General features: G+C 67.4%; 32 protein-coding genes and 2 pseudogenes (1 of these 34 running past the window's edge). 9 read left to right on the top strand and 25 right to left on the bottom strand.

The features are described 5' to 3' along the window. Positions 1-175, bottom strand: a pseudogene (locus DS843_RS25115) (IS630 family transposase); the annotation flags it as partial. A 261-nt stretch (positions 176-436) separates the two neighbouring features. On the opposite strand from DS843_RS25115, the gene DS843_RS25125 reads away from it, so the two are divergent. Then, complete coding sequence (locus DS843_RS25125) at positions 437-949, top strand: hypothetical protein (protein ID WP_167525457.1); 513 nt, start codon at positions 437-439, stop codon at positions 947-949. A 413-nt stretch (positions 950-1362) separates the two neighbouring features. Further along, positions 1363-1719 (top strand): DUF4870 family protein, encoded by a 357-nt coding sequence (locus DS843_RS25130; RefSeq protein ID WP_149471571.1) that lies wholly within the window; start codon positions 1363-1365, stop codon positions 1717-1719. Positions 1720-2118: 399 nt separating this feature from the next. Here the strand turns inward: DS843_RS25130 and DS843_RS25135 are convergent, their stop codons facing one another. Then, complete coding sequence (locus DS843_RS25135) at positions 2119-3087, bottom strand: IS5 family transposase (RefSeq protein WP_149471572.1); 969 nt, start codon at positions 3085-3087, stop codon at positions 2119-2121. Positions 3088-3165: 78 nt separating this feature from the next. Between DS843_RS25135 and DS843_RS25140 the strand changes: the two genes are divergently transcribed. Beyond that, positions 3166-4086 carry a hypothetical protein gene (locus DS843_RS25140; RefSeq protein WP_149471573.1) on the top strand — a complete coding sequence of 307 codons (921 nt, stop codon included), beginning with the start codon at positions 3166-3168 and terminating at the stop codon, positions 4084-4086. A 221-nt stretch (positions 4087-4307) separates the two neighbouring features. On the opposite strand, the gene DS843_RS25145 is transcribed toward DS843_RS25140, so the two are convergent. From DS843_RS25145 to DS843_RS25165, 5 genes are all read right to left on the bottom strand, one after another. Next, entirely contained in the window at positions 4308-4841 is a 534-nt protein-coding gene (locus tag DS843_RS25145) for a hypothetical protein (protein WP_149471574.1), read from the bottom strand. Positions 4842-4983: 142 nt separating this feature from the next. Further along, positions 4984-6711 carry an SPOR domain-containing protein gene (locus tag DS843_RS25150; RefSeq protein ID WP_149471575.1) on the bottom strand — a complete coding sequence of 576 codons (1728 nt, stop codon included), beginning with the start codon at positions 6709-6711 and terminating at the stop codon, positions 4984-4986. 79 nt (positions 6712-6790) lie between these two features. Then, positions 6791-8209, bottom strand: coding sequence for an MBOAT family O-acyltransferase (locus tag DS843_RS25155; protein ID WP_149471576.1), 1419 nt, complete (start codon positions 8207-8209; stop codon positions 6791-6793). A 42-nt stretch (positions 8210-8251) separates the two neighbouring features. Then, a complete protein-coding gene (locus DS843_RS25160) occupies positions 8252-9775 on the bottom strand; it encodes a GDSL-type esterase/lipase family protein (protein WP_149471577.1) in 1524 nt (507 codons plus the stop codon). 17 nt (positions 9776-9792) lie between these two features. After that, positions 9793-11250 (bottom strand): SGNH/GDSL hydrolase family protein, encoded by a 1458-nt coding sequence (locus DS843_RS25165; RefSeq protein ID WP_149471578.1) that lies wholly within the window; start codon positions 11248-11250, stop codon positions 9793-9795. A gap of 330 nt (positions 11251-11580) precedes the next feature. Between DS843_RS25165 and DS843_RS25170 the strand changes: the two genes are divergently transcribed. The 4 genes from DS843_RS25170 (at position 11581) to DS843_RS25180 (ending at position 15194) form a co-directional block, all read left to right on the top strand. Continuing rightward, positions 11581-12783, top strand: a complete 1203-nt coding sequence (locus DS843_RS25170; protein WP_167525458.1) for a M48 family metalloprotease — start codon at positions 11581-11583, stop codon at positions 12781-12783. A gap of 96 nt (positions 12784-12879) precedes the next feature. Beyond that, complete coding sequence (locus tag DS843_RS25175) at positions 12880-14295, top strand: DUF3828 domain-containing protein (RefSeq protein WP_149471580.1); 1416 nt, start codon at positions 12880-12882, stop codon at positions 14293-14295. Positions 14296-14376: 81 nt separating this feature from the next. Continuing rightward, positions 14377-14538 carry an IS1/IS1595 family N-terminal zinc-binding domain-containing protein gene (locus tag DS843_RS32165; RefSeq protein WP_475849375.1) on the top strand — a complete coding sequence of 54 codons (162 nt, stop codon included), beginning with the start codon at positions 14377-14379 and terminating at the stop codon, positions 14536-14538. After that, complete coding sequence (locus DS843_RS25180; protein ID WP_286192305.1) at positions 14514-15194, top strand: IS6 family transposase; 681 nt, start codon at positions 14514-14516, stop codon at positions 15192-15194. The genes DS843_RS32165 and DS843_RS25180 overlap by 25 nt, the downstream gene beginning before the upstream one ends. A gap of 50 nt (positions 15195-15244) precedes the next feature. Here DS843_RS25180 and DS843_RS25185 read toward each other — a convergent pair. Further along, a pseudogene (locus DS843_RS25185) lies at positions 15245-16046 on the bottom strand (ISKra4-like element ISAzba1 family transposase); the annotation flags it as partial. 505 nt (positions 16047-16551) lie between these two features. On the opposite strand from DS843_RS25185, the gene DS843_RS25190 reads away from it, so the two are divergent. After that, positions 16552-27867, top strand: coding sequence for a Calx-beta domain-containing protein (locus DS843_RS25190; protein WP_167525459.1), 11316 nt, complete (start codon positions 16552-16554; stop codon positions 27865-27867). A gap of 154 nt (positions 27868-28021) precedes the next feature. On the opposite strand, the gene DS843_RS31375 is transcribed toward DS843_RS25190, so the two are convergent. The 3 genes from DS843_RS31375 to DS843_RS25205 all read right to left on the bottom strand — a co-directional run bounded on the left by DS843_RS31375 (position 28022) and on the right by DS843_RS25205 (position 30731). After that, positions 28022-28615, bottom strand: coding sequence for an IS6 family transposase (locus tag DS843_RS31375; protein ID WP_286192306.1), 594 nt, complete (start codon positions 28613-28615; stop codon positions 28022-28024). Further along, on the bottom strand, positions 28555-29487 hold the full coding sequence (locus DS843_RS25200) for an IS5 family transposase (protein ID WP_149471583.1): 933 nt from the start codon (positions 29485-29487) through the stop codon (positions 28555-28557). Before DS843_RS25200 ends, DS843_RS31375 begins: the two co-directional genes overlap by 61 nt. A gap of 149 nt (positions 29488-29636) precedes the next feature. Then, complete coding sequence (locus DS843_RS25205) at positions 29637-30731, bottom strand: site-specific integrase (protein WP_149471584.1); 1095 nt, start codon at positions 30729-30731, stop codon at positions 29637-29639. A gap of 1087 nt (positions 30732-31818) precedes the next feature. Here DS843_RS25205 and DS843_RS25210 point away from each other — a divergent pair. Further along, the gene (locus DS843_RS25210; protein WP_167525460.1) at positions 31819-33090 is read left to right on the top strand and encodes a coiled-coil domain-containing protein; all 1272 of its coding nucleotides are present in this window, start codon (positions 31819-31821) and stop codon (positions 33088-33090) included. Between the two features lie 100 nt (positions 33091-33190). On the opposite strand, the gene DS843_RS25215 is transcribed toward DS843_RS25210, so the two are convergent. The 14 genes from DS843_RS25215 to DS843_RS25280 all read right to left on the bottom strand — a co-directional run. Beyond that, positions 33191-33886 (bottom strand): LuxR C-terminal-related transcriptional regulator, encoded by a 696-nt coding sequence (locus tag DS843_RS25215; RefSeq protein ID WP_149471586.1) that lies wholly within the window; start codon positions 33884-33886, stop codon positions 33191-33193. 77 nt (positions 33887-33963) lie between these two features. Next, entirely contained in the window at positions 33964-34335 is a 372-nt protein-coding gene (locus DS843_RS25220) for a hypothetical protein (RefSeq protein ID WP_149471587.1), read from the bottom strand. A gap of 566 nt (positions 34336-34901) precedes the next feature. After that, positions 34902-36998, bottom strand: coding sequence for a BREX system Lon protease-like protein BrxL (brxL, locus tag DS843_RS25225; protein ID WP_149471588.1), 2097 nt, complete (start codon positions 36996-36998; stop codon positions 34902-34904). Further along, the gene (locus DS843_RS25230; RefSeq protein WP_149471589.1) at positions 36988-39510 is read right to left on the bottom strand and encodes a PglZ domain-containing protein; all 2523 of its coding nucleotides are present in this window, start codon (positions 39508-39510) and stop codon (positions 36988-36990) included. Before DS843_RS25230 ends, brxL begins: the two co-directional genes overlap by 11 nt. Positions 39511-39514: 4 nt before the next feature. After that, on the bottom strand, positions 39515-41437 hold the full coding sequence (locus DS843_RS25235) for a BREX-1 system adenine-specific DNA-methyltransferase PglX (protein ID WP_208852316.1): 1923 nt from the start codon (positions 41435-41437) through the stop codon (positions 39515-39517). Beyond that, positions 41434-43716 (bottom strand): Eco57I restriction-modification methylase domain-containing protein, encoded by a 2283-nt coding sequence (locus DS843_RS31650; RefSeq protein ID WP_208852317.1) that lies wholly within the window; start codon positions 43714-43716, stop codon positions 41434-41436. The genes DS843_RS25235 and DS843_RS31650 overlap by 4 nt, the downstream gene beginning before the upstream one ends. An 8-nt stretch (positions 43717-43724) precedes the next feature. Continuing rightward, positions 43725-47348: a BREX system P-loop protein BrxC gene (brxC, locus tag DS843_RS25245; RefSeq protein ID WP_149471590.1), complete on the bottom strand. Its 3624-nt coding sequence runs from the start codon at positions 47346-47348 to the stop codon at positions 43725-43727. Between the two features lie 51 nt (positions 47349-47399). Next, a complete protein-coding gene (locus DS843_RS25250; protein WP_149471591.1) occupies positions 47400-47975 on the bottom strand; it encodes a BREX protein BrxB domain-containing protein in 576 nt (191 codons plus the stop codon). Beyond that, the gene (locus DS843_RS25255) at positions 47956-48744 is read right to left on the bottom strand and encodes a BrxA family protein (protein ID WP_149471592.1); all 789 of its coding nucleotides are present in this window, start codon (positions 48742-48744) and stop codon (positions 47956-47958) included. Before DS843_RS25255 ends, DS843_RS25250 begins: the two co-directional genes overlap by 20 nt. A 2-nt stretch (positions 48745-48746) precedes the next feature. Then, the gene (locus DS843_RS25260; protein ID WP_149471593.1) at positions 48747-49232 is read right to left on the bottom strand and encodes a BrxE family protein; all 486 of its coding nucleotides are present in this window, start codon (positions 49230-49232) and stop codon (positions 48747-48749) included. Between the two features lie 306 nt (positions 49233-49538). After that, positions 49539-49745, bottom strand: a complete 207-nt coding sequence (locus DS843_RS25265; protein ID WP_149471594.1) for a hypothetical protein — start codon at positions 49743-49745, stop codon at positions 49539-49541. A 155-nt stretch (positions 49746-49900) separates the two neighbouring features. After that, positions 49901-53764, bottom strand: coding sequence for an AAA family ATPase (locus DS843_RS25270; RefSeq protein WP_149471595.1), 3864 nt, complete (start codon positions 53762-53764; stop codon positions 49901-49903). A 12-nt stretch (positions 53765-53776) separates the two neighbouring features. Next, on the bottom strand, positions 53777-56404 hold the full coding sequence (locus DS843_RS25275) for a DEAD/DEAH box helicase (RefSeq protein WP_149471596.1): 2628 nt from the start codon (positions 56402-56404) through the stop codon (positions 53777-53779). A gap of 124 nt (positions 56405-56528) precedes the next feature. Further along, a protein-coding gene (locus tag DS843_RS25280; protein ID WP_149471597.1) for a sacsin N-terminal ATP-binding-like domain-containing protein crosses the window boundary here: on the bottom strand, positions 56529-57671 show its 3' portion. It continues 6420 nt past the right edge of the window; 1143 of the gene's 7563 nt are visible here — the last part of the coding sequence; its start codon lies off the right edge, out of view; the stop codon is at positions 56529-56531.

Raw genomic sequence — 57671 nt, forward strand, 5'->3', positions numbered from 1 at the left:
CCGGGCGGCTGACACCGGCCCGGCGCGCCACCTCCTGCACCGCCAGACGCTCGGCCGAGAGCATGATGATGTTCACCCGCTGGACATGCTTATGCGGGCGGTTGCGGTCGCCGAGGATCGCGGCCAACCGCGCGCGATCCTCTGCTCCAACGATGACGCTGACGGTCTGGGCCATGCCGACAGAATCGCATACCAGCAGCCCGCTGTGAATCCTATGTCTGCGTCAGTGCACTAGTGGGTCACTTGACCTGCTGATCGCCATTGCTGGAGGACGGTCGGACGCGGCCGGAGCAATGGCCGGCGGGTGCAAGCGCCGGAACCGCCCAGAGCATGCTGGCGTTGGCGACGACGGTGGCGGCGATCGGACCGTCGCCCGCCCCAAACGAAGGGCGTCGGCGCCGCGTTCCAGCCCTGCGCGGCGGCTTCGAGCGCGGCGATGATCGCCTCCGGTGTCGTCGGGTGTTGCCCGGCCAGCCCCCGTCGCTTGAGAATGCGCTGCACGCTCTCGGTCATGTTCAGCCAGGAACCACCCAGCGGCGTGTACAGCGGCATCGCGCTGCGGGCGCTGCTGGTGCCGCCGACGGCGCTGTTCTTCAGCCTGTTCGGCCTGATCTGGCACGGCACCAAGATCGGGTACTTCGTGCTCTGGCTAAAGACCGGCAATGCCCGCTTGCGCCGCCACGTCGGCATCTCCCTGGCTGCGGTGACGGCCCTGTGTCTGTGCGCGTTCCTGGCGGACAACCGCATCACGCGGTTGCCGATCTATCCGACGCTGCTCGCCGGTGTGAAGGAAGGCGCCCCTTGTGTCGGCTGGGCGGAAGCGAAGGCGCTCGATTGGGTGGTGCGGTCCCAGGGCGTCGTCTGGCCTGTGACGGAATGGGTCCGCCGTACCCTGTTCTTCGGCATTACCTTCGGCTACCACCCGGAACGCCGCAATCAAGGGTCGTGATTGTATGATATATTTCACTGTTTGAGGCGTCATTATGCAACGTCTGCAGGGCGAATCCTCAGCGCGAATTGATTTCTGCCAAAGAATGTTAAGGCTATTACTCCGACACCCGGAATCAGGCTGAGAACTTTCCATGAAGACACAGAGATTCAAGATTGAATGGAAATTCAATACCGTGAACCGAAACAATTCGGCAGCCCGTATTGCAGTTTTGTAATATGGTTCGCTTCATTATTTCTTGCCCTGTGTTCGCAATTCTGTAAAGTATTGTTGGCTTTTTCCATTGAGGCGTCGATTACAATGGTGTATGTTGATACCCGCATTGTGGACGTCAAGGACCCTGCAAGCGAAACGCCGGATCTTAACCCGATCCCTTCTCTGTTTGTCAAAAAAGGTTCAAGGAGTAAACGAATATGAGTGTTCAAGATCAAACCTTGCCGACGGGTTTAACTGAGTCAGAGAAGAGCCTCAAAACCATTGCGATGGTCGTTTATGGGCTTTATGCTCTTTCGTGCCTTGTTGGTTTTACGGGCATTATTGGTGTCATCATCGCGCATATCAAAAAGAGTGACGCAGCCGGTACCGTACTCGAGAGTCATTTCTCCAATCAGATCAGGACTTTCTGGATCGGATTCGCTCTTGCTTTTGTGGGTGTGCTGACTGCCATTTTTGTGATAGGTTATTTTATCATCATCGGAGCCGGGATTTGGGTCCTGTACCGTACGGTGAAGGGCTTCCTGCGCCTTAATGACAACAAGGCATATTCCTGACCGCCCGCTCTCTAAACGGGCGCGACGATTAAGAGGGCCTACTCAAACCCTTGTGAGTGTGGGGAGCGCGACTCGCGCTTCCCACCTCTCGGGGCAGGTCCACGTCGTTGGTTTCTGACGTTCTGGCGCCGGTCCCCTTTTCTGCCGCCTCGCTCTCCACGCGTATCTGCTTCCGTAATGGGCCGTCGGGTGTCAAGCCCCCGAATGAATCACGTCGCCGGCTTCATGCTTCCGTCCGTGGTCGGCACGTAGCCGCCACACCATGCGATCAGAAAGGAACCCGAGAGCCGATCTCACAGAGCGTGATCCTTGCCCCAAAGGGTGCGTTCAACAGCAGATACCCGGGACTTTGTTGCAGCGAGGTGAATTCGGCCGCAGCCCCCCTCCCCGGCCTTTTGATTACGCGACGCGGACGGAGTCCGGGCGTCCGAGGTCGAGCATGTGGTTCAGGACCCGGATCGCGATGGCGATCTCGGTGTTCCGCCGATCCTCGGTCCGGAACCGCAGGGCATCGCCGATGACGCGTTTCCAGCGGCTGAAAAACGCCTCGACCCGCGCGCGGACGCTGTACCGGGACGATTTCTGCCAGGCCATGCGCCCGTGCTCGGCAATGTGCTGGAGGTGCCGGTCACGCTGCGTCGGGTTGGTCGCGGCATTCGCGCTCGGCACCGCCATGGAGCGGGGCGGTACGACCACGGCGGCGTCCGGCGTGTGCGCCGCCACGGCTTCGGTCACGCCGGTCTGGTCATAGGCACCATCGGCCACGAACGCGGCGAGGGGCTCCTCGATCTGAGCCAGCAGCGGGCCAACCTGCGAGGCGTCATCGACATCGTGATCGGTCACGATCGCCGCCAGAATCCGCCCGGTGGCGGCGTCGAGCCCGACGTGCAGCTTCTTCCAGGCGCGGCGACGCTGGGTTCCGTGCTTTGCGACCAGCCACTCGCCCGACCTGCACAGCTTCACGCCCGTGCTGCCGACCAACAGCTCCACGGCGCCGACCGAGAAGGCCGGCACGACCGGCAACCGCACGACCTTGGCCCGCCGGCTGAGGGTCGAATGATCCGGGATGGCCAGCTCCATACCGAGCAGCTGGACAATGGAGCCGACCAGCCCTTCGGTTTGGCGCAGCGGCAGCCGGAAGACAGCCCGCAAGGTCAGGGCCGCCGTGATCGCCAGGTCCGAGTAGGTTTGCTGGCCGCCCGGCGTGGTCCGCGTTTCCGCCCGCCAGCGCTCGACGGCCTCCGGCGTGAACCAGACCGTCAGGCTGCCGCGCGCCCGAAGCCCGGCGTCATACTCCGCCCAGTTGCGAATCCGATGCCGCTGCTTCGGGATGCGATGGCTACGCGACGCGTTGGTTTTGAACGGCATGGGGCGGAACAGCGCGCGGAAGGAGGCGGAATGTCCCTTCCTACGCCCTCATCCCCAGTTCGGCAACGGGCAGCCTCGATGCAACAAGGTCTCAACGTGAAGAAGGGGAGCAGCGTGGTGAAAGTGCCTGGACGTGCCGTCGTGGCTCTGTCTGCATCACTTCTCTTGGCCGTGACAAACCAAAGCAAAGCGGCGTCGTCGATCACGGATGCCATGTGGAGCGACGGGCAGGGGAGCAGGCAGGGGAGCACGCTCACGTTCAAAAAAGATCATGTGATCGAGCGTATTGGCGACAAAGATTATCGGAGAGATCGAAAGACCTGCAGGGAAGGCCAAGCGGAGGCGTTCGAGCTGAAATACAGCGTTATGGATGTGAACCAGATCCGGCAGTGGGTACAATACGCTGGCGGAGACCCTCGGTCTTTGTCTCGGTGGCCCGCTGGGCGCTATGAGGTGGCCAAACTCTCCTGTTATGAGACCCTGACCTTGTACGTGCGCAGTGGAACGGATTTGCTTGCCCTTTCGGGAGGAGAAGGAGAGTTGAGCATCAGTCGCTATCGCCCGTCAGTCACTCAGCCGGTGGCGTCTCGCCCAATTCCGCCCGAACGGTTGAAAGGACGCTGGACGGTAGCAGGCATTATGTCCTTCCCAAAGGCGCCAACGTGGGTCAGGTCTGAGACGGTTGCCTTGCAGCTGATTGGAACCGTGATAACCCTTGACATCGACGACGGAGGGAATTGGGTTAACGCATGGATCGACAAAAGTGGGACGCGACTGCAGAAGGAAAAGACCGAATGCGCCGTCGTCATCGGGGCCGAACCACTTGGCGAAGAAACGGCACGGGATGAACGGCTCCCCGCATCGGTCCCGGCAACGGCAACGCGAGCAAGGGTTCGGGTCTGCATTCCGGGCGACATGTATCGCGCTTTCTACGTTCTCGACGACCACACAGCGGCGTTCTGGCATGGCGATGTGCTGTATAAGGCTGTTCGCCAATAACGTGTCCTGTCCGCCACGTCCGGCTTGAGCCGCCAACCCGAGAAACTTCAGCGCCTGAAAACACTGCGCAAGGAGAAGGAAGCGCTCGATCGCGAGGTTGAACTGGCGGCCCGCCGGTGACCCTGGCGTGACCGCGTCGGCCTGAGCGGGGAAAGAGCGCTTCCGGGACAAGGAAGCGCTCTTCGGCGCGCGGCCCAGCTGGCCATTCGGCAGCCGGTCGTTTAGCGGCTGAACAGCGTGCCGGCTTTCACGCCCAGCAGCCTTTCCGCGCACGCCGCATCGCACATCTCCTTGGGGGCGGGAACGAAGGCTTGTCCGGGCTTGGTGTCGAGATTGGGCTTCAGGATCGTTCCCCGGTCGACATCGATGATGGCGTACGAGCCGTCGTCCCCACATGCCGATCCGGCGCAGTTGCTCCACACGACCAGTCGATTGCCGTTTCGGGTCGGCACGCACCGCACCCGGTTGTGATCCGACAGAATCCAGTTGGTGGTGTTCAGGTCGAGTTCCTTCAGCTTTCCCCCGGCGTGCGTGCGGACGATGATGCGTCCGTCGGTGTCAAACTTCGTCCCGTACCCATCAGGGTCGACCCCGATGAGACGAACGACCGCGGAGCCGCAGTATCCCGATACATTGACGCTGCGCGTCTGGTCGAACACCTTCAGGCCATAGTCTTGCGCCCGAGCGGCACCCGCGGCGCCAAGTCCGAGCCCGAGAATGGCCCCAATCACGATGCACAAGCGTGCAGTGCTCATTGTGGATCCTTCATGGTTTTGCATATCGTGAATTGACGTGCCTGGCGTCCGGTGAAGATCGACGGCCACACGGGGGCCGTGTCCCGACCGTATCGAAGCTGTGCCGGGTGCCGGACACCCTTCGCTTGGGTTCCCGTACGGATCATCGCCGCATCGGCAGGCAATAGTGTTTTGCCGCGTGGAAGCGGTCACAGACACCCCGCGCGGCGCCGATGGACTCGTAGCCGTCAATGATGACGCGGAACCACGTCTGGCCGCTCTGCGGCGCGTGGAACTCCGAAATCACGTATGGGAGGCCCTTGAACGGGCCGGCTGCCAAGGTGGCGACGGACCGTTCGGCCTGCGCACGGCTGGTGTGGGATTCCAGGTGAATGAAGATCGGCCGGTTGGCCGCGGCGGCCTGCACAGCTCCGTTGCCTTCATTTCGCGGCGTCTCCGAGACGGCCCGTACGGCTGTTGCGACAGGCGGCGCAGCGCTGGCGACGACGGACCCGGCGGGCTCACGCGCGACGGTGGGGGGCTCGACGGGGGCGTCATGTCGCGCCGGCGACGGGGCGGGGTGGTTCGAAGCCGCATTCTCCACAACGACAGGTTCGGTGTCGGAAATCCGGTAGACGCCGACCCGGTGCCCGCCGGCGCCGTTCTGACCTTGGCTCGTGACGACCAGCAGATCGTCCTTGACGTCGAGCCCGACCGGAAAGGGCGCGGCCTGGGTATATTCAACGTTGGAAAAGTCCAGGTTCATTCGCGCAATCTTGCGCGATCCGTTGAGCGCCACGTAAATCTTGCCAGCGACGATCTTCAGTGTCCGAGCGCCATCTCCCACGCGTTTCGTTCGAATGTCCAGGGCCTCGCCGCGCTCGACATGGGCGATGAGGTTTTCCAAGCGTATCCGGGCGACCGTGCCGGAGACGTTCGCGCTGAAATAGAGATGGTCGCCATAGATGGTCAGATGCCGTGGCGTGGCGGGCGTGCCGGCGATCGTCTTCACGACGCTGAAACTTGTTGTGTCGATGACAGCGAGGCCGCCGCCGTGCATGGCGCCAACGACGAGATACGGGGTGCCCGGTATGAAGACGGTGCCCCTGAGACACAGACCGCACGTCCGGTCGCGATTCGTGCCCGGCCGGGCAACGACGGGAGCGCCCACGCGGACTGTGCCGAGCGGGCGGACCGACAACGGGTTGCGGACGTCGTACAGGGAGACCGCGTTTTCCCCCCACAGCGTGACCGCCAGCCTGTCGCCCGCGCTGTTGGTGGCGATGGCCTTGGGAACGTTGCCAGTGGCGTGGACGCCGATAACAGTATCGGTTGCCGTATCGATCTGCGCGAACATGGACGGCTTCGTGCCCGTCGGATCGCTGGTCAGTCGATAATAGGTGATCCAGAGATAGCGGCCCTTGTGCGTAAAAACCCCCTCGACGGGCTTGCCCAATGTGCCGCCCGAACCTTTGGCGTCGAACCGCCGGCCGGTGGCGTGGGTGATGGTGCCGATCTTCGCCAAGCTGCGGGAATCGTAGACCAAGGTCTTTCCGGACTCCAAGGCGTTCACATAAAATTTTGGCAGAACCGGGTGGAACAGAACCGACTTTGGTGAAACGACGTCAAAATCTCTGGACGTTGTGGAGAAGGGTCCGATCTCTCCAATCCATGTCATGGACGCCGCGGCCGGGCTCGCCGTCGCGGCGATCCAAAAAGCAACGGCGAGGCACCATGTCTGGAGCATTGAAGGAATGCCAATCAGCTTGAAGTTAGCGCAAGCTGGATGGATGGAGGCTTTGCGACAGGTTGATTCGGTTATCTGTCGAGAATACATTTCCGGGCGTTTTGCGTGATCGTCTTGAAGTGGATGTCCGGAACGGTAGTTCATCCTCAGATACTAAACCGTTAAAGGCAATCGCCCCGGCGTGCATGTCGTTGCCGGCTTCTCGGTTCAGGCCGGGCCGCCGTCAAAACTGGAAGTAGATGAACGGTGCCACGCCTTCCGGGCCCAGCAGGTCGACCACACAGAGGCCCAGCGCGAAGGCTGCGCCGACCGCCATGGCCGGCCAGCGTTCAAGCTGGCGCGCGGCGAGAACCCGCCACTGGTTGACCGGCAGTTGCTGGCTCAACAGAACGGCGGCGATCAGCAGGACCGTGTAGGGTGTCGCTTGATGCGGCGCGTCCTCCAGCGGATGCACAAAGGCCTGGACATAGCTCTGCGCCGCGTCGAGCGTCGGGCTGCGGAACAGAATCCAGCCCAGGCACACCACATGGAACACCAAGACCCGGCGGATCAGTCGGCCCGGCAGGCCAGGGGCTGCGTCGGGATCGCGGTTGCGGCCGATCAGACGCTCCCCCGCCAGGCCGAGGCCGTGCAGCAAGCCCCACAGCACGAACGTCCAGTTGGCGCCGTGCCACAATCCACCGACCAGCATGGTCAGGATCAAGTTCAGGGCGGTGCGCGTGCGGCCATGCCGGTTGCCGCCGAGTGGGGCGTACACATAGTCGCGCAGCCAGCGCGACAGGGAGATGTGCCAGCGGTGCCAGAACTCGCGCAGCGACATCGCCCGGTAAGGGTGGTCGAAATTGTTCGGGAAGCGGAAACCCAGCAAAGCGGCGATGCCAATCGCCATGTCGGTGTAGCCGCTGAAGTCACTGTAGATCTGCACGGCGTAGCCGTAGACGGCCAGCACGAGGTCGAAGCGCGCGAAGGCGGCGGGGTCGGCGAAGACCGGATCGACGAACGTGGTCCCGACCACCCCGGCGACAACGATCTTCTTCACGCAGCCCGTGCCGATCAGCGTCAGCGCCCAGGCGGTGCGGATGCGCTCCTTCCGCACCGGCGCCTTGAGCTGGGGCAGGAAATAGGAGGCGCGGATGATCGGGCCGGCGACGAGGTGCGGGAAGAAGGCGATGTAAAGCAGCAGGTCGACGGCGGAGGTCGCCGGCGCCACCCGCCCCCGGTGCACGTCGATGACGTAGGACAGACAATGGAAGGTAAAGAAGGAAATCCCCACCGGAAGCGCGATGCCCAGCAGCGGTGGGGCGGCCGTGATGCCCAGCGCGGCGAACGCGCCGGCCAAGGTCTCTGCGAAAAAATCGTAGTACTTGAACAGGCAGAGGACGGCCAAGTTGGCGCCCACGGCGAGGCTGATCCAGCCGCGCCCGCGGCGTCCGCGTTCGGTGCCCAGCACCGCTCCCAGACCGTAATTGACAACCGCCATCCCGGCCAGCAGCGGGACGAACCGGGCGTCCCAAAAGCCATAAAAGACGAGGCTGGCCACCGCCAGGAACAGTTTGTGCGCCATCCACCGGCCGCGCAGCGTCCAAGCGACCGCGAACACGACCAGGAAGAACAGGGCGAATGGGATCGTCGGGAAGAGCATGGGGGAGAACGCCGGGACAGGACGGGGGAGAGTGGTGGTGGTCTAGCGCAGGCAGTGGATCGTCCCGTTGAGGACGGCGGTGTTGCGGCACTGCGGCGGTCGGAGGGCAGGACGCAGCGCCACGCCCGGTATGGCCTCCGATATGGCTGGAGGGCGGGCCGTCCGGTAAAGCCCCATCAGGTCGTCGAACAGCGCCTGCGCCGCCCGGCGGTAGCCGTCGGGGCGGAAATGGACGTGGTCGGACGCGGCGAGCGGCGGGTCGTTCCGCGTCCAGGCATGGGTGCCGCAGGCGCCGCCCATCACCGCCGACCAGTCCCAGAAGGCGGTGCCGGCGGCCAGCGCCTCCTTGCGCTCGACCTCCCGCACCATGGCCAACTCCGCGGGCGGATGCCACGCGCAGGTGCCGGACGGTGGCGAAGTGGGCGAGCAGGCCGCGGTGGCCTCGGCCGGGCAGCCCTTCGGCAGGCGGTTGGCGTCGGGCGGGCCGACCACCAGGACGGAGGCCCACGGCGCCCAACGCCGCAACGCCGCCAACCGCTCGCGGAAAAGCGTCCGGTAGGCATCCTCGGTCAGGCTGCTGTTGAAGCCCTCGTTCGTGCCGAAGGCCAACACGATCAGCGCCGGGTGAAGGGCCTGGAGTTCCGCGGAGACGGTCGCCTCGTCCCAGCGCTGCAACAGGCCGACGGTGGCGCCAATCACCCCGTGACTTTCGTAGTAGACGCCCTTTTCCGCACCGTGCAGCGCCACGCGCAGCAGCTCGACGCGGCCGTCACCCTTCGGGCTGAGGACGATGCTGTGGGCGGGCTGGGGGAGCTTCAGCCGGGCGACAAACCCGCCTTCCTGCGGGCGCGCGGTGGCCAGGCTGCGCACCGGTTTGCCGTCGGCCGTGATCAGCAGGCCGCCGCCGCCCGGACGGCCGACCAGCGTGAGGACGATCGAGGACACCGGCGCGTTGTCCGCGCTGTCAAAGCGCAGCGCCTCGTCCGGCCGCACCGAGGAGGCCGAAAAGCCGCTGATGCCCAGACGGTCGCCGGGCTTGGCGTTCAGACCGCCGGACAGCGTCCAGGTCTGCGGGCCCAGCGTGACGGTGGGGGAGAACAGCCCCTTGTAGGCCGGTCCCGGCGGGAAGCCCCCCGGGCCGGCGTTGCCGAACCGCTCCTGAAACAGGCCCCGCAGCGTGCCGCTGAAGTGGCTTCCGGCGGTGTGGCTATCACCGATCTGGAGGATGGACAGCGTGCCCGCCGGCCGGCGTTCGAGCTTGCCGAGGGCCGTGAAGAAGGCGCCCAGGCTGCGGGCGTCGCCGGCCAACCGCCCGTCCTGTGGACGCACCGTCCCAGTGGCGGCCTTGCGCGGCGCGGCGCCGTCGGCCGCGTGGGCAGGGGAGGCGCCAGACGTCCCGACAAGCGCCAACAGCGCGATCACCAGCAGGGCCGCCCACCGCACCGGCGGGCTGGCGACACGCCGGCCGCGGCGTTGCGCGTCCGCGGTCGAGGCGTCAACCCGCTTCCGGTCCTTCGGCGCGGGACGTGGCGGCGCATCGGGTGCGTTCGACGGTGTCCGGACCATGGGAAAGGGCGTGTCCTTCACTGTTCGGCCAACCGTAGGCGCAGCACGGGGAGCAGCGCCTGCACGATCCACTCATAGCCGCGCGGGCTGAAATGGATGCCGTCGTCGCTGCGCAGTTTCCACGGCCGCCCTTCCCGTTCGCCCAGGTAGGCGGAATAGTCTCCGTCCGCACCGACGGTCACGGGCCACAAATCGACGAACGGGGTTCCAGTTTCGGCTGCGGCCTGCCGATAGATGTCATTGAGGAAGCGCACGTTCTGCGAGAAGGTCTCGCCGCGCATGACGGGCAGGCCGACCCAGACCAGCGGAATGCCGCGGCTGCGGAAGCGCCCGATGGTTTCCCGCACGCGCCGCCCATAAGCCGCGGTCCAAGCCGGCGTGCGGAAAGCCTCGCGGTGCCGGCGATCGTCGTGGACGAAGCCCTGCGGGTCATTGGCGCCGAGCAGGACGACCGCGGCGGTGATTCGCTCGCTGCGCAGCAGCCGCTCCAGTTCCGCCCCCCAGTCAAAAAAGTCCAGGCGGCTGAGACCGGTCGATACGCGCCCGTCGTTCAGCACGCGCACATGGTCGGCCCGCAGCAGGCGGCTCAGGCTCGGGCCGAGCCCCTGGGCCAGCGAATCGCCGAACACCAGAACGGTTTTTTGGGCTTCCGCCGTTGCGGCCGGCGCAGGGGCGGCCTGCGGAACGCGTTGGAGCGCGGGCGGTGGCACGACCGCGGGCGCGGGGTCCGCATCGGCCCGCTTCGGTGCCGGGAGACGGGCCGGCTTGACCTTTGGAGGCCGTGGCGGGACCGGCGGAGGGGATTCGGCCGGAGCCTCGGCCGTGACCGCGAGAACCCCCGGCGATGCGGCGTCGGGCGCGGGCAGAGGAAAGGGGTCGGCAATGGGCGCGGACGTTTCGATGACCGTGTCCAGCGGATCGGAAGCCGGCGGTTCCGGAAGAAGCGGTTCGGGAGGAGACGGTGGCACGGCAGGCTTGGCCATGGGCGGCGTCGAGCCCGACCGCGTGTCGGCGTGCGCCAACGCGGTGGGGAAGCGCAGGTCCCGCACCGCGGCGGCCGCCGTGCGGGCCGACGTGGTGACGGCGCTGACGCCCAGCCGCTCGACGGCGTCCTGGAAGGTTTGGCTGGCGGTCACCGCCGCATCGGCGGCCCGCCCGGCCTTCAGGCCCACGGCCCATGCGGTTATGGACGGCGCGTTCAGGACGGCGAGGACCACCGCCGCGGCCAGCAAGCCGGTCGCGGTCCGCAGCGGCGTCCAGCCGGTGCGAGTGCGTCCGTCGGCCTCGAACATCTCCACGAGGTAGCGGCCGTAGTCGCTATCCTGGCCGGCGCGCCAACAGAGCAGAATGCGGAGCTCGCACGCGGCGTGGCGGTCGCGCCAGTAGCGCCAGCCGCTCCGCAGCTGGCCGGTGTCGCTGGTGCGCAGCAGTTCCTGCCACTCGTCGCCGTTCAGCCCCTCGATGACGTAGATCATGGGGGCAGCCATCGAGGAGGGGGCCGTCGCGGGGGCTATGACAGCCGCGCGAGCTTCGCTGAGGGTCGTCAAAAGGCGTGTGCTCCGGACCGGCGGATCGACCTCCGGGCGGGCCGGCAGGGCGATCCATGGCGCCTTTCTGGCGCATCCTTTTCGGAATTGCCATTCTGAACAACGATACATGCGCGACAATTCGCTCCACACTGACGCGGTATGCGCAGATGGCATTGAAACCGGATGGCCCGTTGTTCACTCTCAACGCACACACGCTGCCGACTGGACCGGCAGCGCCCTGTCAACCTCTGCCAACCAACAAACGATTTGGTGATCATGCGCCTTGCCGGTCTTGCCTCCACTGTGCTGGCCTCCTCGCTTCTGCTTGCCGGCTGCGTCACCGACGGGCTGAGCTCAGCCTCCGGCCAGTTCTTCCAGGCGGCCACTCTGACCGACGACGACATGGCCCAGATGGCCGCGGACGGCATCGTGGAGTTGGATGCACAGAATCGCGTGGCGCCCCCACAAAGCCCCTACACCACGCGACTGGTGGAGCTGACGCGGACGTACGCTGCGGTGAACGGCCGGTCGCTGCACTTCAAGGTTTACCTGAAGCCGGAGGTCAACGCCTTCGCCATGCCGGACGGCAGCGTCCGCGTCAATTCCGGACTGATGGACCTGATGACCGACGATGAGCTGAAGTTCGTCATCGGCCATGAGATCGGCCATGTCGCGCTGAGCCACGCCAAGAAGAAGATGCAGGTCGCCTACGCCTCAAGTGGCGTGCGCCAAGCGGCGGCGGCGCAGGGCGGCACCGGTGGCCGACTCGCGGCCGGTCCGTTGGGCGACTTGGCGGAAGCGGTGGTCAACGCCCAGTTTTCCCAGGCGGAGGAGACGGAGTCCGACGAGTACGGCCTGTCCATCGCCGTGGAGGCCAAGGCGCGCCCGACAGCCGCCGTGACTGCCCTGCGCAAGCTGGGCGACGGGCATTCGCCCGACGCGTTGCGTCAGTTGCTGGCCAGCCATCCCGCCCCCGAGGCTCGCGCCGATCACCTGAACCAGCTCGTCGCCCAGAAATACGGCGGTGCCGCTGAGACGGAACTGGCGGCGGCGTCCACCCCGGCCCCCGCACCGGTCGAAAGCCACGGCACGAATATGGAAGTTCGCGTCGCCTCGGCACCCGCGCCGACCCGCCTCACCCCGGCGCCCGGCGGGGCGAGCCGCGGCATGGCACCGCCGCTCCGCCACCGAAGCATGGGCAGCCATGCCGATGAGGGTGCGGCGAACGCGGCGCGCGGTGTCTCCGCGCACCTTGCGTCCTACGACGACGATGGCTTCGTCGACCGCGTGATCGAAAAGTACCAGGGCAGCCCGTGGCTTCGGGGGCGCTCGCTGACGACGCACCGGCTTCACACGGGAGTGACGGGACGGCCGGTGATCCGGCTGATCGTCAAGGGCTTCGCCTCAACGGCCGAAGCGCGCCGCTTCTGCCACGGCCTCCGCGGCTCATGGAGCTATTGCCAGCCGATCCACGGCTAACCGCGTCGAGCCCGGGCCGTAGACGTCGCTTTCCAGGACCTGTCCATCGTGACCGACGGTGCATCGAAATACCGGCTGCGCATCTGGCAGGGCGAGTTGGACCTCGTCATCCGGGCGGCAGCGCTGGAAGACGTTGCGGATCTGATCCGCCAGCTGGGGCGCCTCGACGGTGACGCCGAGGTGGTGGTCGAGACCTGGGACCCGGAGGACGCGGCCTGGATCGCCTACGACACGCTCCGCGTGCCGAAGCGCGACGTCGCGGCAGCGGGTACGCGGGTACCACGGTGGCGCCGGTTGGTGGCGCCCGGCATCGCCCTGCTGGCCGGCGCGGCGGCCACGCATCTCAGCCTCGCACCGCCGACACCGGCAGCGGTTTCGGCACTGGAGGCGACCGTGATCGAACCGGCCCCAACCGCCGCGCCCGAGCCCGTCGCCGTTCCGGCTCCCGCGCCCGCCCCGGTGCCCGTTGCACCGACGACGCATCGCAAGGCAGCGTGGCCGCCGGGCAAGGAGGAGTTCCGGAAGCTTGCCGCCACCATCGGTGTCACCAAGGAGGACCACAGCGGCATGGAGGGCCCATGGGCGCTGCCGGGCGGCGTGGCCGTCGCCTATTGGGGGCAATGCGGCGGGTCCGGGTGCGGTCTGAAGGGATGGACCTTCGCCCTGTTCCGGCAGGACGGACCGGTCACGCTGTCGGAAAAGGTCTATGCCTCCGACGTCGAACGCCCGACGCTCAGCGGTTCGGCGGTCCTTCTCAAGGGGCCGAACGAGAAGGGGAACGCGACCCTCTGGACTTTCCATGACGGCGTCTTGAGCCGGTCCGCGCAGCCGATCCCCCTGGCAAAATTGCCGAACGCAAGCTGCCGAGGCTTTTACAGCCTAATCGAAAGCGAATGCGCGCCGGAGCCGGGCAAGGACTGTGCAAACGTTCTCGATTCCATGTCCCGCGCCGGTATGCAGCAGGTTCAGTACATCAACGATATGTGGCCGGCGCGCGGTCCGATCTTCGACCGTGTCTGCGCGGCGTGGTGCCGGCGCAAACCGGTTACGCTCGCCCAGTTCTCGCAGACTTTCTGTCAGGTTCCAGCCGACCCGGCGATCGAACGATTGCTGAAGACGATCTACGGCTCCTATCTCGCCCCCAACCGCCGCCACACCTACCCAAGGATCGACAGCCCGTCGGAGCTGCGCGAGGTCTTCTCCGAGGAGATCGTCCAGGCTCTGGAACTGGACCGGAAGCAAAACCCAGGGGATGTCGGCGTCTTCGACTTCAACGTCTTCGTCGACGGACAGGACTACAGCCTGACCAAAATGCCGTCCTTCACCATCAACATGCTGGACGCGGCGACGGCCCGCGTTCTGGCCGTCGGGGTGAACGAGGTCGATGGAAAGAAGGCGAAAATTTCCATCGACTTGTCCCGAACGCCGGCGGGCTGGCGGATCACCAACATCCACTGGCCGCGTTCGGGGGCGGACATGGCGGCGTTGATCCGCAAGGTCAAGGGCACCTGAGCCGGTTATGTCAGGGCTCGCGCCACGTTGCCGGGAGCTTGGCCATTCCCCAGATCTCCCCTCTCAGCGAGGAGGAGAGGGATGCGTTGCCCGCACTGCCAGTCGGCAAGCACGACCGAGCGTTCGGATCGGACGGCGCACGGGTATCGCCGCTTCCGCTGCCGGGAGTGCCGGCGCGGTTTCAATGAACGCACCGGCTCGGTGCTGAACCGCCGCAGCTGCCCTCCGACGTGGTGTTCCTGATCGTGCCGTGGCGGCTGCGCCTGAAGCTGAGCCTGCGTGATCTCGCCGAGATCCTGCTGTTGCGCGGACTGGTCTTCTCCCATGAGGCGGTGCGGGACTGGGAAGCCAAGCTGGCGCCGTTGCTCACCGAGGCTCTGCGTCAGCGCCGGAAGGGCAAGATCGGCCGGAGCTGGTCCGTGGACGAGACCTACCTCAAGGTCGCCGGCCAGTGGCAGTACCTGTCCCGGGCCATCGACAGTGATGGCAACTTGGTGGACGTCTTCCTCAGCCCGACGCGCGACCAAGTCGCGGCCAAAGCATTCTTCCGCTCAGCGATCGAGGTGACCGGGGTCCTCCCCGAGACCATCACCTCCGACAAGCACTCCGGCTACCCGCCGGCCCTCGAGGAGGTGTTCGGTGAGGATGTCGAGCACCGTACCTCGAAATACAAAAACAACCGTTTGGAGCAAGATCACCGCGGAGTGAAAGGCCGCACCCGGCCGATGCGCGGCTTCACGTCCTCAGGCAGTGCTGCTCAGTTCTGCCGGGCTGACGACGAGGTGCGCAACTTCCTGCGCCCGTCGACCCGGCGCAGGCAGCACGTCCCAGCAGCGCGCCGGCGGGCGATCCATGTCCAGAGGGTCGCTGCCCTGCGCGACATGCTTGCTGTCGCGTAACTCACGCTGTCCGCCTCCGGGACCCCTGCATCGTCAGCTCAGGCGTGGCGCGACACCTGACAGAACCCCAAAACGTTGCGGATCGGGCTGTCGCTGGCCGCGGCCCCCAGCGACCGAGGACCTTCCGCGCCGTCGCTGAGGATGGTGACCGGTGTGGTCGCCGTCGCCCCCAGACGGCGTAGGACATGATAGAGCTGCCGCACTTGCCAGTCGGCCTCGGCCGGCAGGCTGCTGAAAACGACTCCTTGCTCTGGTCGTTGCCCACCCGCGCGAGCATCACCTCGAACGAGTGCATCTGGTAGGTCTTGATCGACTTCACATGCCCCGCGTCGATGGCCAGCGTGATCGCCGTTGCCGGCGAACCCTCGTCCGGCGGGACGAGCGCCGACCGTTCGAGCCGAGCGCCGACCCGAAACGTGCGCCGGCGGATCGTCTCCACTTCCGGGGCCGTGCCCAACGGCAATAGCTCGGCCAGCAACGCTCTCGCCCGCCGGTAGGGCAGAGCGCTGCCCATCCCGGACAGAATCCGTTCGTACTCTGGGGTGCAGCGGTCGGGCATGATCTCGGCGACCGGAGTCAGGCTGCGCCGGCAGGCCACACCATAACGGCAAGGGGCAAAGCGGGGCGCGACGCTCCCCAGTAGCCGCACCGACGCCGAAAGCGACAATGCGCGTTGGCCTGGGCCGTGACCAGGACACGCTGCGGGCCAGCCAGGGTTTTCTTGCCCTCGGCCAAGCTCAACCCGAGTATCGCCGTCTGACCATCAGCCCCGATCCGCTCGCCCTCGGAGATCATGTGCTGCGTCACCGCGCCGGCCTCGCCCGTCATCTCCATTATGACCCGCCACTTCATTGCGCCCCAGGTTCGCTGCCATCCCAGCGCGCTGTACCAGCCTCCCCCAGGTTTGCGATGGTTTCCGCGCAATCAACAGCGCCGGCCACGCCGGCAGATGCTCCGCCGCCTCGGTGCAACAACGTCGTTCAATGCACAAATTCATTTTTCATCTATCTTTAAGTATCAAAAGTGGTAACATTGATTTGAATAAAATCAGCTATCTGTGGGGGCAGATAAATGATCAGAACCTTATCTATCTCGATAATAATACCGGCGGCCATGAAGGGCACTTTGGATGTTCTGTGCCGGCCGAAGGGCGATTTTACGGGGCCTGCCCAGGCTCGTAATGCAATTAAAAGTTTATTGCGGCTCAAAAATAAAAAATGAAATCCTGAGAAAGGATGCACGCAGCGCTATCCATCTGGCTTGGCGCATCGCAAACAAAACAACTTGAACGTGATCTCCTCCCCGCCGTATCCGGCGCGGGAGCATGACGGCTGTTGGCCTGACGAGAGTGAATGGAATGATTACGCGCGAACAGATCGAGACACTCAAGTCGGGCATCGACAGTGCCCTTGGCGCCATCGAGGACGCACTGGAAGCGCAGGTCTACGCCGAAAAGCTTCCCATCGTCGGCGACAAGCTGTCCGCAGCCTTCCAGGAGGGCAAGGACGCGCTGAAGGGCATCCGCGCGGTCGAAGACAAGATCGTCGGCGCCATCAACGATATCCTGTACGTCGTCGACAACGCCCAAGGCATCGCGGAAGCCTATGTCGAAGACACGATCAACGCCGCGTTGAAGACTCTGGGCGTCGGCGAGAACACCGTCCAGGCCCTGGTGAACGGGACGGAGGTCACGCTCACCTTCTCCACCCATCAGCATTACAAGTACGAACAGTCCCTCGCCACCGACCTGGGCCTGCCCGGGCTGAACCTGAAAACCGGCGGCATGGCGGCAGCGTCGCTGGATTACGATTTCAACTTCACGGTCGGCGCCGACATCGCCGGCTTTTTCGTCCAGACCGACGGGTCGCAGCCGGAGCTGTCGCTGGGCTTGACCGCCAGCACGCCCGACTTCGGCGCCTCGACCCAATTGGGGTTCATGAATTTCTCGGCGACGGACCGGGATTCCACGCTGGACGGGTACTTCGCGGTCGATCTGAAGGACGCCGACAACGACGGCAAGCTGCGGCTGTCGGAACTGAACAGCGACTTCATCGACGCAACCTTCAGCGGCGTGGCGGACATCGGCGTCCATCTCGACGCGAACATGGGCGACGCCGCCCTACCGAAGGCCAGCGCCGACCTCACGGTCGATTGGTCATTCAACAACAGCGTGGTCGACGTCGAGGACCAGAACGTCACCTTCGGCGCGCTGCCCGTCGTGAAATTCGAGAACGTCCATTACGACTTCGGCACCGTCGTCGAGGACTTCGTCAAGCCGATCCTGCAGAAGCTCGAACCGGTCCTGGAGCCGATCAACCAGGCGCTGGCGGTCCTGCGCACCGACATCAGCTTCCTGAAGAAGCTCCCGCAATGGCAGACGCTGTTCGACCGCGCCGGCGCCGATGTCGGTGGCAAGGACGCCTCGGACGGCAACATCACGTTGCTCGACTTCGTCAAGATCGCCGTCCCCGACCAGAATCTGGTGCCGCTGACCCAGTTCATCAGCATCGTCGATGATGTCGTCGCCTGGGCCGAATATTTCGGCGACCTGGAGCTCGGCCCCGACGCCTACAGCGTCGACCTGGATGTCGGGTCGTTCCAAATGCTGTCGGACATCCGCGACACGGCGTTCAAACTGGCCGAGGCGGCGCCGACCGTCATCAAGGGCGCCCAGGACCTGACCGCCTTCCTGGCGGGGCTGAACACCGGCAGTTGGACACAGGCCGATCCCGAGACCGGGCAGACCGGCCAGGACGTGCTGGAAGACATGCTGCTGGGCGACAGCTTCTCGCTGCCCATCCTGACCAACCCAGCCAGCGCCTTCTCCCTTCTCGTCGGCGGCGACGCCAAGCTCTTCAGCCTCGACCTGCCGGCGATGAGCTTCGACCTCCCGTCCCAGGATCTGCTGTCGATCCCGATCTTCGCGGGCCTGGACGTGAAGGTGCAAGGCGCCCTCGGGCTCGCCATGGATCTGGCCTTCGGCTACGACACCCGCGGCCTGCGCCAGTTCGTCGCCAGCGATCTCACGGACTATGCCACCGTCCTCAACGGCTTCTACGTCAGCGACGTGGACGGAGACGGCGTGGACGTGCCGGAAGCCGTCATCAAGGCGGCGCTGAACCTTTTCGTCAACGCCACGATCGGTGTGGCCTCGGCCGGCGGCGGCGGTGGGATCGAGGGCACCGTCACCCTGGACCTGAACGACCACGTCAACGGAACGCCCGACGACGGCCGCATCTACCTGGACGAGATGGCCCAGTCGCTCCTCACCAACCCCTTCAGGATCTTCGACGCCTCGGGGCTGGTCACGGCGGGACTCGCCGCCTTCGTCAAGGTCGGCGGCTACGACATCTGGCGCTTCACCGCGCCCCGCATCACGCTGGCGGAGTTCAACTTCTCCGACGACCCGGCGACTGCCACCGCAACGGAGCCGCCCCCCCCGCCGGTGCTGGGAACGCTCTCGAATGGGCTCCTGACGCTCAACATCGGCGCCCGCGCCGGCGAGCGGGGCTTGAGCAACAACACCGACGGCGCCGAAACTCTGGCGATCAGCGGCACCGGCGGAGGCGTGGCGGTGCAGGGCTTTGGGCGCAAGCAGAGCTTCACCGGCGTCACGGGCATCGTCGGCGACGGCGGCGCGCAGAACGACGAGATCATCCTCGACCCCGGCACGACGGTGGCAGCCACGCTGTCGGGCGGCGCCGGGATGGACTACCTGTTCGCCGGCGCCGGGGCCGACAGCCTGGACGGCGGGGCGGACCGCGATTTCCTGGAAGGGCACGACGGCGACGACACGCTGCTGGGCGGCGACGGCGACGACGTGCTGGACGGCGGGGCCGGGGCCGACAGCATCGACGGTGGCGCCGGTATCGACGTGCTGACCTATGAATCCTCCACGACCGCGGTGACCATCGACATCGCGGCGGGGACGGTGTCCGGCGGCGACGCCGACGGCGACGTCTTCACCGGCATCGAGGTGTTCGAGGGGTCGAATCTGGCCGATGCGGGCGACCGGATCACCGGCTCCGCCGGAGACGACGCCGCCTTCGGCCTTGCCGGCGACGACCAGTTGGACGGCAAGGGCGGCGATGACTTCCTGTCCGGCGGCGCGGGCAACGACACGCTCGACGGCGGGACCGGCGCCGACACGCTGGCCGGCGGCACCGGCGAGGATCTCTATTACGTGGACGACCTCGGGGATCTGGCCGATGACGCCTACGCCGGCCCAGCCGGTGGCAAGGATCTGGTGATCGCCAGCGTGGACCATACGCTGACCGCCGAGATCGAGGACCTGACGCTCGTCGGGTCGGCGCTGCGCGGCACCGGCAATGCGCTCGCCAACGTCATCCGGGGAACCGGCGGCGACAATGTCCTGGACGGCGCCGGGGGTGCGGACACGCTGCATGGCGGCGTCGGCAACGACACCTACGGTTTCGACAGCCTGGACGACCGGCTGGTCGATGGCTTCAACGAGGGCATCGACGAGATCCGCCTGCAGACCCAGACCCTCGCCGACAGTACCGTCTTCTCGCTGGGCGCCGACGGGCTGACCAACATCGAGAACCTGACGCTGGTTGATGGCGCCCACGCGATCGTCGTGCGGGGCAACGCGCTGGCGAATGTGCTGGTCGGCAATAGTGCCGACGATGGGATCTACGGGCTAGTCGGGTCGGACACCCTGCGCGGCGGGGCCGGCAACGACACGCTCGACGGCGGGACTGAGATCGACGTCCTGGATGGCGGCGCCGGCGACGACGTCCTCCACGTCGGCAATGTCGGCGGCGGCGACACGCTGACGGGCGGGGCCGGCAGCGACATCTTCTCCTTCTATTCCGACACGCGCGACGTCTATGGGGCGTGGGAGTCCAGCGCATCCTCCCCCACCAACCCGGTCACCATCACCGATTTCCAGGGCGGCGGGACCGCCGGCGGCGATTTCCTGAAGATCCGCGTCCCCAACGCCTTCCTCGTCTTCGCGGGCGAACGCGCCTTCGACATCGCCAACACCGCCGCCTTCCAGTTCCCGAACCAGGGCGATGGCCTCGCCGACGTCATCTACGACCACCAGGGGGGCAACACCCGGGTAGCGGTCGACGTCAACGACGACGGCGTCTTTGGCGAGAAGGACCTGCTCGTCGTTCTCCAGGGCACGCACACGCTGACCGCGGCGGACTTCACGGAGACCTTCAACGCCCAGCGCGGCACGGCCGGCGCCGACCGGCTCGAAGGGGCGGAGGACGCAGACCGCTTGTACGGCATCGCCGGCAACGACACCCTGCTGGGCTACGGCGGCGACGACTACGCCGAGGGCGACGCGGGCGACGACAGCCTCCTCGGCGGCGACGGCAGCGACTGGCTGCGCGGCGGGGCCGGCAACGACACGCTGGACGGCGGCGACGGCGACGACAGCGGCACGCCGGCCAACGGCTACCAGGGCGGCCTCTACGGCGGGGCCGGCGACGACAGCATCCTGGGCGGCGCCGGCAACGACAACATCTACGGCGGCGAGTCCTCCAGCGACGAGGCCGACGGCAACGACACCATCGACGCGGGCGACGGCCACGACCAGGTCAATGCCGGCGCCGGGGCGGACCTCGTGCGCGGCGGCGCCGGAAGCGACGTCCTCTACGGCGAGGCGGGCGACGACCGGCTGGAGGGCGGCGACGGCGCCGACGCGCTCTACGGCGGTCTCGGCAACGACACGCTCGACGGCGGCGACGGCGACGACCTGCGCCTGTCGGGCGATGACGGCGACGACCTCGTCCTGGGCGGCGCCGGCAACGACCGGCTGTACGGCGAGGCGGGCGACGACCGGCTGGAGGGCGGCTCCGGCAACGACACGCTGGAGGGGGCCGGCGGAGGCGACACGCTGCTGGGCGGCGAGGGCGACGACGACCTGTCCGGCGACGGCGTCTACGCCGACGCCAGCGGGGCCGCCAAGGGCAACGTCCTGGACGGCGGGGCCGGCAACGACACGCTGCGCCTGCAAAGCGCCGGCGCGACCGCCGGCGACACGCTGACTGGCGGGACCGGCGACGACCTGTTCGACATCCAGACCCGACCCGACCTGTCCGCGTCCGGCACCGACGCGCCGAGCCTCATCACCGATTTCGAAGGAGCCGGGGTCGCCGGCGGCGACCGCCTGAAGATCGCCGTCTACCAGAACTATTCCAACACACCCGTCGCCCAGCCGCTGGTCTGGGCCGGCCAGGCCTCCTTCGGGACGGACGGACGGACGCTCGGCAACGGCGGCGATGGGCTGATCGACGTCCAGTACGAGCATCGCGACGGGCAGACCCTGCTTGCCGTGGACGTGGACGACGACGGCACGCTCGGCGCCGGCGACCTGCTGGTCCGGTTCGACGGCACGCTCACCCTGACCGACGGCGACTTCGTCGACAGCTTCAGCGCCCGGCGTGGCAGCGCCGGCAACGACAGCCTGGACGGCGGCCCCGGCCCCGACATCCTGTACGGCCTGGGCGGCGACGACACGCTGGTGGGCGGCGGCGGCAACGACGCGCTGAACGGCGGCGCCGGCAACGACAGCCAGGACGGTGGGGACGGGCGCGACACGCTGACCGGCGGCGGCGGCAACGACACGCTGGACGGCGGTGACGGCATCGACGATCTGCGCGGCGGGGATGGCGACGACGTCCTCAACGGCGGCGACGGGGACGATTACGTCACCGATTATTCGTCCCTGTCCATCGGCCTGCACGGGGAGGCCGGCAACGACACGCTGAACGGCGGCGCCGGCAACGACCTGCTGGACGGCGGGACCGGCGACGACCGCCTGAACGGCGAGGACGGCGGCGACCGGCTGGCCGGCGGCGACGGGCGGGACACGCTGGACGGCGGGGCCGGCAACGACTGGCTGGACGGCAACGACGGCGACGACCGTCTCGACGGTGGTGTCGGCAGCGACAACCTGAACGGCGGGGCCGGCAACGACAGCCTGTATGGCGGGGACGGCAACGACGACCTGTCCGGCGGCGAGGGCGACGACGCCCTGTACGGCGAGGCCGGCAACGACATGCTGTGGACCGATGTGGGCCGGGACAGCCTGGATGGCGGGATCGGCAACGACACGCTGATGGCCGCTGGTACCGGCGGTGGCCGCCTGACGGGCGGCGCCGGCAGCGACCTTTTCCAGATCAGCAACTCCGGCGCGCCTTACGACCCGTCCACCAGCGCCGCGGCGCTGGTCATCACCGATTTCGACGAGTCCGCTGGCGGCGACCTCCTCACCTTGACCCTGTCGACGGTGGGCAGGCTGGCCTTCGCCGGCGAGGGGACGATCGACGCGGGCAGCGCCAACGACGGGCTGGTGGACGTCGCCTATCATACCGCGGGCGGCAACACGCGGGTCGAGGTCGACCTCAACGACGACGGCGTGATCGGCGCCGCCGACGCCGTGTTCGAACTGGAGGGGATCCACACCCTCACAGAGACGAATTTCCGCGACACCTTCAGCGTCCGCCGCGGCACGGCCGGGGCCGACAGCCTGCTCGGCACGGCGGCCGGCGACCTCATCTACGGCGTCGGGGGTGACGACACCATCCTGGGGACCGACGGCTCTGACACGCTGGTCGGCGGGGCTGGGAACGACAGTCTGGACGGCGGCAACGACATCGACCTGCTGGAAGGCGGCGACGGCGACGATGTCATCGACGGCGGCGCGGGTGCCGACCATGGCTACTGGTCGAACATGCAGTACCGCTACGGCCTCTACGGCGGGGCCGGTAACGACACTCTGATGGGCGGGTCCGGCAATGACCAGCTCGACGGCGGGACGGGCAACGACCGCCTCGACGGCGGAACTGAGGACGATCTCCTCGACGGCGGGGCGGGCGACGATACCCTGCTGGGCGGCGACGGCCGGGACGGCCTCTACGGCGGCACCGGCAACGACAGCCTGGACGGCGGCGACGGCGCCGACAACCTGTCGGGCAACGACGGCGACGACGCGCTGTCCGCCGGCGCCGGCAACGACACGCTCTACGGCGACGACGGCAACGACACGCTGCTGGGCGGGGACGGCGCGGACCGCCTCGACGCCGGGCTCGGCGACGACCGGCTGGAGGGCGGCGCGGAGAACGACAGCCTGGACGGCGGCGCCGGGGCGGACCTTCTGCTGGGCGGGGCCGGCAACGACACGCTCGACGGCGGTTCTCACCAGAGTTACTACGGGACCGACGGCGCGGACACGCTCGACGGCGGCGACGGCAACGACCTGCTGGTGGTCAACAATTCCGGCGGCGGCGACCGGCTGACCGGCGGGGCCGGGACGGACGTCTTCCTCTTCCGCGAGCCCCGGTCCCCGGCGGAGGTCAAAGCCTCGACCGCGTTCCAGGCGGTGTCGCCGGCCGGCAGCCCGGTGACCATCACCGACTTCACCCCCGGCACGGACACGCTGAAGATCGCCGTCGCCGGCGGCAACCTCGCCTTCGCCGGGCGCATTCCCTTCGACATTCCCTTGAGCGGGCCCAGCACCGGCCTGCCCACCGCGGACGACGGGCTGGTCGACGTCTTCTACGACTGGTTCACCGCGGACAGCGCCGACATGACCCGCATCGGCGTGGACTTGGACGACGACGGCGCGATCGGTGCCGGCGACATGGTGATCCAGCTCCAGGGCCGGCACAGCCTGACCGCCGCGGACTTCACAGAGACCTTCTACGCCCAGCGCGGCACGGCGGGCGACGATTCCCTGCGCGGCACGACGGCGGCGGAAACCGTCTATGGCGTCGGCGGCAACGACACCATCGAGGGGCTGGCCGGGAACGACACGCTGTTCGGCGGCGCCGGCAACGACAGCCTGGACGGCGGCGAGGGCAGCGATGCGCTGGAGGGCGGCATCGGCAACGACAGCCTGGACGGCGGTGAGGGCAACGACGCCCCGAGCAACGCCTATTCCTACGGCGACCGCTCCGCCGGCCTGTTCGGCGGGGCCGGGAACGACCTTCTGCGCGGCGGCGCCGGGGACGACGCGCTGTTCGGCGAGGCCGACAACGACACGCTGAAGGGCGAGGATGGTGACGACGCCCTGGACGGTGGCGACGGGGCCGACAGCCTGGGGGGCGGTTTCGGCCTCGACCGGCTGGACGGCGGTGCCGGCAACGACAGCCTGGACGGCGGGGCCGACGATGACACGCTGAACGGCGGCCTCGGCGACGATTCGCTGTTCGGCTCGGTCGGCGACGACCGGCTGGACGGCGACACCGGCAACGACACGCTCGACGGTGGACTCGGCCGAGACAGCCTCTATGGCGGCGAGGGCATGGACGTCTTCGTCTACCGGTCGCCCGACGACGGCGGCGACGAGATCATGTCCTTCGACACGGGCACCTTCGGCGACCGCATCGACCTCACGCCCCTGCTGGCGGGCATCGGCTACAGCGGCAGCGATCCACTGGGCGACGGCGTGATCCGCCTGACCGACGCCGGCCCGGCCACCGTGACGGTCGAGGTGCTGTCGAACGGCAGCTACGTGCAACTGGCCTCGGTCACCGGGTATGGCGGCGGGTTCTCCGCGCAGACGCTGGCGGGCAACCTGCGCTTCGCCGCCAACCAGGCGCCGCAGGCGGAGGCCGACCGCGAGGTCACGGTGGATGAGGATTCCGCCGCGGTCGTGCTGAACATCGCGGCCCCGACCGATGCCGACGGCGACACGCTGACGGTGCTGATCACGGGTCTTCCCAACGCCGGCTTCGGTACCGTCCGGCTCGCCTCCGGGGAGGCGGTGTCCTACAACGACCTGCTGACGCCGGCCCAGCTCGCCGGCCTGACCTTCACGCCGTCGCAGAACGCCAACGGCGCCGCGGGAGCCCTGACCTATACCGTCGGGGATGGGAAAGGCGGGGCGGCCGCCCAGACCATCACCTTCGACATCCAGCCGGTCAATGACCAGCCGACGGCCTCGGGCGATGCGGAGCTGACCGTCTCTCCCGACCAGCCGGCCGTCTGGATGCGCATCGGCTATCCGAGCGACGCGGACGGCGACGAGCTTACCATCAAGGTCACCGGCCTGCCGACCGGCGGCACGGTGCATCTGAACGAGCGCATCCTGGCCGTCGACGATCTGCTGACCGCGTCCGAACTGGGTGCTCTGACCTTCACCGTCGGGGCGCAGACCGGGCGCGCGGCCGGCCGCTTCACCTACGAGGTCCAGGACGGCCATGGCGGCCAAGCCACCGGGGCCGTGGACATCAAGGTCGACATCCCCCTCCCCACGCTGGAGATTGCCGTCGGCGACGCCGTCCGGAGCGAAAGCACGGGTGGGGAGACCACCTTCACCTTCCTGATCACGCGCAGCGGCGACACCTCGGACGAATCGTCGGTGGATTGGTCGGTCTCCGGCTTCGGCATCGACGCTGCGGATGGGGCGGACTTCGGCGGCACGCTCCCGTCCGGGACGGTGCGCTTCGCCGTCGGGGAATCCTCGCAGACCGTCTCCGTCTCCGTCAGCGGGGACAGCGCCCTGGAGCCGGACGAGAATTTCGTGGTCGATCTCGCCAACCCGGTCGGCGCGACCCTCACTGGCTGGACGGCCGTCGGCACGATCCTCAATGATGACGCACCCGCCGGCGAGACGGCGACGACGCTGGACATCGCTCCGGAAACCGGCACTGTGGCGAGCGGGGACGAGGGCGCGGCGCTGACCTTCCTGGTCACGCGCTCCGGCGACCTCAGCGGCTCGACGACTGTCTCCTATGCGGTGGCCGGCACCGGTCCCAACCCGGTGGTGGCGAACGACTTCACCGGCGGCAGCCTGCCCCAGGGCACGGTGATCTTCGCCCCGGGCGAGCAGACCGCCCGCATCACCGTCGCCGTCCAGCCGGACGGTTCGGTGGAGGCCGACGAGATGTTCACGGTCACTCTGACGAGCGCCGCGGGCGGAACGATCCGCGCGCCCTACGCCGTCGGCGTCATCCGCAACGACGACACCGTTCCCGCGGGTCCGGCGACGACTCTCTCCATCGCGGCGGAGGCCGGTGGTGCGGCCTACGAAGGCAACAAGGGCACGGCGCCCGTCACCTTCCTCGTCACGCGCTCCGGCGACCTGTCCGGGACGACCACCGTCGCCTATGCGGTGGCGGGCTCCGGCCTGGCCCCGGCGGCGGCGGACGATTTCGCCGGAACCGTCCTGCCCCACGGCACGGTAACCTTCGCGCCGGGCGAGGAGACGGCCCGCATCACCGTGACGTTCCAGGGCGACACCGTCGTTGAAGGCGACGAGACCTTCACAGTCACCCTGAGCGACGCGACCGGTGCCGCGATCCTCACGCCCTCCGCCACCGGCACGATCCGCAACGAGGACGTCGCCACCGGCGGCGGCAGCCAGCCGATCGGCGACGAGACGGTCGGCGAGGTCGTCGTCCACACCCGCCAGGGAACGGCGCCCAGCGGGATCAACCTTCCTTTCGTCGAGACGGAGATCGACCAGGACGTGCCGCAGAACGACAGCGGCGACGGCGTCACGGTCGCGCTGATGCGGGATGGCGGGAATGCGCCGCTGTTGCAGGCGACGGTGTCGCCGGGCGGCCGCATCACCGCCTATGGCCCGCAGTCGACTGTGGACAGCGGCCAACTGGCCGGCATCGTCGAGAGCATGTTGGCGACCAACCTCCCGAACGGGCAGGGCGCGTCGATCAAGGAGGCGATCCAGGGCTTCGCGAACGGAGCCGGCAACGGCGGCCAGATGACCGTGCGGGCGCTGACGCCGATCGGAACGGGGGCGATCACCATCACCGGGTCCTCCGGCACCGGGGCTCCGCGCGAAACGCTGATCTTCAACATGAGCAGCGCGCCCGGCGGTTCGGTCATCCTCAACGAGGTGGACGTCGTGGTGGTCGTCGGCAGCGGCTCCTTCACCGGAGGCGCCGGCAACAGCCTGACCATAGGCGACTCCTCGTCGCAGCACATCAACCTCGGGCCGGGCGACGACACCACGCGTGGCGGCGGCGGTAACGATGTGGTGGCCAGCACCACCGGCCGCGACCTGCTATCGGGCGACGAGGGCAACGATACCATCCATGGCGGTGCCGACGAGGACACCCTGCTCGGCGGCGACGGCAACGATCTGATCGGCGGCGGTACCGGTGACGACCTGATCAGCGGCGATGACGGCAACGATGTCCTAGTTGGCGAGGACGGCAGCGATGCGGCAATCGGCGGAGCTGGCGACGATGTCCTCTTCGGGATGGCCGGGGCCGACCTGCTGACCGGCGACGCGGGTATCGACACGATCGTCGGCGGCGACGGCAACGACTCCATTCTGGGAGGAACGGGACATGATCTGATTGGCGGCGGTGATGGAGACGACCTGATCGACGGCGGCGACGAAAACGACACGCTCATCGGCGAAGCGGGCAACGACACGCTGTTCGGCGGGGCCGGCGACGACTTGCTGTGGGGGTTTGGCGGCGATGATTGGCTAATCGGCGGTGATGGCCGCGACACCTTCGCCTTCATGCTCGATGGCGGGAACGATCTTGTGTTCGGCTTCAATCCGGACGAGGACCTGCTGGGCTTCGGCATCCTGGGAATGGACCTTGCCCAACTGATGGCGAACGCCCGAACGGTCGGTGGCAACACGGTGTTCACCCTGCTGGACAAGAGCACCATCACCGTGGTGGGTGTCACCGGCGTGACCAACGCTTGGTTTAGCTGACAGCCAGTTTCAAAAGTCAGGCAGCGTGTTGCAGCGAGGCGCCGGCTGGGAGCAATGCGGAAAAGTGGGTGACGGTCTGGTCAGGCGGTTGTGTCAGGTTTCGCGCCACAGGGTGAATGAGGTCAAGACGACGCCGTGAATTGGGTGGCGTGGACTACACGACAGGGATCATGTCGCGCAGAGCGGCGATCCGCTGGACATGGATCGCCCGCCGGCGCGCCGCCGGGACGTGTTGCTTGCGCCGAGTCGCCGGGCGCAGGAAGTTGCGCACCTCATCGTGAGCCCGGCAGAAGCGGGCGGCGCTGCTGGAGGACTTGAAGCCGCGCATCGGGCGTGTGCGGCCTTTCACCCCGCGGTGATCTTGCTCCAGATGATTATTCTTGAACTTTGAAGTTCGGTGCTCGACGTCGTCTCCGAACATCTCCTCGAGGGCCGGCGGGTAGCTGGCGTGCTTGTCGGTGGTGATGGTCTCCGGGATGATGCCCGTCACCTCAATGGCCGAGCGGAAGAACGCCTCAGCGGCAGCCTGGTCGCGGGTGGCGCTGAGATAGACGTCGACCAAGTTGCCGTCGCTGTCGATGGCGCGGTACAGGTACTGCCACTGGCCGGCGACCTTCAGGTACGTCTCGTCGAGACGTTGGTGCAGAACTCGGCGCGTTGGCGGACTCCGCCCTGGAAAGTTGTCGTTCAGGCGACCTTGCGGGAGGCCAGCATGCCGAGGCTGGTCATCATGTTCATGACCTTGCAGCCGACCGCCGCCTCGACTTTCTGGGCAGGCAGAGTCCGGGCGCGGAGGCTGCGCCCGATCAAGGTCTTGTACCGCAACATTGCCACCTCCCCGAGCGATCGGCGTCCGTAGCCGACCGCCCGCTGCCAGCCGAGCCGTCCGCATTCTGCGATCATCTGGATGTGCTGGTCGCGCTGCGTGGGCGCGCTTGCAGCGGTCTCGCTCGGCACCGCGGTGGAGCGCGGCGGGATGATCACCTCAGCGTCGGGGGTGTGGGCGGCGACGGCGCGGTAGACCGGCTCACCGTCATAGGCGCCGTCCGCCAGCACCGTGCCGATCGGGCGTTTGATCTGGTCGAGCAACGGGCCGACCAGCGAGGCATCGCCGTCCTGCGTGGTCGTCAGCTCCGAGGCGAGGATCTCGCCGGTATCGGGATCGACCGCCAAGTGGAGCTTTCTCCAGCTCCGGCGCGCTTGGCCTCCATGCTTTTCCAGGTGCCACTCGCCCGTGCCGAACACCTTCAGCCCGGTGGAGTCGATGACCACGCTGACCGGCCCGTCCGTCCTGGCCAGGGCTGACGCGACCTCCCGATTGGCGCTGCGCCGGGAGAAGGTCGTGTGATCCGGAACCGGCAGGTCAAGGCCGAGCAGGCGCATGAGCGAGCCCAGCAAACCCTCGGTCTGCCGCCACGGCCGACTGAACGCCAGACGCAGCATCAGCCCGGCTTCGATCGCCACGTCCGAGTAGCGCGCCGGCCGGCCGCGTCGGCCCGTAGCGGGCGGCGTCCAGGCGGCGACCGCCTCCGGCGTCACCCAGATCGTCAGGTCACCGCGCCGGCGCAGCGCCGCATCGTAGGCCGACCAGTTCTCCACACGGTACCGGGCCTTCGGGATCTTATGGCGGCGGGGCTCATTGGCCTAGTACGGCATCAGCGGCTCGACTTCAGCGGGCAGCCTCTATACCCGCTCGCCCTCCCGACCACCACCAGCCCGGGCTTTGTGCACCAACGTCTCGTACATCGGATGCAAGGCGCCCAGTCAGTCTAGTAGACGCCTTCGGACGGATGCTGGCGCCACAGGTCGGCCTTGCGGGCGTACTTGCGGAAGGCGTCGAAGCTGGCGTGGCGGGAGTGCTGCATGACGCGGGTCGGGTTCTTGTCGTGGTACATGCTGGTGGTGATGTAGCCGCTGCGCAGGCTGTGCGGCCCGATCTCGCTCACCGGCAGCCCGGCGGCGGCGGCCCACGTCTTGACGATTCGGGTCACGGCGGTCGCGTGCAGGGCCTTCAGCGCCAGCGAGCCGTTGCGCTCGATCTTGCGGAAGACCGGGCCACCCGCGATGCCGATGCCGGATCGGTTCAGCCACTCCTGGACGGCGCGTACCGGGCAGAGCTCCGGCAGGCGGTCGGCGCGCCAGATCGCCACGCTCGCGCCCTTGCCGAACTGGTCGGCCTTGCTCGTCGGCAGGAACACCGTCAGGCCGTGTCCGGCGGGGTCGATCTCGAGGTGGTGGCGCTCAATGCCGACCAACTCGGAGCGGCGAAAGGCGCCGGCCCAGCCGAGCAGCAACAGGGCGCGGTCGCGCAGGAGCGTGAGCTCCAGGGCCTCGCGTTCCCACGGCTTCAAGTCGGCGGCCGCGTCGGCGTCGAGGCGAATGGCGCCGACCAGCCGCTCCAGATCGGACGGCGCTCGCTCGGCGCCGCCGCGCGACGGCAGCGGACCGAGCAGCTCGCGACGCTGGGACGACAGGCGGGGGCCGAGCGGCGCGGTGCGCCGTGGCTTCTCCTCTTCGGGCCGATAGCGGCGGGCTTTGGGCGCCGGGCGCTTCCCCTGGACGATCTCCTCGCGGGCGCGGTGGCGTTCGGCGGCTCGGGCCAGCAGCGTGCGCTGCCGCTCCTCGCGGGCGCGCCGGAGTTCGGGATTCTCGGTGCTCGTGTAGCTGCGCCGGACGCCAGCCATCAGCTCCTCGATCGCCGCGTGGCCAGTCGGGTCGTCGTCGGCCAGGCCGGCCTGCTGGTGACGCCAGCGGATCGCCGCCCGCACGACGCCGATCCGGCTCGGCGACAGCCCGCGTTCCGCCAACTCGGCCAGGTACATCGCCAGCGTCTCGACGGCGCAGGGCAGGGCGGTCTCGCCCATTTCCTCGCACCACGCGTCGAACAGGGCCCACGCCCGCCTGTAGGCCGACAGCGTCGAGGATGCCCGCGATGCCGCGTGCAGCTTGAGCGCGGCCGCCTTCAGCGTCTCCTTGCGCCGCTCAACGGAGAGCGCGCCGCCGGAGGCGGGCAGGGCAGGGAGGGGGGGCGTCCGGTCGTCCATCGTCGTCACCGTGAGTAGGGGAGGGGGAGTCTTGCCAGCAAGGTAGCGCTGGAGCTGAAAGAATACAACTTAAAATAGCAGATGGATCCTGTCCGCCGTCTCCGAACCTCGGGCTTTGGCACCCTTGTTCGGTGTGGCCACCTCGCGGATGCTGCGGGGGTAGAGCGGTTGCAGCCCGAGTGCGGCTTGCGCCGGGGCCCGTCGGCAAGGATGCGCAGCAGGAGGAGCTGAAGGGCCGGGGAGCCCAGGAGGGCGTGGCCCCACTCGACACGCCGTCCAGGCAGCGGTGCGATGGCGGTGCTCGTCAGGGACGCGTCGGCATCGGGGCATGGTGGTCACACCTTATCTATATGGATCTATATGGGCCCGCACGGTCGGCTCGGGTCGCCAGCGGCCGATTGGTCACCGCGCCGGTTGGCAACCACGCCCGGGACCACCGTTCGCTCCCGGCGGCGATGTGCCGGTCGACGAGCTCGTCCGCCCCGGCCCTCGATCCCGACACCATGACCTCCCCCTGCCTTCCGGACGGCGCCGCCAAGAGGGGTCTGCCGCCATTGGCGTCGCTCGATCCTCCCGCCCGTGCCGTGGGCGCGCCGCGGGCCGCCGAAACGCCGATCACACCAGGAGCCGTCCGGTCGACGGTGCCATGGATCGGGGTTCGCGCCTCGTCCTGTGCTGGGCGTGCTTTCTACCGCTGTCTTGCTTGGTAGCCCGGCAGGATCGGAAAGGCAAGTTTCCGATCCTGTCAGAGCCGTGGAGCGGGGCAGGGTGCCGGCCGCGAACCCCATCCGCGCACTGTACGATCAAGAAATACACCAATGTACGGTACAGAAATACGGAATACACATTGAACGCGTTACGATACGCGCGTATGATGGCGATACGCGTACGGAAGGAAGCGGCGGTCATGGATACGGAAGCGCTGGCGAAGGACGTCGAGAGCATGGTGGAGCGGCTGCGTGATCTGCGTGAGGCGATCGCCATGGGACGGGCGTACGCGGAGATCGAGGACGACCGCGCCGAAATCGCCCGCACGCCGGCCGGCGGCAAGGCCGATCCGCACACGGCCGAGCGCCGCATCCTCGCGGCTTTCCGTCTGCACGTGCACGAGCACGGCGGCACCAGGCCGACGAACGACCAAATCCGGAAAGCCCTCGGCAGCGGTAGCCTCACGGACATCACCCCGGTCGCCCGCGTGCTGCGGGCCGCCTGGGCTGCCGCCCCCGGCGCGGCGCCGCGTGCCGAGACTCCGAAGGATGGCAACGCGGCCGTGATCGCCGAGGTCCTCCCGCCCGCCACCGAGGACGAGGCATTGCGCGCGCTGATCGTCGATCTCGCCAAGGGCGTCGACGCCCGCATCCAGCGCGAGCGGGCGGTCGAGCGGCGGGCCGCCGACGGGCGGCTGGCCGAGGCCCTGCGCGAACGCGACGGACAGTGGAGCGAGCGCATGCAGGCGCAGGCCGCCCTGCACGCCGCCGAGAGCGCGACGCGCGACATGGAGCTCACCGCGGTCCGCGCCGAGCTGGCCGACGAGCGGCGCAACGCCGACGACATGGCGGCCGCCGCCGACGGTCTGCGCGAGGAGCTGGCGACCGCCACCGCCGAGTTGGAGACGCTCCGGTCACGGGCCGCGACTCTGGAGGCGCGGGAGGACCAGCTCGAGGGCGAGCTGACCGAACGGCAGCGCCGCGTCGGCGAACAGACGGCGCGCGCCGAGGCGGCCGAGGCGGAGCGGGACGCGGCCCGCCGGGACGCCGATGCCCTGCGCGACCGGCTCGCCGAGGCCGGGCGGGCGCATGCCGCCGCGCTCGAGCGCCTCGGCGCCGATTTGGCGGAGGCCCGCCGCCAGCGCGAAGACGAGCGTCGGCGCAATCACGAAATGGTGGAAGCCCGGGTGGCCGCGGAGAAAACCGCCTCGGAGGCGACGGCCCGAGCCAAGGGGGCGGTCGATGAAGTGGTGCGGCTGCGCCAGGCCCATGATGACGAGCAGGCCAAGCGCATCGACGCCGAACGGATGGTCGTCCGTCTCACCGCCGAACGCGACGTTGCCGTCCGCCCGGCACCGAGCGGCGACGGAGCGGCCGTACAGGTGCCCTCCCCCGCTCGGGAGTCGGCCGCGGGCGCCGGACGCCGGAAGACGACGAGGCCGCGGCGTGGCGCGGCTCCCGTTTCGGCGTAGGAGCCCCACACCGCAATCCACGGAGACGACGACTTGGTGGCCGCAACGCGCCGGGAGGGCCGGGCGGCGGCCCTCAGGGAACGGCTCCCTCCGGCCCGGCTCACCGGGAAGCAGGGCGCAGCAGGCGGCACGCCAGCTCGGTGCGGCTCCGCACCTTCGTGCCACGAAAGATCGCGGTGGTGTGCACCTTGACCGTTCCTTCGCTGATGTGGAGCCGTCTGGCGATCGCCTTGTTCGGCAATCCCTCGGCGATCAGGGCGGCGATGGTCCGCTGCTGTGGGGTGAGGCTCGCGAGGGGGCTGGACGCCGGGGCGATCGTCGCGTGCTCGTGGCCGACCACGACCGGCGCCGGCGCATGCGTCCGCGTGAAGCCGCTCGACACCGCCCCGAAGCCCGCGCCCACGCTCGCCACGGCGGCGCGCAGCGCCTCCGGCGTCTCGGTGCCGGCGAGGAGGATGTCGGCGCCGGCGGCGATCACCGCGGCGAGGCTCCCGCCCTGCTCCGGCGGCATCACGACCGCGACCACCGGGGCGCTGCGGAGGGACCGCGCCTGCGCGACGTCGACCAGGGTGTCGGCGTCAACGCTCGGCGCGTGCAGCACCACGAGGCCGTGCCCGACCGCGTGGTCGAGGCGCCACAGAGACTCACAGATGTCGACGACGCTGGCCAGCGCGGCGCGTTCGACGAGCCGGGCGATCCCCTGGCCGATCAGGGCGTTGGCGCTCAGCACCGCGGCCGGGGGCAGCGGCGCGGCCGCATCGGCCGCGACCGTGCGGACGGGTGCGGTGTTCGGCATGATCCTGTCCTTTTGAAAATGCGGGAGTCCGGCGAGGGGCGGCTCCGTCGGACCTGTCCCCGCGGTTTGGCGCGCTCTCACGGTCCGCTGAACGCAACGCGCGTCGGACTGAAGTGGACGACCGGACGGGTCAGGGTCGGATGGGCACAAATGGCCCCCTGCGTCATCAGCGCGTCGACATCGCGCTCGAAAGCATCCCGGAGCTCGATCTGAAGCGTGTACGCGTGCCGACGCAATACCTCGAGCAGGGCCTGAATGTGGTCCAGATGGCGCGCGGAACGGCCGCGGCGCGCCCAGCGGTGGCAATGGAGCACGATGGCATCGACCGTGTCGTTGACCGCGGCGTCGGTGGGCGTGGCGACGGGCAACGGCGAGGCCTGCAGCACGGCGTCCTCGTCGAGGTAATCGGTGAGCTGGTGGGCGCGGGCGATGGTGAAACGGACCGACATGACGGCTGCTCCTTGCGAACGGACGCGCCGCCGATCCCGTCCGTGGGACCGGCGGTCCGCAGGCCGCCGCCGGTCCCACGGACGGGGAGGCCGACGTGACGCTCGCGATGCGGCTGTTCCACACCCAATCGGCCACTGGGGTCTACGCGGCGGTCTACGAGCGCCATCCCGCGGCCTTGGTGGTGGGCGCAGCGACGCTGTGCTTATCGACACCGCCGAGACCGCCCCGAGCCAACGCGATTGTCACATCCAGACGATTGCACAGGAGGGCCGAATGGCTTGGCAGCGGAGCAGTGGCCACAACATGCGCACCCGTATGCTCGACCTCGGACGCCCGAATTCCGTCCGCATCGCCGGACCCCAGCGGGGTTGGGGCGTTCCATTGCCCCGCTCGCCTCGCTGCAACACGCCGGCCCTCCCCTACGCCGGCGTCGGCCGCGGCCGCTGGAGGCCGGAAGACGACGAGACCGCGGCGTGGCGCGGCTCCCGTTCCGGCGTGGGAGCCCCACACCGCAACGACATATTGAAGGGCCGCTTACTGCGGCACACATCCTTGTGGATGGGTATTACCTGAAGATGTCGACCTTCGTTTCCAAGCATTTCCTCAGGCTGAAGTCATTGACGCCAATGCTAAACCAGCCATCCGGCTTCTGATAGAAGTCCAAACCGCGCCCGATCTTCACGACCCACCCGTTGTCGATGTGGATTTCACGGTCGTGAATGGTTTCGCTTAGCTCGATGTCGAGGACGACGTCGTACTCGAGCAGGCTCTGTTTCAATTCCGACAGGCGCTCTTTGACCATTGCCATGTCGGTCTTGTCGTCGTAGCCGGTCTTCAGATGGATCCGGCGGATGGTCGGGACCCTGACCACCGTCTCGCAGAAGCGGAGGAAGTTGGCGATCTGGTGCGGGGCCCGGATGTAGGGGTCTTCGATGACCACTGAACGGCCGCCCACGAGGTAAGCGCCGAAGATCGAGTCGTAGGTGTGGCCGGTGTCGCCGTACTGGATGGTGAAGTGCTGTTCGGTGAGTTCGGCCGGCTTGGGAGCGGCGGATTCGGCCTCATCGGCGGCCGTGGTCGGAGCGGCTGGGGCCGACGCGGAGCGGGGAGCCGCCGGCGGGGCGATCGGCTCCTCGGCGGTGGTGTCATCCAGCTTTGTCAGGCGGCGGCGGATGGGTTCCAGGGTCGCCGGGGCGTTCTTCGATTCGGGGCAGTGGACGACGACCTCCTGGCCGTCGGCGGCGATGTAGGAGAGGTTGATGCGCGCGAACTCGTCGTCCGGCTTGCGCTTGTTCATCTGCTCCTTGACGCGGCGCCGGCATTCGACCGCATAGGCGGTGTACTCCTCGAACTCGGCGTCGGTCGGGCTGTCGATGGGGTGCAGGATCTTGAGGAAGGCGCAGAGCGTCTTCTTGATGCCCTTCTCATCGCGCCCCTCCACGGCGCGGCCGAGCCTCAGGCGCTTGCTGACCTCCTCGTACCGATTGCTATGCTTGAGCTGGTAGTGGAAGGCCTCGGCCAGGTAGTCGGTAATCAGCCCGTACTGGTCGGTCAGGAAGGCGCTGCTGTTCTTCGGCATTTCCCAGCCGGGGAGATAGCAGGCGAAGCGGTCCATGATCGCCAGGTCGAACTGCGGCGGCAGCGGCAGGAACAGGTCGTACTCGGTGGAATTGACGATCTGCTCCACCGATTGGTCGATGTTGCCGACGAAGGCCATGCTGGCGTCGGCGATCACCTCCACCCCGCGGGAGAAGCGGCCGTTCGCCATGTAGTCCTTCATGATCTGGATGGTGTCGGGGTCCTTGACCTTGATGCCGCCGACCTCGTCGAAGGCCACCGTGTCCCAGAAGCCGACCAGCCCGATCCTGCCGCGGGCGTTGTTGTAGAACAACACCGACTTGGTCGCCTGCCCGCCGCTGATGAGCGTCGAGTAGGGCGAAAACTCGCTGAAGAAGTAGGACTTTCCGGTGCCGCGTGGCCCCAGCTCGATGAAGTTGAAGTTGGACTCCACCAACGGCGCCAGCCGGGCGATGAAGTGGAACTTCACTCGCTTGGACAGCTTCGACGGCTCCAGGCCGACCGAGCGCAGAACGACGTCCATCCATTCGTCGCGGGTGAACTCCCGGCGGCCCTCGCCGTAGCCGCCGAAGTCGAAGCGGCTGAGCTGGACCGGGCGCAGATCCTCCACGTAGAAGGCGTAGTTGTCGGCGTCGATGTCGTTGTGGGCGATCGTCACCTCGGCCCAGATGCCGCCTTCCAGAAGCCGGTCGTTGTCGCGGTAGAACCGCTCGCCGATGGCGATCCGCTGGGACGCGAAGTTCTCCAGCGAGGCCCAGTGGCGCTTTTCCTTCTCCACGTAGCGCACGTGGACCTTATCGATGAACTTGTGCTTACCCTTCATGGCGACGCGGGACTGGGCCGCGTTCGACTCGTCGGGGCGGACGTAGTTTTCGTGCAGGGTGGCGAGCACGGCTTCCATGCCGGCCTGGATCTCGGCCGGCTCGTCGCTGGCGCAATAGCGGGCGAGCAGGAACTCCAGCACGAAGGTGGGCACGTTGGTGCCCTTCTTGATCCGGTGCAGCAGGTCCTTGCGCACCACTTTGCCGGCGAAAACCTCGTTCAGCTTCCGGTCGAGAGCGTCGGACACCACGTCAGACGGCATAGTCGGTCTCCAGCTCCAGCGTGGTGTAGGTGGCCAGCGTCGTCGGGTTGAGCGCCTTCACGATGAACTTGCCCTCGAACTCCATCGCCATGCGCAGGGTGACCTGCTCCTTCTGACCGGGCCGTAGGGTGATGGTGCCGGTCGCCGCGTTGACGGCGCCGCCCGCTTTGGCCTCGCCCACCACATTGCCCTTCCTGTCCTGGGCTTCCAACAGGATCTCGAACTCCGCGGCCTGGGAGAACATGTCGGTGCTCTCCACCGCGATCTCGATCACCGGTAGGCGGGTTGTGATTCGGCGCGCCCCCCTGCGGTAGCCCAAGGTGATGGTGGCGGTGGCGACGTCCGGCTGCGTCTCCTTCTTCAGCCTCACCGTCAGCACCGGGACGATGGCTTCCTGCAGCGAGGCGCCGCCGTGGAAATACAGCAGGCCGCGACGATACGGGGCCATGCTGCGTGGCCCGGCGAAGACGCGGAAGTCGCCCCGGATGCCCACCCGCTCCGCCGGAATCGCGAAGTTGGCGCTGTCCCCCGCCCCTTCGCCCAGTAGGCTGCGGTCGTGCAGGGTGATCCAGGTGCCGGCCGGCTTGCCGCAGACGTCGCCGGCTTCTGCCTGGGCATTCAGGAAGAAGCCGTGGTCGGTGGCGACCACCACGTCGTTGAAGCCGGCGTCCTTCACCAGGCGGACGGCAACGCGGATGCGCTTCAGCATCTGCTGGAGCAGGCTGAGGGTCGTGTCCGGGCTGTTTTCCAGGTGGCTGTCGATCTCGGTGTCGCGCAGGACGAGCAGCGACACCGTCGCCGGGATCGCCGGCTTGCCCTTTACATAGGCCTTCAGCACATGCTCGGCGAAGCGGTCGCCGTAGCGGGCGCGCAGGACGTCCATGCGCTGGGTCACGCTGGGCAGGGGCTTGCCGTCGAGCGTGGGCACGATCCCACCGTCCGCGCGGGCCAGCGAAAGCCCCGCCGCGGCGCCGGGCAGCAGGCTGGCCATGCCGACCGGCGTCACGGTCGGCATCTGGGTGCACGCCGGCACGATCTCGGCGGCATCGCCGTCACCGAGTTGGCCGACCAGGGCCACGCCCAGTTCGTAGCGCAAGGCGTCGACGACGATGAAGGCGACGCGGCGCCCGCTCTCCTTCAGCAGTGGCGCGACGTGGCGATCGAAGACGTCGGCGTTCGCCAGCCGACCGGTCGGCGGCCAGCCGCTCGTCTCCAGATGGCTGGTGAAGACCGGCTGCACCTTGCCCATCAGCGTGGCATAGCGGCGGCGCGCCTGGTCCACCACTGCGGCCATGGTCTCATCGGGAGCGACGTGGTCGCCGACCGCCTGCTCGAACTCGCGCTGCAGCTGGTCGACCCGGCGCAGGTTGGCGACGTAGAAGTCGATCAGCGGGTTCAGGCCGCCGACGTGGTCACCAAGCTGGCGGTCGGCGTCGTCACAGGCTTCCACCAGGGCGAGCGCCGCCGCCAATAGGTCCCACTGTTCCCGGCTTTCCCCCTTGTCGGACCAGACGGAGCCCTCGTTCCGGCGGACGATCGCACGAACCGCGTCCAGCCGGTCCTCGCGCAGGGCCCGCACCGCGCCGGCCAGCACCGACCGCTCCTCGAACGGGAAGGTGTCCCGCACCCCCAGGTCCTCGACCCCGGCGCAGAGCGCCGGCAGGTTCAGCTCCCGCTCGATCGCCTCGGCGCGCTCGACATAGGTGGGCCGCAGCTTGGCGGTGCCGCGCAGGCCGTCGCACAGGTCCTCCACCATCGCCCGCGCGGCGTCCGGCGCGTGCGGCACGCCGGCCAGGGCCGCTGGCGATTCCACGGGCAGGTCGAAGCGGAACTCGCTGAACAGCAGATAGCGCCACAGCTCCTCCGCGACGCTGGACCAGGTCTTGCCCTTGGTCTTCAGCTTCAGGCCGAGGGCGGCGTCGAGCAGCGCCCGGGCCTCCGTCACCCACGCATCGTTGCCCTTCAGCGCCTCCCCTTGGGCGGGCGTGGGGACCAGCAGCGCGAACAGGATGTCGCGCGTCGATTCCACACCCAGCAGCGTGCGCAGCGTCGGCCACTTCAGCCCGCCGCCGACGTTGTCGATCAGCTCGAACGCGGGCGACGGGTCCTGGTCGAACAGGCGGCGGATCTCGGCCGCATGGTCGGGCTTGGCGCGCAGGCAGAGGCTGAGATAGGCGTGCCCGTCACCCTCCGGAAAGGTGGCGCCGAAGGTGCCGTAAGCGGCGAAGGGATCGGCCTGCTTCGCTTCGTCGGTCACCGGCGGACGGGTGGGCACGTAGATCAGCAGCCCCCGCTGCCTGGGCCCGTTCAGCGCCGCGGCCGGCAGCGCCGCAAGCGCCGCCTCGCGGCTCTCGATGCTGCTCTCGCTGGCGTCCACCACGGTGACGCGCTCGCCGCCCATGGACCGGCAGAGGTCCCGGTAGCGGCGGTCCGGGTCGTAGACGACCAGGACACCGCGCTTACCCAGGAGCATCGCGAAGACCTCGTCACGGATGAACTCGCGGATGCCCATGGGGTCAGCCCTTCTTCTTGCGGCCGCGGCCGCCCTTCGCCGTGGCCGGCGCATCGGGTGGCGGTTCGTAAAGGTGTTCTAGATCGTGCGCAATGGCGAGCGACTTGTCCGTCTGGCACTTCTCCCGCACCCGCTCGGGCCAGTAGACTATGGCGAGGTGCGCCCAGTCGTAGTCGCCCGCCTCCAGCTTCTCCCAGGTGTCGCGCAGCACGGTCTGCCAGGAACGGTGGCGGAACAGGCGCCACAGCGGCGCGGCGGTGATCTGCACGCCATCGTCGTGGTTGGGCTTCCACGCCGGGGCGAGGCGCAGCAGCTCGTCCCGCAGGTCGCGCAACTCGTCGTGCAGGGTCTGGAGGTCTTCCAGTTCCCGTTCCTCGTCGCGCGAGCGGCCGGTCTTCTGCCGCAGCGCCCGCAGCGCCGGCTCCACCTGCCGCTCCAGCTTGGCACCGACGAAGTCGTTGGCGGCGGTGTACAGCGTCTGGTCGGTCAGCGCCGGGTAGTAGAGCCACAGCGTGTAGCTACCCGACGCCGTGGACAGCGGCCAGTAGATCGGCGCCTTGCGCCGGCTCTTGCTGTACTGCCGCAGGTGCATCGGGAAGAACTCCCGGCGCAGCCACGCGCGGGTGTCCACCGCGACCTCCAGGCCGACGCGGTTGAGCACGCGGTCGATCAGGTCAGGCAGGTCGTGCGGGTGGCCGACGTCGTCCACCAGGATGCCGGCGTTGGCGTGGAACGGCGGATCGCCGTCCGGCAGCATGCCGGGGCTCTTCGCCGGCAGCGGATCGAACGGCTCCGGCTCGGGCGGCGCCTCGCGCTCGCCAGTGGCGAGACGGATGTCGAAGCGGCCGAATGCGACGCCAGCAGACCAAGACAACAGGCCGGCGGTCGTCTCGACGGGGACAGCGGCGCCATCCTCGTCATTGTCGTCGTCGCTTCCGTTGGCTTCGGCGGCACCCGCCTCATTGCCTGTGAGCGCGGCGGCGTGGTCGGCTTCAGCAAAGCCGTAGAGGCCGAAGGAAATGGCATCGATGTCGGCTTGGCTGCGGACTAACTCGGCCGTGGCGGCCGCGGGATTGTAGTCACCAAGGCGAGTGCGCAAGGCGGCGGGCAGCAGGAAAGCGTGGGAGGTTTCCTCGGTGGTATCAAGGGCGCGTTTGCGTGACCAGATGCAACGGGCCAGGGCGGCAAGCGCGGCTTGCTGGTCAGGGGTGAGGTTGGGAACGGGGGTTTTCTGGATAACGCCAACTTCGTAGGACCGGGCCGCCGCATCAGCTGCCGCCAACTGCACCGACACCAACAAGGCAAAAGCCCGACTGTTGCTCAGCGCACACAGGGCCAACAATGCCTCAGGGGCATCGTCCGCAACGAAGGCGGCGGGGCCTTTGTCGGCAAAGATGCAGCCACGGGGCATGGCGCGAAGGCTTAAACCGCTTGTAGTGCGTCGCGGCCAGGTAAGGCCGGGGCGGAAGAAATGCTCCAGACATGCCGGCTTTTCCAGCGGCCTATGCTCGGTGCCGATAAAGCCATGATAGGTCTGCCGTTCGTTATCCCAGCGAACCACAAGATGCACGTCATAGTAATAGGGGCTGTACGCCCCGCCTTTAGAGAAGGGCATCCATTTATGGTTTGTTCCATTGAGATCTGGCGGGACTTCCCAGTTTACCCGAATATAACGGCCATCGTCTCCTGCTGGATTGGTTACTCGCGCAATTCTTTTGCTTCCATCAAAAGGCGGAAGCTTACCAAATGTATTGCGAACCCGCTCGCTGACCCAGTAGGCAAAGGGCGCTCCTGGTATGACGCGAAATGACTCTGGATTAACGTTGAAGATCCCGTCACCATCAGAACCGTTACATAGTGCTACACAGACCTTTTTTAAGTTATTTGCCTTGTCTTTGTCCGCGAGTAGGCGCAGGAAGATCGTCATGCCTGTTTCTCCAGCACATAGGCGGCGGCTTCCACCATCGCGTCGTCCATCACGCCATGGCCCAGATCGGCCACGACCTCGGGCCGGGCAATGCCCAGCACTACTTCTTCCCGCCATTTCTGGTAGCTGGACAGGAAGAATCCGGTGCGCGAGGTGATGGCACCCAGCCGGCCGCCGGGGCGCAGAAGCTCCAGACCGCGTTCCACGAAGATCGCCAGTAGATCGTTCTTCGAGCGCGGATAGGCTCTGCCTAATTCCTCCTTCACCCCCACACTGAGCGCGCCGAATGGAGGATTCATCACCGCCGCGTCGAAGCTTTCACCCACGAGGTCGATCAGGCGAAGCCCCTCCAGTGCATCCTCGGCGAACAGGCGGTTGCGGTAGGTGGCGGCGGCGTTGCGGGCGAAGTCCGCCAGCGCTTCGCGCAGCCGCGCCTCCGCTTTTTGCCACTGCCTCTCGTCCTCGGCCTTGAACATCGGCCCGTGGCTGCCGAACACCCGGCGCACCAGGGCCGGGACCTCACGTTCGGCGCGCAGCAGCACGCCTAGCTCCGGCAGGCCCTTCAGCAGCAGCAGGGTGCGCTCGAACAGATCGGCGTCCAGCTCGTCCATCCCCGCCATCAGCTCGCGGCGCAGGTCCAGTTCGGCCGGCGGCGCCACGGCGGCGGCGACATGGCCGCGGCCCACGGCTGGCCGGGCTTCGCGCCGCACGCCTGCGTCATTCCAGGCGCGCTGCGCCCGCAGCCACAGGGCCAGCGAGGCGATCTGCGCCGCCCGCGGGTCGATGTCGACGCCATAGATGTTGTGTTCCAGGATCAGGCGCGGCAGGTCGCGCAGAAAGTCCGCCTCGTCAGCGTAGACCTCGCGCAGCGGCTTCAGCTCTGGAGGCGTATCCTCCGCCCGGTAGATTGAACCAGGCCAGTCCGCTTCCTCCCAGGCCCAGGCGTCGCGGTAGATCTGGAAGAACACGTCGAAGGCGTAGAGGCCGAAGTGCATCGATCCGCAAGCTGGGTCGAGCAGCTTGAGCGTGCGCGGGTCGCGCAGCGGCCGGTAGCGATTCAGCGCGGTCTTCGGCTCCCTCAGGCGCCGCAGGATCTCCTCGCAGGTCGCGCGGAACCAACGCTCGCCGTAAATCTCCCCGTTGCCGCCGGCCCGGTCCGACCGGCATTCCAGGAACAGGCCGTCCCACAGCTCCTGCGTCGTCGCCTCGACGAAACGCTGTTCGCGCAGGATCGGTTGCAGGCGCTGGAAATACTCCCCCCAGACCTGATCCTGGTCAGGGAAGCGGTGGTAGGCGTCCACGCAATGGGCGAAGTCGATCATCGCCTGGATGCCGGTTTCGGGATCGCCGAAGTCCGGCAGGCGGTCGAAGTCCCCGCCGATCAGTGCGTTGGCGATGGCGGCGGTGGCGCTGCCCTCCTCCTCGCTCATCCGCCCCAGGAACACCTCGTCGGGCCGGCGGACGAGGAAGCGGCACTGGTCGGCGAGCGCCGTGCGCCCGGCGCTCATGTCGATCCACTGGCGGGCCAGCGCGTTGTCCACCAGGAACTCCACCACATAACGCGGGGTGAAGAACTGGTTGCGCACCGCCAGTTCGCGGCTGTTGCGCGGCGCGCCGGACTCCCGGCGCATGCGCCGGCGCTCTTCGGTCGAGTTGAAATACTGGTAGATCCAGCCGATCGTCTCGTCCTCGCCCCACAGGGGCTCCAGGTCCGGGGCGTTCAGCAGGTCGAGTAGGCGCAGAAACGTCGCCTCGCGCGGGAACAGGCGGCCGAAGGGGGAATGGCGGTCGAACAGCGCCGGCAGGTCGGCGGCGAACAGGTCGAACAGGCTGAACAGGAAGACGCGGTAGGCGTCCCCCGTCTCCCCCAACGCCGATCCGGCGACCCGCTGATAGAGCTGGAAGGCCTTGGACTGGTAGCCATGGGCGACGCTCTCCAGCAGGATGCCGCGCGCCTCCATCAGGCGCAGGGCGGCCAGCCGGTTCAGCACGGTGAAGGCCTGCTCGCGCACGATACGGTCCAGCGCGTGACGGCGTTCCTGGACCGAGGGGTTGGCCGCAGCGCCGAGGTAGTGGTCCAGGATCTCGCGCAGGATGCGGGCGGTCTCCAGCCGCTGGTCGTCCAGATGGCCCAGCCGGTCGAGCCCGGCAACCTCGCCCGAGGCGGGGTCCATGCCGTAGGTCTGCTGGAGCTGCCAGGCGAACTCCTCGGCCAGGAGGTCGCGGGCGGCGCCGACGAAGGTTTGCAAACGGCCGCGGGTGCTGTCGTCGAAGGGCATGGGGCTGCTCAGTCCGTCAGGGTCACGTCGAACTCGGCGAAGCCGATCTCCGCCCGCAGCTCCTGGAGCTGGTCGATCAGCGCGTTGAGCTGGGCGGTGGTGGCGATGCGCCGCGGCAGCGCCAGCACCTTGGTCTGTCTGACCATGACCTCCTCCAGACCGCCCCCGCCGGGCAGCGGCGCAGGGGGCCGTTCGCGCTCGCGCCGGCGGTCACGCCCGTCGCGGACGATCGTCTCCTTGAGCTGGCCGATGGTGCCTTCGATGTCGAACTGCTGGGACAGCAGGCGCTTGAGGCCGGCCAGATCCTCGTCGACCGTGATCGCCATGGCCTGCAGCCGGTTCAGCATGCCGGCCTGCTCGTCCTGGGTGAACTCAATCCATTCCGGCAGGAGGCGGAGGTCCCGCTCGGCATCGCGCAGGCGTTCCTTTTGGGCGGCCACCATAGCGCGCACCGCCTCGGCGATGCGGGCCTCCAGGACGGTCAGCTTGGTCTGCAGATCGGCCTTGTGCTTGTGGAAGTCCTTCTGCGCCAGCCGTTGGCTGATAAGGTCGAGGTCTTCCCGGATATCGTCGCGCAGCTCTCCCGGCACGCCGGTGCCGGGCAGTTCGGCAACCGCCTTGGCGATCTCCCGCAGGCTGCGGATCGTGCTGGACAGGCCCTGGTCGAAGGCATTCTTGACGGCAATGGCCCAGGTCAGCCCCTCGAACAGGGGGGACTCGGCGGCGCCGAAGCGCAGGGGCGCGTCGGAGGCGTCTGTCTGAAGCATGGACGCGATCTGCTGGTTGATCGTGTCCATGGTATCGACCCCTGGCAGGCCGAGCGTGCTCAGGCGCTCCGACAGCGGCGACAGGCGGTTCTGGAGGTCCGGCAGCTTCTGGCGTGCCGCCTTGCTGATTTCGTCCTCCAGGGGCAGCACCTGTTCGCCGCACAGCTCCGTCAGACGCTCGGCTGCCTTGGCCAGCGCCTCCATGGACGGGCGGTCGTGACGCAGGGAGACGCCCACCGACCGGAAGCTGGTGTTGGTCTTCAGGGCGTCGACCGCCTGCTGGCCATTCACCGTAACCTCGCGCCCGGCGACCTTCAGCTTGATCTCGGCCGCCAGGAGCAGAGCGGCCACCATGTAGCGCAGGGTGTCTTGGGACCAGCCGAAGGGGTGGTCGGAGAAGGCCTCCAACAGGCTCTTGCCTTCGACGGTCCCGGTGCGCTCGATGAAGTCGCGGATGCTGACCAGGCCCTTGTGGGACGTCCTGACCTTCGGCGCGCTGCCGAGTTCCACCAAGCCCAGCGGATCGAGCTGGGACGTGATGCTGCGCAGGTTCGGCTGGCGCAGGAACTTTTCAGCCAGCGCCGTCTCCACACGCACTGGTGCTTCGGGATAACGGTCAAACACTCTGGCCGCGGCCTCCGCCAAGTGGGCCCGGGACGCCTTGCTGAGGTCCTGGTCCAAGCTGTCCACCGCGGTGGCGCGCCCGCGGAACAGAAAGGATCCCTGCGACAGGCTGCGGGCGAGAGCGCCGCCGAGTTCCCCCATCAGCTTGGCGGCGCGCTCAGTCTGGCTGGCGCAATACTCCCGCACTTCCTGGTCCGGATCGTTGCGGTGCAGTTCCGCGATCCGCTCGCAACGGTAGATGTCGGTCACCAAGTCGGACGCGCCCGGCGCCGTGCGGCCCAACAGATAGATGGCGGTCTCGTTCGCCTTTTCGCGGGACTCGTCCAGCAGTCGTGTGCGCTGGGCGTCGTAGTCCGCAGCATCGGCAAACGCCACCAGGGTCTGGATCGCCTCCCGCTCACCCGCCAGCGCCATGGCCTGGCCGCCGATCAGATGACGGATGCCGGAGGTGACGGAGAGCGAGTCGTGCACCTTGACCGTTGGCAGCGGGTCGAACACCTCGCGCAGCGCGGTGTTGAAGATGCGGCGGAACTCCTGGGTGCGGACGTTGATCTGCCCGCGCTCCTGCTCGATGTCGTTCAGCTTCTCGCTGAAGAAGCGCAGATTACCGTCCTTCTCCATCAGCGGGACGAACTGGTCCTTCAGCATCTCGTCGATGGCCGCCTTGACCCGGTCGGTCATGGAATCGGCATCGACGTCCGGGTGCATCAGGCTGGCCACGTTCTGGGCGTTGGCCGGCAGGTTGTTGAGGATTTGGAGGATGGCGATGGTCTTGGCGACATCCTGCTTCAACGCGTCCTCGCCGACCCGTCCCAGCGTCTTCTTGACCGCCTGGTGGATCTGCGGGTAGGCGCGCAGGATGTCGCGGTCGAGCGAGTCGAACAAGGTTACGGTCGTCGCCAGCCAGCCGATGGTCTGGTCGACCACAGGCTTGTTCTGACCAGCCCCCTCCACCAGGATGTCCTGAACCACCTTGATCGCTGACCGCAGGCCGATGCCGCCGGTGGACTTGGCCAGCGCGCCCAGCAGGTGCAGCAAGATGTCGAAGTGAGCCGGCAGGAACGGGTACAGGTTGACGAAGGCGTCGCGGTCGAGCGCTGAGCTGTAGCTCTTGGCGTCCACCAGCCGGGTGTTGTGGCGGAGCTGCGCCCCATGTCGATTGAACAGCTCGGTCAGAAGGCGCTCGCCCTCCGGTGACTTGCCAAGCAGACGCCGATAGCAGATCTCCCGGATGTCACTGGATTCCAGCTCGACCGTGATCGGGAAGCGGTCCTTCAGCTTAAACAACTCCGGCGAGTTGATGGCGATCCTGGGATCGTCCTCGGTCAGGGTCTGCTGCGCGGTGCCGATAACCCAGACCTTGCCGCCTCCGATCTCTTTGAGGTTTTTCGCCAGGCCATCGAGGTCGAGAATTTTATTCTGATTGCTGCCGACGTACTGCCCAACCTCATCGATGACGAAAATGATATTGTCCTTGCCCGAGACGTCGCGGACAAGGTCGATCATCTCCTTCGCACGTTCGTTCGTCAGATAGATGACGTCACTAGCGGTGGTGGTGAAGGCATGGTCGGTGCGGAAGAGCGTCGGGTACATGCGGTGGGCCAAACCCGGCAGCACCCCGTCGGCGACCAGTTCGTCGTTCTGCAGGTCCCTCCAAGGGACGCCCACTTCCGCCTGGAACAAAGCCTCGAATTCGGCATAGCGGCCGTCCTTCTTCAGCTTGCGTTCAAGGGCCGCAACCTTGAGGTTGCGTGAATAACCAGCGTACTGGAGAACCTTGTAGTACAAAACCGTCGACACTTCGGCCAGCGTGGCGCCGGCGATCTGCTCACTGGCCAAGTCCAGCATAACGACCGCCGCGGGATAGCGGGAGGCGACGGCGCTCAAGAGCGCCTTTGTAGTCGCGCGGTGAACGCGGTCCTGCAGGTGCTTCAGAAACGGCTGGCCATCGATCAAATGGTGACCGTCGAACGCAAGACCGAGATACTTGGTGAAGGAGCTTTTACCCGATCCGTAGAAGCCGGACACCCAGACGCCAATCTCATGGACGCCCCCCGAATCCATGGCCAACTGCATCTTTTCGAGAAGCTTTTCAAGCTGCTCCTCGATCCGATCGGTCACCCAATACTCAGAGATCTCCGCCCGGAGCCGCTCCTCCTGAGAGGCCTGATAGGTGATGACCTTTTCGATTGAGCGGTTGATATCCCGACTGGGATCGAAAAGAGAGCGGATCGCGGTCATAGGGGTTTCCCCTTGGTCTTTATCGTTGAGACTGGTCGGTCGCCGACACCATCAGCCGCCGACGTGAACAGAGCGGTAATTGCCGTCTTCCGGGTAGAAGCCAAGAAAGCGAAGCTGAGTCTTGCCGGTCCGCGTGCCCGGATAGAGGAAGACGGTTGGGACGTGGAACTTTCCTTGAAGCTGCGCCTCGATGGCGCCTATCCGCAAATAGGGATGCAGGGCCTCCAGGTCGGTCACCAGCACGATGGTGTTCGTCTTGCCCTCCAGACCGGCTAATAACGCCTCCAGGCGGGACTGGAGCTGCCCTTGAGAAGTCAGGGCGTTGGCCAATGCTCCATTGGTTCGGTTCCAGTCCAGCGGCGCCTTCCGGTCGCCGGCCAGCCAGACCTTGCGCATGGGCGCGGCTCCGAGGATATCGGCGATCTGGTCGGCGATGGAGAAGGTGTGAACGTCCCAGCCCTCGTTTTTCAGCCGTGCCAGCCAAGCCAGGGTCTGGCGCTTGACCTCCAGGATGTCCCGCGGGTCGAACACCAGATAGAAGATCGGCTCGAAGCTCGCGTGCGCGAACTCCCGCCCCGCTTCGACGCGGCGCAGCAGCTCGCTGAAGTCAGCCTGCAGCGAGGACATCGGGCAGCTCCTCCATGCTTTTCAACTTCCAGGCAATATGCGCCATGCCGCCTGCCGACTGAAGGATGAATTGCCCCTTCATCGCAAGCCGCTTCATCTCCCCCAGCGTGTCCTCGGGGTACAGACCGAACAGCATCCAATCCGGATGCTGGACCACGGAGTTGTCGCCAAGACCGCGGAAGTGCAGGTCGTGGGCGAGGAAGCTGGCGACGATGGGCGTAATCCGGAACGGCAGGATGACGCGTCCGGCGCCGCGCATGGGCCCGACCAGGCCGAAGTCGGCACAGGCCCCCAGGACGTATTGGGAGACGCGGAGAATGGTCGTATCGGACCAGCGCGCCCGCGTCCTTCCGTCGGCGACGGCGCGGCTGATGAAGGCGTGCGCATCGTCCTTCAGCACGATGTCCAAACCGGCGGCGTAACGGGCCCAGTAGACGTCGCGAATGAAGTCCGCGAGAACGGGGTTTGCCCGGCAGGTATAGACGAGGAGCAGGTGGCGGAAATCGGCAGCGGCGATCCGTCCTTGCAGGGCTTTCAGGAATCGTGCCGGACCACCGTCCTCGGTCAGGAAACGCGGCGCGAACGCCTCGGCCACCACGTTCCGGAGCCGACGGGCGGACATCGACGGAAAGGCACCCGAGTCCATGGCAGCCTTCAGGAGGTCCGGCGGGGTCATGCCCGGCTGCCAGAGTTCCAGCAGCCGTCCCGTCTCGGGAACGAGGCCGAGCCCGGCGCTGAGCCGGGGGGTGTAGAACGATGTGGCGTCCACGATCAGCCCGCGAAGTAGGGGAAGCTCGGAACGCCCGCGGTGAACGCAACATGGTAGTGGCCGGCGACGGCGGGGATCCACCGCGCATCGGCAAGCATGTCCAGAGGGCCGACATGCACCGGGCCCGGCTTCGCAGCGACCTTGCCGGACGACAACGTTCTCAACTCTTCCAACGCCGCGTCAGCCGACTCGACGGCGGCGGCATCTTTGGATGCGGCCAGGGTGCGGTGCAGTTCCTGCTCCAGTGTTTCGGGCAAGCGGAACAGGTGAAAGGCCTGCCCCACGCCGATGGCCTCGTCATGGACCCGGCGAGCCGCCTCGGTCACACCGACCACGCGGGCGTTGGCCACCGCGTGGCCGAACACCGGCGTCAGGAACGCCTCACTCGTGCGGTCGAGGAAGGAGGAAGGCCACCAGTTCGACTGATGACGTTCGCCGAGGTAGCCGACCAGCACCCTCAGCCTGGAAACGTCGTGGTTGTTCGGCATCCTGCACCAATGGGCGTATTGGGAATAAATTTTAGCTACTTTGGATTTCTACCACAGGGAGCGCCGGCCCATCCACCGGGAAGCGGCCAGTCGCGGACATCGCTGGGAAGGGTTCCGCAACTGATCGCTGGGAACCGGCAGCTCCGCCTCGCCCCCCTCGCGCGCGAGAAGCGTGCCAGAGTTCGGCACACTCTCTACCAGAAGTGGTGGGCGATGCTCTTCCGCTTTCGTTTGTCGCCGGAACGTCAGGGCGGCGGCTATGCGCCCATGGGCCTGGAAACGCAGGTCAGGAGGTCCCTTGGCCCATCAATCTTCCTCGACCTCATCGGCCAAAATCATGTTTTCGAGCCGCGTGAACATGGCCATGAGGCGACTCCCGTGGACTGCGTCGGGGAACTCCTTTTCAAGACGGCTGATTTCCATAGTGATGTCATCGATGTCGTCACTCAGCTTGCTACCTTCGATCTGAGCTTCAACCTGCTGAACCAGCGTGATCAAGCGTTCCTGAGTCAAAGGTCTACTCCCTGCAGAAAGGTACTGAAAAATACTCTCACCGCCGCATCAGCGCCCTTACCATCATCCCAAAAGTGCCTTCCGCATGGCAAGCCGCCAAGCCAAGGTAAAGCACCGTGCATGCTCTCATCAGCGCGGCTCGCCGCCCATAGCTTTTACCGGACCAGGGGGTCGATGGTCTTGTCCGTTGGCGGCGAGACCGGCGCAAACAAGCCATCGATCAGACGGCGAATCGCAGCGCTGTCCAGCCCTTCGCGCGGGCTGTCGTGCGTAACGATCAAGCGCCCGTCCGGTTGATCAGGCGACCAAGGGGCGATGCCGTTTTCTCCATACCAGGCGAGCTTCCGCTCCCAGCGCGCCCGGTAGTCCGGCTGGTCGAGCATGCCACAATGCTCCCAGTACCAGGTCCCGCGCCGCGCGTCCTCGATGGTGAAGTCAGGCCAGCGCACACTGCCGTCCTTGCCCACCAGCTGCTCTTCGACGCGGTAGCGGATGCCGTTCTTCTGCTCCGCCTCGTACAGCGCGTCGGCAATGACGATCTCCGACTTGGAGCGCACGAGGTCGCCGCGCGCGGTCCGGTGCACGAGTTTCTCCTCAAGAAAACGGTCGCCTTCCGCTCCGAACGCGGCGCTTGCGGGCGGCGCCACTTCGACCATGCTCGGCGCGGCGAACAGGTTGGTCAGGCGGCGCGCCGTCTCGGAGTAGAACGGCGAACGATAGCTGCGCAGCGCTGTGAGGCTGCCCTGGTGCAGCACGATCACCCGCCCCTTTTGCCGTGTCAACGCTGTGTACAGCAGCTCGCGCGACAGCAGACGGCTGCGCGCCGGGAGAACCAGGAACACCGTACCGAACTCGCTACCCTGCGCCTTGTGCACCGTCACCGCGTACGCCAGCTCGAGGATCGGCGTCGCTTCCTCGCTGAAGTCGCCTTTCTTGAAGCTGTAGGTCAACTCGGCCTGTGAGGCGAAGTGAACCTTCAGCCGGCGCGGCTTCTTGCTGCCCTTGAAGTCCTCGCCAACGACGACGCCGATCTCGCCATTCGCCAGATATCCCTTGGGGCGCTTGGCTTTTTCCTTGACAAGCCAGCCGTTGCGCTCGTGGTTCCTGAGGCAGATAACCTTGTCGCCATAGCAGATCTGCTCGGGGCCTTGCGGCGCAATCGTCCGATACCGGTGAACGTACCCGGGCCCCGCGTTGCTTTCCTGGGCAAACCTCAAAGCGCCGGGACGAAACGCCGCCTTGATGTGACGGTTCAGGTCGATGGCTCCCACGGGTTGGGCACGGTGCGGCGTCAGGATCTGCCAGGCTTCGCAGGCCTCGGCCGGGCCGTCGGCGTCGAAGTAGACGCAGCCGTCGTCGCTGCGGCGCCCTCCAAGCGTCAGGGCAAAGCTGCCTTCGAGGTCACCGAGGTCGAGATTCAGCTCCTCCTCGAGCACGCTTCCCAGCCGGGTCCGCAGGTCGTCGGGGCTGGACCATTCGACGAAGCGCAGCCGCTCGTCGCTCCGCCCCGCCAGCACCGCGTTGAGGATCTCGTCCTCACCCGGCGGCAGGTCGCGGCCGGAGAACAGCTCGGCCAGCTGCACGTCGGCACAGGCCAGGTCCCGTGGCGCCGGCCCCCGCTCAGCCGCCTGCCGGCGACGCACGGTCAGCTCCGCCACTCCGGCGGCGCCGTGCGCGCCGTTGAGGTGGGCAATGATGTCGACGAAGGGCCGCCCGGCGCCAATGGGTGGCAGCTGGCGGTGGTCGCCAACGAGGATGAGCCGGCAGGTCGCCGGCAGCGTGTCCACCACCGCCGCGAGCTGGTCCTCGGTGAGCATCGACGCTTCGTCGATCACGCACGTGGTGGCGCCGTCGGCCCGCGGCATGCGCGGGTCGGGGAAGTACCGGCAGGTCTGCGAGTCGTAGCGCTTGTGCGTGTTCAGGAATTGGGCAACCGTCAGCGCCCGGTCGGGCTGCCCCGTCTGCAGCCCAAGACGCACCCGCGCCTTGCCGGTCGGCGCGAGCAGGACGACGCCGGGCCCCACCAGAGATGATTCGTCGAGCAGCTGCTTGAGCACGGTCGTCTTGCCGGTGCCCGCCGGCCCGGTGAGAACCGCAAACCGGGACGCGGCCAGCGTCGCCAGTACCGTCGCTTTTTCCGCACGCGCGCGTTCTTCCTCCGTATCACCCTCCCTCATGGGGCCGAACGCGATATCGAGCCGCTGGCGCCAGTCAACGGACACGGCCGGCGGGGCGGCCTCCAGGCGCGCCTCGACGGCTTGGCGGATGAGGTGCCGATAGTCCGCGTACCGCGCGAGCTGGAGCCAGGGGCCGCGACCCAGCACTGGGACGTGCACGATCTCCGGCTTGAAGTCGCCCTCGCAGATCTCCAGGAGCGTGGCATCGAGTGGCACCGGCCGCGTAGCCGGCAGCTCGGCCGCCGCCGCCGAGATGCGCCCCGCGGGCAGCAGCGTGTCGCCGTTGCCCGCGGCATCCTCCAGGATCGCCACGCAGGCCGCCCGCAGCCGACTCGGCTGGTCCGGCTCCTCGGGGTCTATGCCGCACTCGGCGGGCAGCGGGTGCCGGCGGAGAACCTCGTCGCCGGGATACAGCCCGCGGTCGATCGTCCAGAGACCGACCGGGTCGGCGGTCGTCCGCGTCCCCTCGTAAAGAAGGTATGGGTTCTCCAGCAGCGCATCGATTTTCGCCTCGTCGCCGAATGCGCCCATCGCTTGCTGCTTCGTCAGCTCGAAACGCGACAGCAGTCGGAGCAAGGCGGCGCGGCGCGGCTGCTTGTCGGCGAGATGCGCCCATCGCCGGCGCAGCATGCCCGTCACCCTCGGCGCGCCCGCCGGGGCCGGCGCATCGCCCCGCAGCACGCGGTCGACGAGCGGCCACGGGTCTTCGTTCGGGCCGAGCGCGCTCGACAGCGACAGGGCGAAGAGCGTGCCGTTGAAGCCCTCTTGCAGCGCCGATAGTGCGCTTCCGAGCCCGGGACACGGACCCTGCAGTTTCCACAGCCGGTTCACTTGCTCATCGATCCAGGCGATCCCCTCGGTCCAGGGGCCGCCCTCCAGCCGTTCAGCCGCCCGCTCCAACGCCACCTTGCAGGCGAGCAGAGTCGAAATGGCCGTGCCGTGCGTCACGTGTTCGGACGCATAGGAGAACTGTTCGCGCGCTTCATCCGGCGGGCACGCAAGATAATGCGCTGGGTCGATCGACCGGTCTGTCTCGGCGCGCGCCAGGATCTCGTGGTACGGCAAGACGATGCCGCCGGTGAACTGGCCGGCGATCGTGGGATGGGGGCGCAGTGAGTGCTGGAACGGGCGCTCCCATACCATGGAGCGAATGCGGCCGCGCGCAGCGCCCCCCTCGTAGTCGTATTGCTTGACGTCGCCCATCTTGCCCAGTGTCGCCACGGCCACGACGACGCGGCGGTCGTCGTCGGCAAGCGGGGTGCGCTTGGCGTAGAAGAAGACCAGCGACTCCTTCTCCTTGCACAACCGGCGAAAGCCCTCGAGCAGGACTTTTTGGTTCTCCCAATCCTGCACCCAGTCCGTTTTGGCAAGGAACTCCGGCGCCTCCGGTTCCTGGTCGGGGCTCGCCTCAAGGCCATACTCTTCGGAAATGGTCCAGGCATTCTCCCGGAGCATCCAGCGGAACGGAACGAGCGTCGCGCCCCACGCTGGCACGCGCACCGGGGTGGGCAGGATGTGCTTGTGTTCGGGGCTCCACTCCGAATACTGCAGCCGCACGGTCACGTCGTGCTGGGCAGGAACCAGGAAGCCCGAGCGTTCACGCACGCAAGGCGGCACGCGGCCAGGCTCGATATCCTCGAAGCTCTGCCCAGCCAGGCGCTGTTCGGTCAGGTCGTCGCGCTTCAGCCCGATCGCCTTCAGTACGAGGCAGGCATCGTTGCCGGCGGGGTTGGCGCAGACCGTACCATTCCAGCGTTGGTCGTGCCAGGGAACGCGGACCGACAGGTGGCGCAGGCTCGGGCCAGACATGTCTCCTCCCGTATTGTCGTTCTTGCGGCTCATTCGATGGGCGGTTCAGCTCTCGGCGGGCCACAGCAGGACCAGCGGCTCGATCTCCGGGCTGCGGTAGGGCGTCCTGAGATCGGGCAGCCGAGCGGCGACGTGCTCGTCGGCCGAACGCAGGACGGACAGCGCTTGGGCCGACGGGCCGTCGGCACTGGTTCCGCGCATTGCCCGGCTTGACGGCAAGGCGTTCAGGCGCAGCAGCAGCTCCCAGTCACGCAGCAGCGTCAAGCCATCGCCGGCGGCCTCGACCGCGCAGACCGTCTGCTTTCCGGCGTTGGCACCGCCGGTGACGCGGTCGCGCACGCGGAAGACGGCAAGCGGCGCCGCCAGGCCGGGCACGGCGGCCACGGTGGCGTCGAGGTCGATGGCGTCGCGGAGCGCGCGGTCGAACAGCCGGTGGCCGGCGCCGAGAACGCGTGCGGCGGCATCGCGCCCGCGCACCGAACGGTCGAAGACGAGGCGCTCGTAGGCGGGCAGGAGCGCGAAGTCGTCCAGCCAAGCCTCCGGCGTCTTGAACGAGAGTTCGCCGCCGTCTCCGGTGACCCGCCGCCCCTGCAGCGCCAGCATGTTGCGAAAGAAGGGCTCGAGGTCGGGCAGGTCGGCCCGCGGAATGTCGGCTTTCACCTCCCGGTAGTCGAATCGCGCCACGTTGCCGACGAGCGACTTAACGGCATCGATGACGTCCTGCCCGCCAAGCCGGGAGGTCCGCGCGTCGAACCAGGAATTGAGCTTTTCCTTCGACACCTCGGCCGCGTCGGCGAACACGCCGGTGAACACCTTCGGCGAGGTCATGCCGAGAACCAGCTGCAGGAGGTCCTCGGGCTCGTCCATGGCGGCGCTGAGCGCTTGCGTGATCCGCTCCAATTTGGCGTTCAGCTTCTCCCAAATGAGGCTCTCCACCGTGTCCGGGTTGCGGAGACTGACGACCTCGACGGGGTGCTGCTGGCCATAGCGGCTAAGGCGGCCGACCCGCTGGTGCAGCCGCATGGGGTTCCAGGGCAGATCGGCGTGGATGAGCGCGTGGCAGCGTTCCTGGAGGTCGATGCCTTCGCCAGCGGCCTCGGTCGAGACGAGGAAGCGGACCTCGCCCTTGTTGAAACGCTCCGCCGCGCTCTCACGTGATTCGACCAGCGGCTTCAGGCGTCCCTGGCTGTCTTCAATCCCCTCGGCCCGGCCGTCGCCGTTGATGAACGTGACGCAGCCATGCCCGAAATGGCGCTGCAGCGTGTTCATCAGCAGCGACTGCGTCGCCTTGTACTCGGTGAAGAGCAGGACCTGTTGGCCGGGGAACCGCTCGTCGATGATCTCCACGAGGCGCTCGACCTTGGTCTCATGCTCCACGTCCTCGGCAGCCTCGACCAGCTCCTCCAAGAGCGGTTCCTCGTCCTCCATCAGCCGCACGGCATCGGCAATGTCGGCGATCCGCTCCTCGAGCGCCGCCAACTCGTCACCGAGGCTGGGATCGGCATTCTCCCCCAGAGCCTCGTATTCCTGGATCTCTTTGAGTTCCGTGTGCCGCCGCCGCAGCCGGCCCAGGTCGCGCCGGCTGTCGCGGATGCGACCGAGCCTGCCGAGCAACGCCTTGCGCACCGCCGCCACCGAGCTCGACGCCAGCTTCTGCATCGTGATGAGCACGAGGATGACGGTCTTCTGCTCGGTCGCCGACAAGGAGGACGCGTAGGCCTTGCCGGTCTGGATGAACTCGGTGAGGGTGGCGTAGAAATGCGCCTCGGCGGGCGAGTAGCGGTAGGTCTCGGTGGAAACGTGGACGGGCGTGAAGATCTTCTGCCCGGCCATGTCCGTCGCAGACTGCTTGTTGTTGCGGATGACGGCATGCCGCAGCTGCGCCAGCTGCGCGTCCAGCGGGGCCTTGGGATCGAACAGATCGGGCCGCAGCAGCGACAGCAGCGACAGGAAGCCGTAGGTCTTGCCGCGATGCGGCGTCCCGGTGAAGAAGAGCATCGAGTTGGTCAGGCGGCGCTCGTTGAGTTCGCGCAGCAGCTCGTAGGCCAGCGTCGGACCACCCTGGTCGTCGTCGTTGAGGTGGTGCGCCTCGTCCACGACGACCATGTCCCACGGTTCCGCTTCCAACATCCGCCGCCAGCGGTTCCGGCGGTCGAGGCGCAGCGTGTGCATCGAGGCCGCGACGAACGGGTGGGTGCCCCAGAAATCGGTCCGATCGCCGTCGGCCTCGGGCGTGTAGATGGACAGGCGGATGTCGAACATGTCGCGCATGCGCTGCTGCCACTGGCCGACCAGCCCGGCCGGCGCCAGCACCAGCAGGCGCCGAATCAGGCCGGACGAGATCAGCGGCAGCAGCACCAGGCCGGCTTCGATGGTCTTGCCGAGACCGACGTCGTCGGCCACGAGCCAGCGCGCCGGCCACTGCTCGCGCACCCGCTTGCAAACCCACAGCTGGTGCGGCAGCAGCGCAATGCGCGAGCGCGAGAAAATCCCCCACGCGTCGTTGGCGGACCGGACGGCCAGCGCCTGCGTCCGCGCGACCGCGGACAGCGGCGAATGCCAGGCCGCGCCAACGATCACGTCCTCCAGACCGCGGACGGGAACCAGGTCCTCGAGCAGGCATTCCTCATAGCCGTGGCCGAAGCGCACCAGGACGGTGTCGCCGCGGTTCATCTCCACCCGTCCGCGGCCGTACTGGGTGCTGACCACCTGGGAGCCGGAGGCGAATGGTGCCTGAGACGCTGTACCATCCATCGGGATCACCTCGCCGGTCGATCGTTCACGCGGTTATGAATCATCAAATGGCTTCCTCTTCCAGGGCCGCGTCCGCATCGTCGTCCCCAGGAATCTCGACGCTGAGTGGCTCGTCGTCCTCCTCGTCGGCGACGACGGTGCCGAGGACCTCGGCCTGGGTCTCAACGTTCCGGTAATCGGCCAGCACGACCAGCGGCAGGTCGAAGTCGCCGGCGAACGTCGCACGGTCCGGACCGAGATGCGACACGAGGAACTCGTGAATCGCCCTGGACTGCGCGAAGGGGCCGCCTTCTCCGTCGGACAGGCTGAGCCCGAACCGCTCGAGCAGACGCCGCACGGACGCCGTCGACGCGAAGCAGTAGGGATGGATGAGCGGCCCCGTGACAAGGCCGAGGCGGTTCAATTCCCGCACCACGAAGCACGCGCCGAGCCCCAGGGAGCGGCTGATCGGCGGCGCGTCGAAGCCACCCGCTCCGGTCAGCGCGGGATCGGCACGCGGCGCCAGCACGACCGACAGGTCGAACGCCTCGCGCCGGGCTCCCAGGCGAAGGAAGATCTGCGCGTACACCGGCAACCAACGCGCGAATCGGTGGATCGTTGCAAACTCGCGCATCCAGAAGGCAAAGGTCTCGTCCTGCACCTGGAGGTCCGCGAAGTTCTCGAGGACGTCGAGCCAACGGTCGGCGCCATCGCGGGGATCCACCGCGGCAAACACGTCCCACCATCCACGTTCCTCGCAGATCTCTATGAAGCGCCGGTGCTGGCCGCGCTGCGTGCGCCCCATCCGCATGAGCGAGCCAAGCGCCAGCAGGACGAGCCAGTCGCGCCGCCCATCCGCCGTCTCCGGGGCAGCGAGCGACTGAGGCGGCGCACCATCGGGGTAGGCTTCCGACTCGTACCAAGCCGTCCACCGTTGCCGTTCCGTCTGCCACCAGTCCCAGATGAATTCGAGATGCGTGGCCGGATCCAGCGTCTCCACAGGCCTCAGAGCGTGGAGCGACAGCACCTCCGATCGCGCCGGTGGGAACAACCTGGTCGCCAGCGTCCAACGGCGAGGCTCATCCCACAGGACAAGCAGCGGCGATTCCATCACCGCGTCGCGGGACGCCAACCAGAACCCGCTGCTCGGCCGGCGTAGCCGCTCGGCGACAGCATGGCCGAGATCGCCGTCGAGAATGTAGGCGAG

The organism is Roseomonas genomospecies 6, from assembly GCF_008365375.1.
Classification (GTDB): domain Bacteria; phylum Pseudomonadota; class Alphaproteobacteria; order Azospirillales; family Azospirillaceae; genus Azospirillum.

Bases quoted from the DNA above. Each gene is read 5' to 3' on its own strand.
- DS843_RS25125 (WP_167525457.1), top strand. From the start codon at position 437: ATGATCGCCTCCGGTGTCGTCGGGTGTTGCCCGGCCAGCCCCCGTCGC.
- DS843_RS25130 (WP_149471571.1), top strand. From the start codon at position 1,363: ATGAGTGTTCAAGATCAAACCTTGCCGACGGGTTTAACTGAGTCAGAG.
- DS843_RS25135 (WP_149471572.1), bottom strand. From the start codon at position 3,087: ATGCCGTTCAAAACCAACGCGTCGCGTAGCCATCGCATCCCGAAGCAG.
- DS843_RS25140 (WP_149471573.1), top strand. From the start codon at position 3,166: ATGCAACAAGGTCTCAACGTGAAGAAGGGGAGCAGCGTGGTGAAAGTG.
- DS843_RS25145 (WP_149471574.1), bottom strand. From the start codon at position 4,841: ATGAGCACTGCACGCTTGTGCATCGTGATTGGGGCCATTCTCGGGCTC.
- DS843_RS25150 (WP_149471575.1), bottom strand. From the start codon at position 6,711: ATGAACTACCGTTCCGGACATCCACTTCAAGACGATCACGCAAAACGC.
- DS843_RS25155 (WP_149471576.1), bottom strand. From the start codon at position 8,209: ATGCTCTTCCCGACGATCCCATTCGCCCTGTTCTTCCTGGTCGTGTTC.
- DS843_RS25160 (WP_149471577.1), bottom strand. From the start codon at position 9,775: ATGGTCCGGACACCGTCGAACGCACCCGATGCGCCGCCACGTCCCGCG.
- DS843_RS25165 (WP_149471578.1), bottom strand. From the start codon at position 11,250: ATGATCTACGTCATCGAGGGGCTGAACGGCGACGAGTGGCAGGAACTG.
- DS843_RS25170 (WP_167525458.1), top strand. From the start codon at position 11,581: ATGCGCCTTGCCGGTCTTGCCTCCACTGTGCTGGCCTCCTCGCTTCTG.
- DS843_RS32165 (WP_475849375.1), top strand. From the start codon at position 14,377: ATGCGTTGCCCGCACTGCCAGTCGGCAAGCACGACCGAGCGTTCGGAT.
- DS843_RS25190 (WP_167525459.1), top strand. From the start codon at position 16,552: ATGATTACGCGCGAACAGATCGAGACACTCAAGTCGGGCATCGACAGT.
- DS843_RS25205 (WP_149471584.1), bottom strand. From the start codon at position 30,731: ATGGGCGAGACCGCCCTGCCCTGCGCCGTCGAGACGCTGGCGATGTAC.
- DS843_RS25210 (WP_167525460.1), top strand. From the start codon at position 31,819: ATGGATACGGAAGCGCTGGCGAAGGACGTCGAGAGCATGGTGGAGCGG.
- DS843_RS25215 (WP_149471586.1), bottom strand. From the start codon at position 33,886: ATGCCGAACACCGCACCCGTCCGCACGGTCGCGGCCGATGCGGCCGCG.
- DS843_RS25220 (WP_149471587.1), bottom strand. From the start codon at position 34,335: ATGTCGGTCCGTTTCACCATCGCCCGCGCCCACCAGCTCACCGATTAC.
- brxL (WP_149471588.1), bottom strand. From the start codon at position 36,998: ATGCCGTCTGACGTGGTGTCCGACGCTCTCGACCGGAAGCTGAACGAG.
- DS843_RS25230 (WP_149471589.1), bottom strand. From the start codon at position 39,510: ATGGGCATCCGCGAGTTCATCCGTGACGAGGTCTTCGCGATGCTCCTG.
- DS843_RS25235 (WP_208852316.1), bottom strand. From the start codon at position 41,437: ATGACGATCTTCCTGCGCCTACTCGCGGACAAAGACAAGGCAAATAAC.
- DS843_RS31650 (WP_208852317.1), bottom strand. From the start codon at position 43,716: ATGCCCTTCGACGACAGCACCCGCGGCCGTTTGCAAACCTTCGTCGGC.
- brxC (WP_149471590.1), bottom strand. From the start codon at position 47,348: ATGACCGCGATCCGCTCTCTTTTCGATCCCAGTCGGGATATCAACCGC.
- DS843_RS25250 (WP_149471591.1), bottom strand. From the start codon at position 47,975: ATGTCCTCGCTGCAGGCTGACTTCAGCGAGCTGCTGCGCCGCGTCGAA.
- DS843_RS25260 (WP_149471593.1), bottom strand. From the start codon at position 49,232: ATGCCGAACAACCACGACGTTTCCAGGCTGAGGGTGCTGGTCGGCTAC.
- DS843_RS25270 (WP_149471595.1), bottom strand. From the start codon at position 53,764: ATGAGCCGCAAGAACGACAATACGGGAGGAGACATGTCTGGCCCGAGC.
- DS843_RS25275 (WP_149471596.1), bottom strand. From the start codon at position 56,404: ATGAACCGCGGCGACACCGTCCTGGTGCGCTTCGGCCACGGCTATGAG.